General features: G+C 62.2%; 54 protein-coding genes, 4 tRNA genes and 1 rRNA gene (1 of these 59 cut by a window edge). 55 read left to right on the top strand and 4 right to left on the bottom strand.

Going from position 1 to position 46,457, the window contains the following annotated elements:
• Window positions 1-115: 115 nt before the first annotated feature.
• From rrf to bfr, 51 genes are all read left to right on the top strand, one after another.
• Window positions 116-231, top strand: a 5S ribosomal RNA gene (gene rrf, locus H165_RS0112030).
• Window positions 232-406: 175 nt separating this feature from the next.
• Window positions 407-1,366 (top strand): bifunctional biotin--[acetyl-CoA-carboxylase] ligase/biotin operon repressor BirA, encoded by a 960-nt coding sequence (gene birA / locus H165_RS0112025; protein WP_017939184.1) that lies wholly within the window; start codon window positions 407-409, stop codon window positions 1,364-1,366.
• On the top strand, window positions 1,356-2,105 hold the full coding sequence (locus tag H165_RS0112020; RefSeq protein WP_017939183.1) for a pantothenate kinase: 750 nt from the start codon (window positions 1,356-1,358) through the stop codon (window positions 2,103-2,105). The genes birA and H165_RS0112020 overlap by 11 nt, the downstream gene beginning before the upstream one ends.
• A 12-nt stretch (window positions 2,106-2,117) precedes the next feature.
• Window positions 2,118-2,807: an SPOR domain-containing protein gene (locus tag H165_RS0112015; protein ID WP_017939182.1), complete on the top strand. Its 690-nt coding sequence runs from the start codon at window positions 2,118-2,120 to the stop codon at window positions 2,805-2,807.
• Between the two features lie 144 nt (window positions 2,808-2,951).
• Window positions 2,952-3,036, top strand: a tRNA-Tyr gene (locus H165_RS0112010).
• A 24-nt stretch (window positions 3,037-3,060) separates the two neighbouring features.
• A tRNA-Gly gene (locus tag H165_RS0112005) sits at window positions 3,061-3,134 on the top strand.
• A 26-nt stretch (window positions 3,135-3,160) separates the two neighbouring features.
• Window positions 3,161-3,236, top strand: a tRNA-Thr gene (locus H165_RS0112000).
• An 85-nt stretch (window positions 3,237-3,321) separates the two neighbouring features.
• Window positions 3,322-4,515, top strand: coding sequence for an elongation factor Tu (gene tuf, locus H165_RS0111995; RefSeq protein ID WP_017939181.1), 1,194 nt, complete (start codon window positions 3,322-3,324; stop codon window positions 4,513-4,515).
• 53 nt (window positions 4,516-4,568) lie between these two features.
• Window positions 4,569-4,644, top strand: a tRNA-Trp gene (locus H165_RS0111990).
• Between the two features lie 44 nt (window positions 4,645-4,688).
• Window positions 4,689-5,057 carry a preprotein translocase subunit SecE gene (secE, locus tag H165_RS0111985; protein ID WP_017939180.1) on the top strand — a complete coding sequence of 123 codons (369 nt, stop codon included), beginning with the start codon at window positions 4,689-4,691 and terminating at the stop codon, window positions 5,055-5,057.
• 9 nt (window positions 5,058-5,066) lie between these two features.
• A complete protein-coding gene (nusG, locus tag H165_RS0111980) occupies window positions 5,067-5,600 on the top strand; it encodes a transcription termination/antitermination protein NusG (protein WP_026146582.1) in 534 nt (177 codons plus the stop codon).
• 119 nt (window positions 5,601-5,719) lie between these two features.
• Complete coding sequence (rplK, locus tag H165_RS0111975; protein ID WP_017939178.1) at window positions 5,720-6,151, top strand: 50S ribosomal protein L11; 432 nt, start codon at window positions 5,720-5,722, stop codon at window positions 6,149-6,151.
• Between the two features lies 1 nt (window position 6,152).
• Window positions 6,153-6,848 (top strand): 50S ribosomal protein L1, encoded by a 696-nt coding sequence (gene rplA, locus H165_RS0111970; protein WP_017939177.1) that lies wholly within the window; start codon window positions 6,153-6,155, stop codon window positions 6,846-6,848.
• A gap of 208 nt (window positions 6,849-7,056) precedes the next feature.
• Window positions 7,057-7,557, top strand: coding sequence for a 50S ribosomal protein L10 (rplJ, locus tag H165_RS0111965; RefSeq protein ID WP_017939176.1), 501 nt, complete (start codon window positions 7,057-7,059; stop codon window positions 7,555-7,557).
• A 79-nt stretch (window positions 7,558-7,636) separates the two neighbouring features.
• Window positions 7,637-8,008, top strand: coding sequence for a 50S ribosomal protein L7/L12 (gene rplL, locus H165_RS0111960; RefSeq protein ID WP_017939175.1), 372 nt, complete (start codon window positions 7,637-7,639; stop codon window positions 8,006-8,008).
• Window positions 8,009-8,228: 220 nt separating this feature from the next.
• Window positions 8,229-12,302: a DNA-directed RNA polymerase subunit beta gene (gene rpoB, locus H165_RS0111955; protein WP_026146581.1), complete on the top strand. Its 4,074-nt coding sequence runs from the start codon at window positions 8,229-8,231 to the stop codon at window positions 12,300-12,302.
• A 60-nt stretch (window positions 12,303-12,362) separates the two neighbouring features.
• Entirely contained in the window at window positions 12,363-16,556 is a 4,194-nt protein-coding gene (rpoC, locus tag H165_RS0111950; RefSeq protein ID WP_017939173.1) for a DNA-directed RNA polymerase subunit beta', read from the top strand.
• Between the two features lie 157 nt (window positions 16,557-16,713).
• Window positions 16,714-17,085, top strand: a complete 372-nt coding sequence (gene rpsL, locus H165_RS0111945; protein WP_017939172.1) for a 30S ribosomal protein S12 — start codon at window positions 16,714-16,716, stop codon at window positions 17,083-17,085.
• A 96-nt stretch (window positions 17,086-17,181) separates the two neighbouring features.
• Entirely contained in the window at window positions 17,182-17,652 is a 471-nt protein-coding gene (rpsG, locus tag H165_RS0111940) for a 30S ribosomal protein S7 (protein ID WP_017939171.1), read from the top strand.
• Between the two features lie 30 nt (window positions 17,653-17,682).
• Window positions 17,683-19,785: an elongation factor G gene (gene fusA, locus H165_RS0111935; RefSeq protein WP_017939170.1), complete on the top strand. Its 2,103-nt coding sequence runs from the start codon at window positions 17,683-17,685 to the stop codon at window positions 19,783-19,785.
• 30 nt (window positions 19,786-19,815) lie between these two features.
• Window positions 19,816-20,973, top strand: coding sequence for an elongation factor Tu (gene tuf, locus H165_RS0111930; protein WP_017939169.1), 1,158 nt, complete (start codon window positions 19,816-19,818; stop codon window positions 20,971-20,973).
• 158 nt (window positions 20,974-21,131) lie between these two features.
• Window positions 21,132-21,443, top strand: coding sequence for a 30S ribosomal protein S10 (gene rpsJ / locus H165_RS0111925; protein ID WP_003103876.1), 312 nt, complete (start codon window positions 21,132-21,134; stop codon window positions 21,441-21,443).
• Window positions 21,444-21,524: 81 nt separating this feature from the next.
• Window positions 21,525-22,160 carry a 50S ribosomal protein L3 gene (rplC, locus tag H165_RS0111920; protein ID WP_026146580.1) on the top strand — a complete coding sequence of 212 codons (636 nt, stop codon included), beginning with the start codon at window positions 21,525-21,527 and terminating at the stop codon, window positions 22,158-22,160.
• Window positions 22,161-22,172: 12 nt separating this feature from the next.
• The gene (gene rplD, locus H165_RS0111915; RefSeq protein ID WP_017939167.1) at window positions 22,173-22,775 is read left to right on the top strand and encodes a 50S ribosomal protein L4; all 603 of its coding nucleotides are present in this window, start codon (window positions 22,173-22,175) and stop codon (window positions 22,773-22,775) included.
• Window positions 22,772-23,071: a 50S ribosomal protein L23 gene (gene rplW, locus H165_RS0111910; RefSeq protein ID WP_017939166.1), complete on the top strand. Its 300-nt coding sequence runs from the start codon at window positions 22,772-22,774 to the stop codon at window positions 23,069-23,071. The genes rplD and rplW overlap by 4 nt, the downstream gene beginning before the upstream one ends.
• A gap of 14 nt (window positions 23,072-23,085) precedes the next feature.
• Window positions 23,086-23,907: a 50S ribosomal protein L2 gene (rplB, locus tag H165_RS0111905; protein WP_017939165.1), complete on the top strand. Its 822-nt coding sequence runs from the start codon at window positions 23,086-23,088 to the stop codon at window positions 23,905-23,907.
• A gap of 16 nt (window positions 23,908-23,923) precedes the next feature.
• On the top strand, window positions 23,924-24,199 hold the full coding sequence (gene rpsS / locus H165_RS0111900) for a 30S ribosomal protein S19 (RefSeq protein WP_017939164.1): 276 nt from the start codon (window positions 23,924-23,926) through the stop codon (window positions 24,197-24,199).
• 13 nt (window positions 24,200-24,212) lie between these two features.
• Window positions 24,213-24,545 (top strand): 50S ribosomal protein L22, encoded by a 333-nt coding sequence (rplV, locus tag H165_RS0111895; RefSeq protein ID WP_017939163.1) that lies wholly within the window; start codon window positions 24,213-24,215, stop codon window positions 24,543-24,545.
• 13 nt (window positions 24,546-24,558) lie between these two features.
• Window positions 24,559-25,245: a 30S ribosomal protein S3 gene (rpsC, locus tag H165_RS0111890; protein WP_017939162.1), complete on the top strand. Its 687-nt coding sequence runs from the start codon at window positions 24,559-24,561 to the stop codon at window positions 25,243-25,245.
• 14 nt (window positions 25,246-25,259) lie between these two features.
• Complete coding sequence (rplP, locus tag H165_RS0111885) at window positions 25,260-25,673, top strand: 50S ribosomal protein L16 (RefSeq protein ID WP_017939161.1); 414 nt, start codon at window positions 25,260-25,262, stop codon at window positions 25,671-25,673.
• Complete coding sequence (gene rpmC, locus H165_RS0111880; protein WP_017939160.1) at window positions 25,673-25,864, top strand: 50S ribosomal protein L29; 192 nt, start codon at window positions 25,673-25,675, stop codon at window positions 25,862-25,864. Before rplP ends, rpmC begins: the two co-directional genes overlap by 1 nt.
• A gap of 2 nt (window positions 25,865-25,866) precedes the next feature.
• Window positions 25,867-26,133 carry a 30S ribosomal protein S17 gene (gene rpsQ, locus H165_RS0111875; protein WP_017939159.1) on the top strand — a complete coding sequence of 89 codons (267 nt, stop codon included), beginning with the start codon at window positions 25,867-25,869 and terminating at the stop codon, window positions 26,131-26,133.
• Window positions 26,134-26,156: 23 nt separating this feature from the next.
• Window positions 26,157-26,525, top strand: a complete 369-nt coding sequence (gene rplN, locus H165_RS0111870; protein ID WP_017939158.1) for a 50S ribosomal protein L14 — start codon at window positions 26,157-26,159, stop codon at window positions 26,523-26,525.
• An 11-nt stretch (window positions 26,526-26,536) separates the two neighbouring features.
• The gene (rplX, locus tag H165_RS0111865; RefSeq protein ID WP_017939157.1) at window positions 26,537-26,851 is read left to right on the top strand and encodes a 50S ribosomal protein L24; all 315 of its coding nucleotides are present in this window, start codon (window positions 26,537-26,539) and stop codon (window positions 26,849-26,851) included.
• 18 nt (window positions 26,852-26,869) lie between these two features.
• The gene (gene rplE, locus H165_RS0111860; protein ID WP_017939156.1) at window positions 26,870-27,409 is read left to right on the top strand and encodes a 50S ribosomal protein L5; all 540 of its coding nucleotides are present in this window, start codon (window positions 26,870-26,872) and stop codon (window positions 27,407-27,409) included.
• Between the two features lie 12 nt (window positions 27,410-27,421).
• The gene (gene rpsN, locus H165_RS0111855) at window positions 27,422-27,727 is read left to right on the top strand and encodes a 30S ribosomal protein S14 (protein ID WP_017939155.1); all 306 of its coding nucleotides are present in this window, start codon (window positions 27,422-27,424) and stop codon (window positions 27,725-27,727) included.
• Window positions 27,728-27,924: 197 nt separating this feature from the next.
• Entirely contained in the window at window positions 27,925-28,317 is a 393-nt protein-coding gene (rpsH, locus tag H165_RS0111850) for a 30S ribosomal protein S8 (protein WP_017939154.1), read from the top strand.
• 12 nt (window positions 28,318-28,329) lie between these two features.
• Complete coding sequence (gene rplF / locus H165_RS0111845; protein WP_017939153.1) at window positions 28,330-28,863, top strand: 50S ribosomal protein L6; 534 nt, start codon at window positions 28,330-28,332, stop codon at window positions 28,861-28,863.
• A gap of 10 nt (window positions 28,864-28,873) precedes the next feature.
• Complete coding sequence (gene rplR / locus H165_RS0111840) at window positions 28,874-29,224, top strand: 50S ribosomal protein L18 (protein ID WP_017939152.1); 351 nt, start codon at window positions 28,874-28,876, stop codon at window positions 29,222-29,224.
• A gap of 3 nt (window positions 29,225-29,227) precedes the next feature.
• Window positions 29,228-29,728: a 30S ribosomal protein S5 gene (gene rpsE, locus H165_RS0111835; RefSeq protein WP_017939151.1), complete on the top strand. Its 501-nt coding sequence runs from the start codon at window positions 29,228-29,230 to the stop codon at window positions 29,726-29,728.
• Window positions 29,729-29,730: 2 nt separating this feature from the next.
• Window positions 29,731-29,910: a 50S ribosomal protein L30 gene (rpmD, locus tag H165_RS0111830; protein ID WP_017939150.1), complete on the top strand. Its 180-nt coding sequence runs from the start codon at window positions 29,731-29,733 to the stop codon at window positions 29,908-29,910.
• Between the two features lie 3 nt (window positions 29,911-29,913).
• On the top strand, window positions 29,914-30,348 hold the full coding sequence (gene rplO / locus H165_RS0111825; protein WP_017939149.1) for a 50S ribosomal protein L15: 435 nt from the start codon (window positions 29,914-29,916) through the stop codon (window positions 30,346-30,348).
• Window positions 30,349-31,677: a preprotein translocase subunit SecY gene (secY, locus tag H165_RS0111820; RefSeq protein WP_017939148.1), complete on the top strand. Its 1,329-nt coding sequence runs from the start codon at window positions 30,349-30,351 to the stop codon at window positions 31,675-31,677. It begins immediately after the preceding gene.
• A gap of 31 nt (window positions 31,678-31,708) precedes the next feature.
• Window positions 31,709-31,825, top strand: a complete 117-nt coding sequence (gene rpmJ / locus H165_RS19190) for a 50S ribosomal protein L36 (protein WP_002555468.1) — start codon at window positions 31,709-31,711, stop codon at window positions 31,823-31,825.
• 131 nt (window positions 31,826-31,956) lie between these two features.
• Complete coding sequence (gene rpsM, locus H165_RS0111815) at window positions 31,957-32,313, top strand: 30S ribosomal protein S13 (RefSeq protein ID WP_017939147.1); 357 nt, start codon at window positions 31,957-31,959, stop codon at window positions 32,311-32,313.
• A gap of 30 nt (window positions 32,314-32,343) precedes the next feature.
• The gene (gene rpsK / locus H165_RS0111810; RefSeq protein ID WP_017939146.1) at window positions 32,344-32,733 is read left to right on the top strand and encodes a 30S ribosomal protein S11; all 390 of its coding nucleotides are present in this window, start codon (window positions 32,344-32,346) and stop codon (window positions 32,731-32,733) included.
• Between the two features lie 16 nt (window positions 32,734-32,749).
• Complete coding sequence (rpsD, locus tag H165_RS0111805; protein WP_017939145.1) at window positions 32,750-33,370, top strand: 30S ribosomal protein S4; 621 nt, start codon at window positions 32,750-32,752, stop codon at window positions 33,368-33,370.
• Between the two features lie 22 nt (window positions 33,371-33,392).
• Complete coding sequence (locus H165_RS0111800; protein WP_017939144.1) at window positions 33,393-34,394, top strand: DNA-directed RNA polymerase subunit alpha; 1,002 nt, start codon at window positions 33,393-33,395, stop codon at window positions 34,392-34,394.
• A gap of 43 nt (window positions 34,395-34,437) precedes the next feature.
• Window positions 34,438-34,827 carry a 50S ribosomal protein L17 gene (rplQ, locus tag H165_RS0111795; protein WP_017939143.1) on the top strand — a complete coding sequence of 130 codons (390 nt, stop codon included), beginning with the start codon at window positions 34,438-34,440 and terminating at the stop codon, window positions 34,825-34,827.
• Window positions 34,828-35,111: 284 nt separating this feature from the next.
• Entirely contained in the window at window positions 35,112-37,256 is a 2,145-nt protein-coding gene (katG, locus tag H165_RS0111790; RefSeq protein WP_017939142.1) for a catalase/peroxidase HPI, read from the top strand.
• Window positions 37,257-37,410: 154 nt separating this feature from the next.
• Complete coding sequence (gene bfr / locus H165_RS0111785) at window positions 37,411-37,875, top strand: bacterioferritin (RefSeq protein ID WP_017939141.1); 465 nt, start codon at window positions 37,411-37,413, stop codon at window positions 37,873-37,875.
• A gap of 75 nt (window positions 37,876-37,950) precedes the next feature.
• Here the strand turns inward: bfr and uvrA are convergent, their stop codons facing one another.
• The gene (gene uvrA / locus H165_RS0111780) at window positions 37,951-40,785 is read right to left on the bottom strand and encodes an excinuclease ABC subunit UvrA (protein WP_017939140.1); all 2,835 of its coding nucleotides are present in this window, start codon (window positions 40,783-40,785) and stop codon (window positions 37,951-37,953) included.
• Window positions 40,786-40,921: 136 nt separating this feature from the next.
• Between uvrA and H165_RS0111775 the strand changes: the two genes are divergently transcribed.
• From H165_RS0111775 to H165_RS0111760, 4 genes are all read left to right on the top strand, one after another.
• Window positions 40,922-42,307: an MFS transporter gene (locus H165_RS0111775; protein ID WP_017939139.1), complete on the top strand. Its 1,386-nt coding sequence runs from the start codon at window positions 40,922-40,924 to the stop codon at window positions 42,305-42,307.
• Window positions 42,308-42,324: 17 nt separating this feature from the next.
• Window positions 42,325-42,807: a single-stranded DNA-binding protein gene (locus H165_RS0111770; RefSeq protein ID WP_017939138.1), complete on the top strand. Its 483-nt coding sequence runs from the start codon at window positions 42,325-42,327 to the stop codon at window positions 42,805-42,807.
• Window positions 42,808-43,067: 260 nt separating this feature from the next.
• Window positions 43,068-43,952, top strand: coding sequence for a sugar nucleotide-binding protein (locus H165_RS0111765; RefSeq protein ID WP_026146578.1), 885 nt, complete (start codon window positions 43,068-43,070; stop codon window positions 43,950-43,952).
• Window positions 43,953-43,985: 33 nt separating this feature from the next.
• Complete coding sequence (locus H165_RS0111760) at window positions 43,986-44,918, top strand: NAD-dependent epimerase/dehydratase family protein (protein WP_036987142.1); 933 nt, start codon at window positions 43,986-43,988, stop codon at window positions 44,916-44,918.
• A gap of 116 nt (window positions 44,919-45,034) precedes the next feature.
• On the opposite strand, the gene H165_RS0111755 is transcribed toward H165_RS0111760, so the two are convergent.
• The 3 genes from H165_RS0111755 to H165_RS0111745 all read right to left on the bottom strand — a co-directional run.
• Entirely contained in the window at window positions 45,035-45,730 is a 696-nt protein-coding gene (locus tag H165_RS0111755; RefSeq protein WP_017939135.1) for an OmpW/AlkL family protein, read from the bottom strand.
• Between the two features lie 130 nt (window positions 45,731-45,860).
• Window positions 45,861-46,376, bottom strand: a complete 516-nt coding sequence (locus H165_RS0111750) for a DUF3299 domain-containing protein (protein WP_017939134.1) — start codon at window positions 46,374-46,376, stop codon at window positions 45,861-45,863.
• Between the two features lie 8 nt (window positions 46,377-46,384).
• Window positions 46,385-46,457, bottom strand: partial view of an ABC transporter permease gene (locus tag H165_RS0111745; protein ID WP_017939133.1) — the 3' portion only. 1,193 nt of this gene lie beyond the right edge of the window; 73 of the gene's 1,266 nt are visible here — the last part of the coding sequence; its start codon lies beyond the right edge, outside the window; the stop codon is at window positions 46,385-46,387.

The raw sequence follows: 46,457 nt of genomic DNA, 5'->3' as shown, positions 1-46,457 counted from the left end.
CCGGATGGGTGATGGTGAAGTCGATGTGAACCGAAAGTTCGAGCGAACTCGTAAAGCCATCTGTCACTGACCCGATTCGAGGTGGCGTGCAGCGCACGATGCCTCAACCGAATTGCTTGACGACCATAGAGCGTTGGAACCACCTGATCCCATCCCGAACTCAGAAGTGAAACGACGCATCGCCGATGGTAGTGTGGGGCCTCCCCATGTGAGAGTAGGTCATCGTCAAGCGCCTATACCGAACCCCCGACCTGGTCTCAGGCCGGGGGTTCTTCTTTGCGCGACGGAAATCGGCCCAGGGAGCTGGGCGATGGCTGGCCGCGAAGTCGTGGTGACTGGTCGCGAATTTCTAGGCAAGCCGAGGCGCCGCCGATATGATGCGTGCCTTGCTGGAGGTGCGGTCGGTATGTTGGCTCTTTTGAAGCTGTTGCAGGATGGTCAGTTCCATTCCGGGACCGAGTTGGGTGAGGCCCTGGGCATTAGCCGCAGCGCCGTCTGGAAGCGCTTGCAGATGCTTGAGGAGGACCTGGCGTTGTCCGTGCACAAGGTGCGCGGTCGCGGCTACCGACTGGCCAGTCCGATTTCCCTGCTAGAGGTCGAGCGTCTGAGGTCGGCCTGCAAAGAGCTGGGTTGGGAGATTTGCTGCTTCGCGCGGATCGACTCCACCAATGCCGAGGCGATGCGGCGTATCTCCAGTGACTCGTTGCCTTGCTTGGTCCTGGCCGACGAGCAGTCTGCCGGACGCGGGCGCCGTGGCCGCAGTTGGGTCAGTCCGTTCGCCGAAAACCTTTACTGCAGTCTGGCGCTGCGTCTGGATGGCGGTGCCCGGCAATTGGAGGGGTTGAGCCTGGTGGTGGGATTGGCCGTCCTGCAGGCTCTGCGAGATGTTGGAGTGGCCGGGGCCGGCCTCAAATGGCCGAACGATGTGTTGGTGGGGGGGCGGAAGATCGCCGGCATCCTGCTGGAGATTTCCGGCGATCCGGCCGACGTCTGTCATGTGGTGATCGGGATCGGCATCAATGCCAATATGCTGACTTCCGAACAGAAGATCGGTCAGCCGTGGACTTCGGTCCGCCTGGAGTCCGGCGAGCTGTGCGACCGCACAGTATTGACCTTATGCCTGATCCGGCGCCTGCACGAATATCTCGGGACCCATAGCATGCAGGGATTCGCTGCGCACAGGGAGGAATGGGAGGCCAACCACCTGTGGCAGAACGAGCGGGTCGTCCTGACCTTCGGGGCGCAACAGGTGGAGGGGATTGTCCTGGGAGTTGATCATCAAGGGGGCTTGCGCTTGCAGACAGGTGCTGGTGAGCAGTGCTACAGCGGTGGCGAGCTCAGTTTGAGGCTGAGCAATGATTCTTGAGCTCGATTGTGGTAACAGCTTCATCAAGTGGCGAGTCCTGACCGCCGAGCAGGGCACGGTTCTCTCTGCAGGCGTGGTGGATTCGGCGGAGCAGTTGCTGGCCGTCCTGGGTGGCATTCCGTCGCTAGCTCTGCGCCATTCGCGCATGGTGAGCGTACGCAGTGACGAGGAGGCTTCCCATCTGGTGGCGTTGATCGCCGAGCGCTACGGGGTGGATACCGCCTGTGCCATGCCTGCGCCGAGCCTGGGAGGGGTGCGCAACGGTTATGCGGACTACCAGCTGCTCGGCCTCGATCGTTGGCTGGCCCTGGTGGGAGCCTATCAGCAGGCCCGGGGTGCCTGTCTGGTTCTCGATCTGGGCACGGCGGTGACCTCGGACTTCGTGGCCGCCGACGGTCAGCATCTGGGTGGCTTCATCTGCCCCGGCATGCCGCTGATGCGCCATCAGCTGCGAACCCATACCCGGAGGATTCGTTACGACGATGCGGCGGCTGAAGAGGCGCTGCATTCCCTGGAGCCTGGGTGTTCGACCGTGGAGGCGGTGGAGCGAGGCTGCACCCTGATGCTGCGCGGTTTCGTGCACACCCAGTTGGACATGGCGCAACAGTACTGGGGTAAGGATTTCCAAGTATACCTGACCGGCGGGGATGCTTCCCTGGTAGAGGAGATGCTGCCGGATGCGCGGGTGGTGCCGGATCTGATCTTTGTCGGCCTGGCAATCGCCTGCCCCCTGCGTTGAGGTTCTGTCGTCATGCGTTGGTTGTTTCTGCTGCTTCTGGTCTTGAATCTCTTTTATTACGTCTGGCATCAGCAGCAGACTCCGTTGCGCGCCAAGGAAGTGCCTCCGATGCTGCTGTATCAGGGGGCGAAGGAGGATATTCGCCTGCTGAGCGAGAGCGACAAGCTTCCTGCGCGGCGCCTGACGCAAGCTCCGGCGGAGCGCGCGCCCAATATCGAGCCGGAGGCTTGCCTGTTCCTCGGAGGGTTCGAGGAGGAGGCAACGGGCAAGGCAGTGGAACAGCGCCTGCTGAGTCTGGATGTGCATTCCGAGTTGCGGGCGATCGATGCCCCGGCAAGTGTCGACTACTGGGTGTACCTGGCGCCACTGGCATCCCGTGAGGCTTCCATTCGCCAGCTCAAGGAGCTGCAGGCGCGGCACATCGACAGCTACATCATTACCCAGGGGGATCTGGTCAACGGTATCTCGCTGGGGATCTTCCCGCGCAGCGAATCGGCCGAGGCCGTCATGCAACGTCTGATGGATGCGGGCTACGAGCCGCTGATGCGCGAACTGCCGCGCGCGCACCGTAGTTACTGGGTTCGCGTGGCCCCCGGCAGTCGGCGTTTGGTAGATGACGAAATGCTGCGAAAGCTGGCCGTGGACTTCTCCGGTTTGCACCATCAAATAATGCCGTGCGAAAGCGTTGCAAGCGCCCGATAGTTTGCATAGAATGGCGCCCGCTTCACGAGGGTGGCTCTTCTAGGGTGCTCCGCGAAGAAACTGTCAGCGTTGGTAACCTCAAGATTTAATTGAGAAAATGCTTGACAGAAGGGTGAGCGGCGATGAAAATGCCGGCTCCCGATTGGAGGGGTTCCCGAGTGGCCAAAGGGATCAGACTGTAAATCTGACGTCTACGACTTCGAAGGTTCGAATCCTTCCCCCTCCACCAGATTTAGCGTGAGCTGCAGGCTCCGCGGGTATAGTTCAGTGGTAGAACCTCAGCCTTCCAAGCTGATGATGCGGGTTCGATTCCCGCTACCCGCTCCAGGTTTGCTGTTTATGCGAAGTGTTAGGCTCATGTAGCTCAGCTGGTAGAGCACACCCTTGGTAAGGGTGAGGTCAGCGGTTCAAATCCGCTCATGAGCTCCAATCTCAAAGGCAGATATGAAAGTATCTGCCTTTGTTTTAATGGTGACTTTTACTCGAACCAATAGTGTGAGGGGAGACGGTCCAGATGGCTAAGGAAAAGTTTGAACGTACAAAACCGCACGTCAACGTCGGCACCATCGGTCACGTTGACCACGGTAAAACCACTCTGACCGCTGCCATTGCGACTGTCTGCGCTCAGACCTGGGGTGGCGAAGCCAAGGGTTACGACCAGATCGACAACGCTCCGGAAGAAAAAGCCCGCGGTATCACCATCAATACCTCGCACGTCGAGTACGACTCGCCGAGCCGCCACTACGCGCACGTCGACTGCCCTGGTCACGCTGACTATGTGAAGAACATGATCACCGGTGCTGCGCAGATGGACGGCGCCATCCTGGTTTGCTCGGCTGCCGACGGCCCCATGCCGCAGACCCGCGAGCACATCCTGCTGTCCCGTCAGGTAGGCGTTCCCTACATCGTCGTGTTCCTGAACAAGGCCGACATGGTTGACGACGCCGAGCTGCTGGAGCTGGTCGAGATGGAAGTTCGCGATCTGCTGTCCACCTACGACTTCCCGGGCGACGACACCCCGATCATCGTGGGTTCCGCACTGATGGCCCTGAATGGTCAGGACGACAACGGCCTGGGCGTCAGCGCCGTGAAGAAGCTGGTGGAAACCCTGGACAGCTACATCCCGGAACCGGTGCGTGCCATCGACCAGCCGTTCCTGATGCCGATCGAGGACGTGTTCTCGATCTCCGGTCGCGGTACCGTGGTGACCGGTCGTGTCGAGCGTGGCGTGATCAAGGTTGGCGAAGAGATCGAAATCGTTGGTCTGCGTCCGACTGCCAAGACCACCTGCACTGGCGTGGAAATGTTCCGCAAGCTGCTCGATGAAGGTCGTGCTGGCGAGAACATCGGCGCCCTGCTGCGCGGCACCAAGCGTGACGAAGTGGAGCGCGGTCAGGTTCTGGCCAAGCCGGGCACCATCAAGCCGCACACCAAGTTCGAGTGCGAAGTGTACGTGCTGAGCAAGGAAGAAGGTGGTCGTCATACCCCGTTCTTCAAAGGCTACCGTCCGCAGTTCTACTTCCGTACCACCGACGTGACCGGCAACTGCGAACTGCCGGAAGGCGTGGAAATGGTGATGCCGGGTGACAACATCAAGATGACCGTCACCCTGATCGCTCCGATCGCCATGGAAGAAGGTCTGCGCTTCGCGATCCGCGAAGGCGGTCGTACCGTCGGTGCCGGCGTCGTCTCCAAGATCGTCGAGTAATCGGTTGATCTTCCGCTCTCAGGCCGGCATAATGGCCGGCCTGATTTTGATACAGGTCAGTAGCTCAATTGGCAGAGCGACGGTCTCCAAAACCGTAGGTTGGGGGTTCGATTCCCTCCTGACCTGCCAACTTCCTCCCTCCGGGTTGGCTGTCTTTCACAGGATCCTCGTAAATGAATGCTAAGGCTGAGGCCAAAGATTCACGCCTCGATCTGCTGAAGTGGCTGGTTGTCGCCGCTCTGGTGGCCGTCGGTGTGGTTGGTAATCAGTACTTCTCCAGCGAGCCGATTCTGTACAGGGTTCTCGCGCTGGTGGTTCTTGCTGGCATCGCCGGCTTCGTGGCTCTGCGGACTGCCAAGGGTCAGCAGTTCTTCGCGCTGCTGAAAGAAGCTCGCATTGAGATTCGCAAGGTGGTCTGGCCGACTCGCCAGGAGACTACTCAGACGACCCTGATCGTCGTAGCGGTGGTGCTCGTGATGGCGCTGCTGCTGTGGGGGCTGGACTCCCTGTTGGGTTGGCTCGTTTCTTTGATTGTTGGTTAAGGGTGTCCCGTGGCTAAGCGTTGGTACGTCGTGCATGCTTACTCGGGTTACGAGAAGCATGTCATGCGTTCGTTGATCGAGCGCGTGAAGCTGGCCGGTATGGAAGACCTGTTCGGCGAGATTCTGGTGCCCACCGAGGAAGTGGTGGAAATGCGCAATGGCCAGAAGCGCAAGAGCGAGCGCAAGTTCTTCCCCGGCTATGTGCTGGTTCAAATGGAGATGAACGAGGCTACTTGGCACCTGATCAAGGACACTCCGCGTGTCATGGGCTTCATCGGCGGTACCGCCGACAAGCCGGCGCCGATTACCGAGAAGGAAGCCGAGGCCATCCTACGTCGCGTCGCCGACAGTGGCGACAAGCCGAAGCCGAAGACTCTCTTCGAGCCCGGTGAGGTGGTGCGGGTAATCGATGGTCCGTTCGCCGATTTCAATGGTGTAGTTGAAGAGGTCAACTACGAGAAAAGCCGAATTCAGGTTGCTGTTACCATTTTCGGTCGTTCTACCCCGGTCGAGCTGGAATTCAGCCAGGTCGAGAAGGTGTAGGCGGGAAAACTTGTCCCGCACCCCGCAGTCGCTGACTGCGGGGTTTTGTCGTCACTGGGGCAAATGGTTGTTTAATCAGGGGAGCCGCAAGGCGTTATCACCCTCAATTGGAGTAGCTCATGGCTAAGAAAATCCAGGCTTATATCAAGCTGCAAGTGAAGGCCGGTCAGGCCAACCCGTCGCCGCCCGTTGGCCCGGCTCTGGGTCAGCACGGCGTGAATATCATGGAGTTCTGCAAGGCGTTCAACGCTAAGACCCAGGGCCTTGAGCCGGGGCTGCCGACTCCGGTGATCATCACCGTCTACAGCGACCGTAGCTTCACCTTTGAAACCAAGAGCACCCCCGCTTCGGTTCTGCTGAAGAAGGCTGCCGGCATTCAGAGCGGCTCCAGCCGCCCGAACACTCAGAAAGTGGGCACCGTGACCCGTGCTCAGCTGGAAGAGATCGCCAAGGCCAAGCAAGCCGACCTGACCGCTGCCGACCTGGATGCCGCCGTGCGCACCATCGCTGGTGCCGCGCGCAGCATGGGCCTGAACGTGGAGGGTGTATAAGATGGCCAAGTTGACCAAGCGCCAGAAGGCCATCGCGGCCAAAGTCGAAGCCGGTAAGGCCTATTCCATCGAGGAAGCCGCCAAGCTGCTGACCGAGCTGTCCACTGTCAAGTTCACCGAGTCCTTCGATGTCGCCGTGAACCTGGGCGTCGATCCGCGTAAATCCGATCAGGTCGTGCGCAGCGCCACCGTGCTGCCCCACGGCACTGGCAAGACCGTGCGCGTCGCCGTGTTTACCCAGGGCCCGGCCGCCGAAGCTGCCCTGGCTGCCGGTGCCGACCGCGTCGGTATGGACGACCTGGCTGCCGAGATGAAGAGCGGCGAGCTGAACTACGACGTGGTCATCGCTTCTCCGGACGCGATGCGTGTCGTCGGTCAGCTGGGTCAGGTGCTGGGCCCCCGCGGCCTGATGCCGAACCCGAAAGTCGGTACCGTGACTCCCGACGTGGCCAGCGCCGTGAAGAACGCCAAGGCCGGTCAGATCCGCTACCGTACCGACAAGAACGGTATCATCCATGCTTCCGTCGGCAAGGTCGGCTTCGACGCCGTCAAGCTGAAGGAGAACGTGGAGGCGCTGCTGGCCGACCTGAAGCGTCTGAAGCCGGCTTCGTCCAAGGGTGTGTACGTGAAGCGCGTGACCCTGAGCACCACCATGGGCCCGGGTCTGCTGATCGACCAGGCCTCGCTCGAGGCGTGATGATGACGGCTGGCGGAAGCGCTTCCGCCAGCCAACGAGATTGGGGTCCCTGCCTGGCGGGGGCTGTCCAAGACCGTAGGTGGCGCAAGCCTTAAACCCGGGATAGGTCCCGGAGCCTACGCAGATGGTGCTCCCGATTCTACCGAATCAGACACCAAAGCCCGTCCGGCTCCGGCTGGACGAAACGGTAACATCCAGGAGTAAACCCGTGGCAATTAAACTCGAAGACAAGAAGGCCATCGTCGCTGAAGTCAACGAGGCTGCCAAAGCTGGTCTGTCCGCCGTCGTGGCCGATGCCCGTGGCGTGACTGTCAGCGCTATGACCGGACTCCGTAAAGAGGCCCGCGAAGCCGGCGTGTACGTGAAAGTCGTGCGTAACACCCTGCTCAAGCGCGCCGTTGAAGGCACTCAGTTCGAAGTGCTCAGCGACGTGTTCAAAGGCCCGACCCTGATTGCCTTCTCCAACGAGCATCCGGGCGCTGCCGCCCGCATCTTCAAGGAGTTCGCCAAGGGTCAGGACAAGTTCGAGATCAAGGCGGCCGCGTACGAGGGTCAGTTCCTCGCAGCCAACCAGATCGACGTTCTGGCTTCCCTGCCGACCTACGACGAAGCCATTGCTCAGCTGATGAGCGTCATCCAGGGCGCTACCAGCAAGCTGGCTCGTACTCTGGCGGCGATTCGCGATCAGAAAGAAGCTGCTGCTGCCTAAGGCTGCATAAGCACTTTCGAACTCACATGTTTAATTTGATGGCTGCCTAAGCCGTCACCCCAATACAGGAATTAGAGTCATGGCTCTGACCAACGAAGACATCATCAACGCCGTATCCGAAATGACCGTCATGCAGGTCGTCGAACTGATCAAGGCGATGGAAGAGAAGTTCGGTGTTACCGCTGCTGCCGCCGTTGCTGCCGCTCCGGCTGCCGGCGCTGCCGCTGCTGCTGAAGAGCAGACCGAGTTCACCATCGTCCTGGCCGACGCCGGCGACAAGAAAGTGAACGTCATCAAGGTGGTGCGCGAGCTGACCGGCCTGGGCCTGAAAGAAGCCAAGGCTGTGGTCGACGGCGCCCCGGGCGTGGTCAAGGAAGGCGCTTCGAAAGAAGAAGCCGAAGCAGCCAAGAAGGCTCTGGAAGAAGCTGGCGCCAAAGTCGAGCTCAAGTAAGCGACGACCTTGCGTCTACGGCCCGAGCGTTAAGCAGAAGGCTGGCGGCTGGTGGCTCTTGCCACCGGCCTTTTTCCGTTATGGGCGGTTTGTCGAAAGGCCTTCCGCCCGTGACCGGAACCCCGCCATGAGGCGGCGCAAACCCTGGGGTTTGCACGATTTTCTGGCCGTTCCCGCCGGGTGCGGCCAAACAAGCAGGTGACCAAGCTGGGGAACGCTGATGGCTTACTCATACACTGAGAAAAAACGTATCCGCAAGGACTTTAGCAAGTTGCCGGACGTGATGGATGTGCCTTACCTCCTGGCCATCCAGCTGGATTCGTACCGCGAATTCCTGCAGCAAGGGGTGAGCAAAGAACAGCTCCGCGACGTTGGCCTGCATGCGGCCTTCAAGTCCGTTTTCCCGATCATCAGTTACTCCGGCAACGCGGCCCTCGAATACGTCGGCTATCGCCTGGGTGAACCGGCGTTCGACGTCAAGGAGTGCGTGCTGCGTGGCGTGACCTACGCCGTGCCGCTGCGCGTGAAGGTACGCCTGATCATCTTCGACAAGGAGTCGTCGAACAAGGCGATCAAGGACATCAAGGAACAGGAAGTCTACATGGGGGAAATCCCCCTGATGACCGAGAACGGTACCTTCATCATCAACGGTACCGAGCGCGTCATCGTTTCCCAGCTGCACCGTTCCCCGGGCGTGTTCTTCGACCACGACCGAGGCAAGACCCACAGCTCCGGCAAGCTGCTGTACTCCGCTCGCATCATCCCCTACCGCGGTTCCTGGCTGGACTTCGAGTTCGACCCGAAGGATGCGGTGTTCGTGCGTATCGACCGTCGCCGCAAGCTGCCGGCCACCGTCCTGCTGCGCGCGCTGGGCTACAGCACCGAGGAAATCCTCGACATCTTTTACGACACCAACGTGTTCCACGTGAAGGAAAACGGCCTGCGCCTGGAACTGGTGCCGCAGCGCCTGCGTGGTGAAGTGGCCGCCTTCGACATCAAGGATGCCAGCGGCAAGGTCATCGTCGAGCAGGGCCGTCGTATCACCGCCCGCCACATCAACCAGCTGGACAAGGCCGGTATCAAGGAGCTGGAGGTCCCGATCGACTACGTGATCGGTCGTACCACCGCCAAGGCCATCGTGCACCCGTCCACTGGCGAAATCCTCGTCGACTGCAACACCGAGCTGACCGCCGAGCTGCTGGCGAAGATCGCCAAGGCCAACGTGGTGCGCATCGAGACCCTGTACACCAACGACATCGACTGCGGTCCGTTCATCTCCGACACCCTGAAGATCGACTCCACCACCAACCAGCTGGATGCCCTGGTGGAGATCTATCGCATGATGCGTCCCGGTGAGCCGCCGACCAAGGATGCCGCCGAGACCCTGTTCAACAACCTGTTCTTCAGCGCCGAGCGTTACGACCTGTCCGCGGTCGGCCGCATGAAGTTCAACCGCCGCATCGGTCGCACCGAGATCGAAGGCCCGGGTGTGCTCAGCAAGGAAGACATCGTCGACGTGCTGAAGACCCTGGTCGACATCCGTAACGGCAAGGGCATCGTCGACGACATCGACCACCTGGGCAACCGTCGCGTGCGCTGCGTGGGCGAGATGGCCGAGAACCAGTTCCGCGTTGGCCTGGTGCGCGTCGAGCGTGCGGTCAAGGAACGCCTGTCCATGGCGGAAAGCGAAGGCCTGATGCCGCAGGACCTGATCAACGCCAAGCCGGTGGCGGCGGCGGTCAAGGAGTTCTTCGGTTCCAGCCAGCTCTCGCAGTTCATGGACCAGAACAACCCGCTGTCCGAGATCACCCACAAGCGCCGCGTCTCCGCGCTCGGCCCAGGCGGTCTGACCCGCGAACGTGCCGGTTTCGAGGTGCGTGACGTGCACCCGACCCACTACGGCCGCGTGTGCCCGATCGAGACCCCGGAAGGTCCGAACATCGGTCTGATCAACTCCCTGGCCACCTACGCCCGCACCAATAAGTACGGCTTCCTGGAAAGCCCGTATCGAGTGGTCAAGGACGGCAAGGTGACCGACGAGATCGTCTTCCTCTCGGCCATCGAAGAGGCCGACCACGTGATCGCCCAGGCGTCCGCGACCCTGGACGAGGAAGGCCGTCTGGTGGACGAGCTGGTGGCCGTGCGTCACCTCAACGAGTTCACTGTGAAGGCGCCGGAAGACGTCACCCTGATGGACGTCTCGCCCAAGCAGGTGGTCTCCGTCGCCGCCTCGCTGATTCCGTTCCTCGAGCACGACGACGCCAACCGTGCGCTCATGGGATCGAACATGCAGCGTCAGGCCGTGCCGACTCTGCGCTCCGACAAGCCGCTGGTGGGTACCGGCATGGAGCGCAACGTCGCTCGTGACTCCGGCGTCTGTGTGGTAGCCCGTCGTGGCGGGGTGATCGACTCGGTCGACGCCAGCCGCATCGTGGTTCGCGTACAGGACGACGAGGTGGAGACCGGCGAAGCAGGTGTGGACATCTACAACCTGACCAAATACACCCGCTCCAACCAGAACACCTGCATCAACCAGCGTCCGCTGGTGAAGAAGGGTGACGTGGTGGCCCGCGGTGACATCCTTGCCGACGGCCCGTCCACCGACATGGGCGAGCTGGCCCTGGGGCAGAACATGCGCGTCGCGTTCATGCCCTGGAACGGCTTCAACTTCGAGGACTCCATCTGCCTGTCCGAGCGTGTGGTGCAGGAAGACCGCTTCACCACCATCCACATCCAGGAACTGACCTGTGTGGCCCGCGACACCAAGCTCGGCCCGGAGGAAATCACCTCGGACATCCCGAACGTCGGTGAGGCCGCGCTGAACAAGCTGGACGAAGCCGGTATCGTCTACGTCGGTGCCGAGGTCGGCCCAGGCGACATCCTGGTCGGCAAGGTCACCCCGAAGGGCGAGACCCAGCTGACTCCGGAAGAGAAGCTGCTGCGCGCGATCTTCGGCGAGAAGGCCTCCGACGTGAAGGACACCTCCCTGCGCGTGCCGACCGGCACCAAGGGCACCGTGATCGATGTCCAGGTGTTCACCCGTGACGGCGTGGAGCGCGACAGCCGCGCCCTGGCCATCGAGAAACAGCAGCTGGACCAGATCCGCAAGGACCTGAACGAGGAGTTCCGCATCGTCGAAGGCGCCACCTTCGAGCGTCTGCGTTCGGCCCTGGTGGGCGCCACCGCTGAAGGCGGCGCCGGCCTGAAGAAGGGCACAGTGATCACCGACGAGATTCTCGACGGTCTGGAGCGCAGCCAGTGGTTCAAGCTGCGCATGGCCGACGACGCGTTGAACGAGCAGCTGGAGAAGGCCCAGGCCTACCTCTCCGACCGCCGTCAGCTGCTCGACGAGAAGTTCGAGGACAAGAAGCGCAAGCTGCAGCAGGGCGATGATCTGGCGCCGGGCGTGCTGAAGATCGTCAAGGTCTACCTGGCCATCAAGCGCCGCATCCAGCCGGGCGACAAGATGGCTGGCCGCCACGGTAACAAGGGTGTGGTCTCGGTGATCATGCCGGTGGAAGACATGCCCTACGACGAGCATGGCGTGCCGGTGGACATCGTCCTCAACCCGCTGGGCGTGCCGTCGCGCATGAACGTCGGGCAGATCCTCGAGACCCACCTGGGCCTGGCGGCCAAGGGGCTGGGCGACAAGATCAACCGCATGCTCGAAGAGCAGCGCAAGGTCGCCGAGCTGCGCCAGTTCCTCAACCAGATCTACAACGAGATCGGCGGTCGCAAGGAAAACCTCGACGAGCTCTCGGACGACGAAATCGTCGCCCTGGCCAACAACCTGAAGGGCGGCGTTCCCATGGCCACCCCGGTGTTCGATGGTGCCAAGGAGCACGAGATCAAGGCCATGCTGCGTCTGGCGGACCTTCCGGAAAGCGGTCAGATGCGTCTGTACGACGGCCGCACCGGCAATCCGTTCGAGCGTCCGACCACCGTCGGCTACATGTACATGCTGAAGCTGAACCACCTGGTCGACGACAAGATGCACGCGCGTTCCACCGGCTCCTACAGCCTGGTCACCCAGCAGCCGCTGGGCGGTAAGGCGCAATTCGGTGGCCAGCGTTTCGGGGAGATGGAAGTCTGGGCGCTGGAAGCCTACGGTGCCGCCTACACCCTGCAGGAAATGCTGACCGTGAAGTCGGACGACGTGAACGGTCGTACCAAGATGTACAAGAACATCGTGGATGGCGATCACCGCATGGAGCCGGGCATGCCCGAGTCCTTCAACGTGCTGATCAAAGAGATCCGTTCGCTCGGCATCGACATCGATCTGGAAACCGAATAACACGTGATGCGTATCGGGAGCGGGGCAGTCCTCGCTCCCGCTCCGTCAGGAGGAAAGGCCTTGAAAGACCTACTGAATCTGCTGAAAAACCAGGGTCAAATCGAAGAGTTCGACGCCATCCGTATCGGCCTGGCCTCGCCCGAAATGATCCGCTCGTGGTCGTTCGGTGAAGTGAAGAAGCCGGAGACCATCAACTACCGCACCTTCAAGCCGGAGCGCGATGGTCTGTTCTGCGCCAAGATCTTCGGTCCGGTGAAGGACTACGAGTGCCTGTGCGGCAAGTACAAGCGCCTCAAGCACCGCGGCGTGATCTGCGAGAAGTGCGGCGTGGAAGTGGCCCTGGCCAAGGTGCGTCGCGAGCGCATGGCGCACATCGAGCTGGCCTCCCCGGTGGCCCACATCTGGTTCCTCAAGTCGCTGCCGTCGCGCATCGGCCTGCTGCTGGACATGACCCTGCGCGACATCGAACGCGTGCTCTACTTCGAGAGCTACGTGGTGATCGACCCGGGCATGACCACCCTGGAGAAGGGCCAACTCCTCAACGACGAACAGTACTTCGAGGCCATCGAGGAGTTCGGTGACGACTTCGACGCCCGCATGGGCGCCGAGGCGGTGCGCGAGCTGCTCGCCGCCATCGACCTGGACCACGAGATCGCCCGCCTGCGCGAGGAGATCCCGCAGACCAACTCCGAAACCAAGATCAAGAAGCTCTCCAAGCGCCTGAAGCTGATGGAGGCCTTCAAGGACTCCGGCAACCGTCCCGAGTGGATGGTGCTGACCGTCCTGCCGGTGCTGCCGCCGGATCTGCGTCCCCTGGTCCCGCTGGACGGTGGCCGCTTTGCGACCTCCGACCTGAACGATCTGTATCGTCGCGTCATCAACCGCAACAACCGTCTGAAGCGCCTGCTCGACCTGGCTGCGCCGGACATCATCGTGCGCAACGAGAAGCGCATGCTGCAGGAAGCGGTCGACGCGCTGCTCGACAACGGCCGTCGCGGCCGCGCCATCACCGGCTCCAACAAGCGCCCGCTGAAGTCCCTGGCCGACATGATCAAGGGCAAGCAGGGTCGCTTCCGTCAGAACCTGCTGGGTAAGCGCGTCGACTACTCCGGCCGTTCCGTGATCACCGTGGGCCCGACCCTGCGCCTGCACCAGTGCGGTCTGCCCAAGAAGATGGCCCTGGAGCTGTTCAAGCCGTTCATCTTCGGCAAGCTGGAAGCCCGTGGTCTGGCCACCACCATCAAGGCCGCGAAGAAGATGGTGGAGCGCGAGCTGCCCGAGGTCTGGGACGTGCTCGCCGAGGTGATCCGCGAACATCCGGTACTGCTCAACCGTGCGCCGACCCTGCACCGTCTGGGTATCCAGGCCTTCGAGCCGGTGCTCATCGAAGGTAAGGCCATCCAACTGCACCCGCTGGTCTGTGCCGCGTACAACGCTGACTTCGACGGTGACCAGATGGCTGTGCACGTGCCGCTGACCCTCGAGGCTCAGCTGGAAGCCCGCGCCCTGATGATGTCCACCAACAACGTGCTGTCCCCGGCCAACGGCGACCCGATCATCGTGCCGTCCCAGGACGTGGTGCTGGGTCTCTACTACATGACCCGCGAAGCGGTGAACGCTAAGGGCGAAGGCCGTGTGTTCGCCGACCTGCAGGAAGTCGACCGGGTGTTCCGCGCCGGCGAGGCCTCCCTGCACGCCAAGGTCAAGGTGCGCATCAACGAAACCATCAAGCACAAGGACGGCAGTCTGGAAAACCGCACCCGCATCGTCGATACCACCGTCGGTCGCGCGCTGCTGTTCCAGATCGTTCCGGCAGGTCTGCCCTTCGATGTGGTCAACCAGCCCATGAAGAAGAAGGCGATCTCCAAGCTGATCAACCAGGCCTACCGCACCGTCGGCCTGAAGGAGACCGTCATCTTCGCCGACCAGCTGATGTACACCGGTTTCGCCTTCTCCACCCTGTCCGGCGTATCCATCGGTGTCAACGACTTCGTCATCCCGGAAGAGAAGGCGCGCATCATCGAGGCCGCCACCGCCGAGGTGAAGGAGATCGAGTCCCAGTACGCCTCCGGTCTGGTAACCCAGGGCGAGAAGTACAACAAGGTGATCGACCTCTGGTCCAAGGCCAACGACGAGGTGTCCAAGGCGATGATGGCCAATCTCTCCAAGGAGAAGGTCATCGACCGCGAGGGCAAGGAAGTCGAGCAGGAGTCCTTCAACTCCATGTACATGATGGCCGACTCCGGTGCCCGTGGTTCGGCCGCGCAGATCCGCCAGCTGGCCGGCATGCGTGGCCTGATGGCCAAGCCGGACGGCTCGATCATCGAGACCCCGATTACCGCGAACTTCCGCGAAGGCCTGTCGGTTCTGCAGTACTTCATCTCCACCCACGGTGCCCGTAAGGGTTTGGCGGATACCGCACTGAAGACCGCGAACTCCGGTTACCTGACCCGTCGTCTGGTCGACGTGGCCCAGGACCTGGTGGTGACCGAGCACGACTGCGGCACCGAGCAGGGCCTGGTGATGACTCCGCACATCGAAGGCGGCGACGTGGTCGAACCGCTCGGCGAGCGCGTGCTGGGCCGGGTGATCGCCAAGGATGTGTTCAAGCCGGGTAGCGACGAGGTGCTGGTTCCGGCCGGCACCCTGATCGACGAGAAATGGGTCGAGTTCATCGAGCTGAACAGCATCGACGAAGTGGTGGTACGCTCGCCGATCACCTGCGAAACCCGTTACGGCATCTGCTCCAAGTGCTACGGCCGCGACCTGGCGCGTGGTCACCTGGTCAACATTGGTGAAGCGGTCGGCGTCATCGCCGCCCAGTCGATCGGCGAGCCGGGTACCCAGCTGACCATGCGTACCTTCCACATCGGTGGTGCGGCAAGCCGGACCTCCGCGGTGGACAGCGTGCAGACCAAGAACGGTGGCATCGTCCGCCTGCACAACCTGAAGTACGTCGAGCGTGCCGACGGCGCGTTGATCGCCGTGTCCCGCTCCGGCGAGCTGGCCATCGCCGATGACTTCGGTCGCGAGCGCGAACGCTACAAGCTGCCCTATGGTGCGGTGATCTCCGTCAAGGAAGGCGACAAGGTCGATCCGGGCGCCATCGTCGCCAAGTGGGACCCGCACACCCACCCGATCGTCACCGAGATGGCCGGTACTGTGACCTTCGTGGGCATGGAGGAGGGCATCACCATCAAGCGCCAGACCGACGAACTGACTGGTCTGACCAACATCGAGGTGATGGACCCGAAAGACCGTCCGGCCGCCGGCAAGGACATCCGTCCGGCCGTCAAGCTGGTCGACGCTAACGGCAAGGACCTGCTGCTGCCGGGTACCGACGTACCGGCTCAGTACTTCCTGCCGGCCAACGCCCTGGTCAACCTGACCGACGGTGCCAAGGTGGGCGTGGGTGACGTGATCGCCCGTATTCCGCAGGAAACCTCGAAGACTCGCGACATTACCGGTGGTCTGCCGCGCGTTGCCGATCTGTTCGAGGCCCGCCGTCCGAAGGAGCCGGCGATCCTCGCGGAAATCAGTGGCACCATCAGCTTCGGCAAGGAGACCAAGGGCAAGCGTCGTCTGGTCATCACCCCGAACGATGGCAGCGAGCCGTACGAGGAGCTGATTCCGAAGTGGCGCCATCTGAACGTCTTCGAGGGCGAGCAGGTGAACCGCGGCGAGGTGATCTCCGACGGTCCGAGCAACCCGCACGACATCCTGCGCCTGCTGGGTGTCAGCGCGCTGGCCAAGTACATCGTCAACGAAATCCAGGACGTGTACCGTCTGCAGGGCGTGAAAATCAACGACAAGCACATCGAGACCATCCTGCGTCAGATGCTGCGGAAGGTGGAAATCACCGAAGCCGGCGACTCCAGCTTCATCAAGGGCGATCAGGTCGAGCTGACTCAGGTGTTGGAGGAGAACGAGAAGCTGGCTGCGGAAGACCGCTTCCTCGCCAAGTACGAGCGCATCCTGCTGGGTATCACCAAAGCCTCGCTGTCCACCGAGTCGTTCATCTCCGCGGCGTCCTTCCAGGAGACCACTCGCGTCCTCACCGAGGCGGCGGTTACCGGCAAGCGCGACTTCCTGCGCGGCCTGAAGGAGAACGTGGTGGTCGGTCGTCTGATTCCGGCTGGTACCGGTCTGGCCTACCACAGCGAGCGCAAGCGCAAGCGGGATGCTGGCAAACCGGTGCAGGTGAGTGCCAGCGAGGCGGAAGCCCAGCTGTCCGAAGCGCTGAACAACCTGTAAGGGACGTCAGGAAAGTGTCGGGTCCCGCGGCCATGAGCGCTGCGGGACCTGCCTTGACGGGGTGTTGCAAGCTCTTTAGACTCTTGTACCCCTAAATTTGGCAGGGCGTCTTGCTCTGCCATTTTGTTTATGTCGAAAGACAACAGTGGAGCTATAGATGGCAACTATCAACCAGCTGGTACGCAAGCCGCGCAAGCGTCTCGTCGACAAGAGCGACGTGCCTGCGCTGCAGAACTGCCCCCAGCGTCGTGGCGTATGCACCCGCGTGTATACCACCACGCCGAAGAAACCGAACTCCGCACTGCGTAAGGTGTGCCGTGTTCGTCTGACCAACGGCTACGAAGTCACCTCCTACATTGGCGGTGAAGGCCACAACCTGCAGGAGCACAGCGTGGTGCTGATCCGTGGCGGTCGTGTGAAGGACCTCCCCGGTGTGCGTTATCACACCGTGCGCGGCTCGCTGGACACCACCGGCGTCAAGGACCGCAAGCAGGGCCGTTCCAAGTACGGCGCCAAGCGTCCGAAGTAATCCTTTTCATTTGTTCGAGTCGATAAGAGTAAGGTCGGGCGTGGCCGTTCAGGGCCCAGTCCCGAGCTAACCTGAAGACCGTTAGAGGGCTTATCAATGCCAAGACGTCGTGTAGCAGCCAAGCGTGAGATCCTGGCTGATCCGAAATACGGAAGCCAGATCCTCGCCAAATTCATGAACCACGTGATGGAAAGCGGCAAGAAGGCCGTTGCCGAGCGTATCGTCTACGGTGCGCTGGAAACCGTCAAAAGCCGCAAGAACGGCGATCCCCTGGAGATCTTCGAAAAAGCTCTCGATGCCATCGCTCCGCTGGTCGAAGTCAAGTCCCGCCGTGTAGGCGGTGCTACCTACCAGGTTCCGGTCGAGGTTCGTCCGTCCCGTCGCAACGCCCTGGCCATGCGCTGGCTGGTGGAAAGTGCGCGCAAGCGTGGTGAGAAGTCCATGGCTCTGCGCCTGGCTGGCGAGCTGCTGGATGCCTACGAAGGTAAAGGTGCTGCGGTGAAGAAGCGCGAAGACGTGCACCGTATGGCCGAAGCCAACAAGGCGTTCTCGCACTACCGCTTCTAATTTCAGCGCCAATCTATTTGCGAGGGCTTTATGGCTCGTACTACCCCGATCAACCTTTACCGCAACATCGGTATTTGTGCGCACGTCGATGCGGGCAAGACCACTACGACCGAGCGCGTGCTGTTCTACACCGGTGTTAACCACAAGCTCGGTGAGGTTCACGACGGCGCGGCTACCACCGACTGGATGGTGCAGGAGCAGGAGCGTGGTATCACCATTACCTCCGCTGCTGTGACCGCCTTCTGGGCTGGTTCCCGTAAGCAGTACAAGAACCACCGCATCAACGTTATCGACACCCCCGGTCACGTGGACTTCACCATTGAGGTGGAGCGCTCCCTGCGCGTGCTGGACGGTGCCGTGGTGGTGTTCTGTGGTACTTCCGGCGTTGAGCCGCAGTCCGAGACCGTCTGGCGTCAGGCCAACAAGTACGGCGTACCGCGTATCGTGTACGTCAACAAGATGGACCGCCAGGGTGCCAACTTCCTGCGCGTGATCGAGCAGATCAAGAAGCGTCTGGGTCACACCCCGGTTCCGCTGCAGCTGCCGATCGGTGCCGAGGACAACTTCCAGGGCCAGATCGACCTGATCAAGATGAAGGCGATCTACTGGAACGACGCCGACAAGGGCATGACCTTCCGCGAGGAGGAGATCCCCTCCGAGCTGCGTGACCTGGCCGAGGAATATCGCTCCAACCTGGTCGAGGCTGCCGCCGAAGCCAACGAAGAGCTGATGAACAAGTACCTGGAAGAAGGCGAGCTGTCCGACGAGGAGATCAAGGCTGGTCTGCGTCAGCGTACCCTGGCCTGCGAGATCGTTCCGGCGGTCTGCGGTTCCTCCTTCAAGAACAAGGGCGTTCCCCTGGTTCTCGACGCAGTCATCGACTACCTGCCGTCGCCGACCGACATTCCCGCCATCAAGGGCACCAGCCCGGACGACGAGACTGTCGTGGACGAGCGCCGCGCCAGCGACGACGAGCCGTTCTCCGCTCTGGCCTTCAAGATCGCTACCGACCCCTTCGTCGGTACCCTGACCTTCGTGCGCGTCTACTCGGGCTTCCTGAGCTCCGGTGACTCCGTGCTCAACTCGGTCAAGGGCAAGAAGGAGCGCATCGGCCGTATGGTGCAGATGCACGCCAACCAGCGTGACGAGATCAAGGAAGTGCGTGCTGGCGACATCGCCGCGCTGATCGGCATGAAGGACGTCGCCACCGGTGACACTCTGTGCGATCCGGATAACCCGATCGTCCTCGAGCGCATGGACTTCCCGGAGCCGGTGATCCACGTCGCCGTGGAGCCGAAAACCAAGGCCGACCAGGAAAAAATGGGTATCGCGCTGGGCAAACTGGCTCAGGAAGACCCGTCCTTCCGCGTCAAGACCGATGAAGAATCCGGCCAGACCATCATCGGTGGTATGGGTGAGCTGCACCTGGATATCATCGTTGACCGTCTGAAGCGCGAATTCGGCGTCGAAGCCAACATCGGTAAGCCTCAGGTGGCCTACCGCGAAGCCATCCGCAACAAGTGCGAGATCGAAGGCAAGTTCGTTCGCCAGTCCGGTGGCCGCGGTCAGTTCGGTCACTGCTGGATCCGCTTCGAACCGGCCGAGGAAGGCGTCGAAGGTCTGGAGTTCCACAACGAGGTCGTGGGTGGTGTGGTTCCGAAGGAATACATCCCGGCGATCCAGAAGGGTATCGAAGAGCAGATGAAGAACGGCGTGCTCGCCGGCTATCCGCTCCTCGGCCTGAAGGCGACCGTGTTCGACGGTTCCTACCACGATGTAGACTCGAACGAAATGGCGTTCAAGATCGCGGCGTCCATGGCGACCAAGCAGCTGTCCCAGAAGGGTGGCGCCGTACTGCTTGAGCCGATCATGAAGGTCGAAGTCGTGACTCCTGAAGAGTACATGGGTGACGTGATGGGCGACCTGAACCGTCGTCGTGGCCTGATCCAGGGTATGGAAGACAGCGTCTCCGGCAAGATCATCCGCGCCGAAGTGCCGCTGGGTGAGATGTTCGGCTACGCTACCGACGTTCGTTCCATGTCTCAGGGTCGCGCGAGCTACTCCATGGAATTCTCGAAGTACGCGGAAGCTCCGGCTAACATCGCCGAAGCTATCATCAAAAAACAAGGTTGATTCAGCCCTTTAAGTAAGAGGTTTACTGTCGTGGCTAAGGAAAAATTTGAACGTACAAAACCGCACGTCAACGTCGGCACCATCGGTCACGTTGACCACGGTAAAACCACTCTGACCGCTGCCATTGCGACTGTCTGCGCTCAGACCTGGGGTGGCGAAGCCAAGGGTTACGACCAGATCGACAACGCTCCGGAAGAAAAAGCCCGCGGTATCACCATCAATACCTCGCACGTCGAGTACGACTCGCCGAACCGCCACTACGCGCACGTCGACTGCCCCGGCCACGCTGACTATGTGAAGAACATGATCACCGGTGCTGCGCAGATGGACGGCGCCATCCTGGTTTGCTCGGCTGCCGACGGCCCCATGCCGCAGACCCGCGAGCACATCCTGCTGTCCCGTCAGGTAGGCGTTCCCTACATCGTCGTGTTCCTGAACAAGGCCGACATGGTTGATGATGCCGAGCTGCTGGAACTGGTCGAGATGGAAGTTCGCGACCTGCTGTCCACCTACGACTTCCCGGGCGACGACACCCCGATCATCGTGGGTTCCGCACTGATGGCCCTGAATGGCCAGGACGACAACGGCCTGGGCGTCAGCGCCGTGAAGAAGCTGGTGGAAACCCTGGACAGCTACATTCCGGAACCGGTGCGTGCCATCGACCAGCCGTTCCTTATGCCGATCGAGGACGTGTTCTCGATCTCCGGTCGCGGTACCGTGGTGACCGGTCGTGTCGAGCGTGGCGTGTCTGTTTTCGCCAAGACCACCTGCACTGGCGTGGAAATGTTCCGCAAGCTGCTCGATGAAGGTCGTGCCGGCGAGAACATCGGCGCCCTGCTGCGCGGCACCAAGCGTGACGAAGTGGAGCGCGGTCAGGTTCTGGCCAAGCCGGGCACCATCAAGCCGCACACCAAGTTCGAGTGCGAAGTGTACGTGCTGAGCAAGGAAGAAGGTGGTCGTCATACCCCGTTCTTCAAAGGCTACCGTCCGCAGTTCTACTTCCGTACCACCGACGTGACCGGCAACTGCGAACTGCCGGAAGGCGTGGAAATGGTGATGCCGGGTGACAACATCAAGATGACCGTCACCCTGATCGCTCCGATCGCCATGGAAGAAGGTCTGCGCTTCGCTATCCGCGAAGGCGGTCGTACCGTCGGCGCCGGCGTCGTCTCCAAGATCGTCGAGTAATCGAGATCGCGGTAAGTGAAAAGGAAAAGGCCCCGGTCGGGGCCTTTTCTGTTTGCTGGTCATTCATTGACACCCTTGGGGCGCATCCGTACAATTGCGCCTCCCTTTATCGGGCGTAGTCCGTCCGGGGGAAAGGCAACTTCGAGTCTGAGGTCAAAATGCAAAACCAACAAATCCGTATTCGGTTGAAGGCTTTTGACCATCGCCTGATCGATCAATCCACCCAGGAAATCGTGGAAACCGCGAAACGTACTGGTGCTCAGGTGCGTGGTCCGATTCCTCTGCCGACTCGCAAGGAGCGTTTCACCGTTCTGATTTCTCCGCACGTCAACAAGGACGCGCGAGATCAGTACGAGATTCGCACTCACAAGCGCGTGCTGGACATCGTTCAGCCGACCGACAAGACCGTCGATGCGCTCATGAAGCTGGACCTTGCAGCTGGCGTGGAAGTACAGATCAGCCTCGGCTAAAACCCTTGGTTTTGGTCGTGTAACGCTCTGAAATGGGCGGCCATAGCGGGTGAAAGCCCCGTACACTCATGAGGTTACAACATGACTATTGGTGTAGTCGGTCGTAAGTGCGGCATGACCCGCATTTTCACCGAGGAAGGTGTCTCCATTCCGGTTACGGTCATCGAGGTCGAGCCGAATCGCGTCACCCAATTCAAAACTGAAGAAAGCGACGGTTACCGTGCCGTGCAGGTTACCGTGGGCGAGCGTCGTGCTTCCCGCGTTAGCAAGCCCCAGGCCGGTCACTTCGCCAAGGCGAACGTCGCTGCCGGTCGCACCGTCCTTGAGTTCCGCCTTGAGGAAGGCGAATACAAGGTCGGCGATCAGATCGATGTCAGTATCTTCCAGGCGGGCCAGCTGGTCGACGTGACCGGTCAGTCCAAGGGTAAAGGTTACGCCGGTACCATCAAGCGCTGGAACTTCCGTGGTCAGGACAACACCCACGGTAACTCCGTTTCCCACCGCGTTCCGGGCTCCATCGGCCAGTGCCAGACTCCTGGTCGTGTGTTCAAGGGTAAGAAAATGTCCGGTCACCTGGGTGCTGAGCGCGTGACCGTGCAGTCCCTGGAAGTGGTTCGCGTTGATGCTGAACGCAATCTGCTGCTGGTCAAGGGGGCCATTCCTGGCGCTCCGGGCGGCGACGTGATCGTGCGTCCCGCTGTTAAGGCTCGCGGTTAAGGGGATACTGACATGCAACTGAATGTTAATGGCGCACAGGCGATCGAAGTTTCCGAGCGCACCTTCGGTGGTGAGTTCAACGAGACCCTGGTACACCAGGCTGTCGTAGCCTACCTGGCCGGTGCCCGTCAGGGCAGCAAGAAGCAGAAGACCCGTTCCGAAGTGGCTGGTGGCGGCAAGAAGCCGTGGCGTCAGAAGGGTACTGGTCGTGCCCGTGCCGGCTCCGCTACTGGTCCGCTGTGGCGTGGTGGCGGCGTGACCTTCGCTGCTCGTCCGCAGGATCACTCCCAGAAGCTCAACAAGAAGATGTACCGCGCTGCTCTGCGCTCCATCCTCTCCGAGCTGGTTCGTCAGGATCGTCTGGTGGTGGTGGAAGACTTCTCTGTCGAAGCTCCGAAAACCAAGGCGTTGCTGAGCAAGCTCAATGGCCTGGGGCTGAACGACGTGCTGATCGTTTCCGACTCGGTCGACGAGAATCTGTACCTGGCCGCGCGTAACCTGCCCCATGTCGACGTGCGTGACGTGCAGGGTTCCGATCCTGTCAGTCTGATCGCCTTCGACAAGGTTCTGGTGACCGTGCCTGCCGTGAAGAAATTCGAGGAGCTGCTGGGATGAACCAGGAACGCGTATTCAAAGTGCTGCTTGGCCCGCACATCTCCGAGAAGGCCACGGTTCTGGCCGAGAAGAAAGGCCAGTTCGTTTTCAAGGTTGCCACTGATGCAACCAAGCTGGAAATCAAGAAGGCCGTCGAAAGCCTGTTCAACGTGAAGGTCGACAGCGTCACTACCCTGAATGTCCAGGGCAAGACCAAGCGCACCGTTCGCGGTCTGGGCAAGCGCAACGACTGGAAGAAGGCGATCATCGCCCTTCAGCCCGGCCAAGATCTCGATTTCACCAGCAGTGCTGAGTAAGGAAGGGGTGCATCATGGCAATCGTTAAATGCAAGCCGACTTCCGCTGGCCGCCGTTTCGTGGTCAAGGTCGTCAGCCCGGAGCTGCATAAGGGCGCTCCCTATGCTCCGCTGCTGGAGAAGAAGTCGAAGACCGGCGGTCGTAACAACAACGGTCGTATCACCACCCGTCACATCGGTGGTGGTCACAAGCAGCACTATCGTCTGATCGATTTCCGTCGCAACAAGGATGGCATTCCGGCCATCGTCGAGCGCATCGAATACGATCCGAACCGTACTGCGCACATCGCCCTGCTGAAATACGCCGATGGCGAGCGTCGTTACATCATCGCCCCGAAAGGCGTGAGTGCTGGTGACCAGCTGATCTCCGGCGCCATGGCGCCGATCAAGGTTGGCAACACCCTGCCGCTGCGCAACATCCCGGTCGGCTCCACCGTCCACGGCGTTGAGCTGAAGCCGGGCAAAGGCGCGCAAATCGCCCGTTCCGCCGGCGCTTCGGTGCAGGTGGTGGCTCGTGAAGGCGCCTACGTGACCGTGCGTCTGCGCTCCGGCGAAATGCGCAAGGTGCTGGCCGAGTGCCGTGCCACCCTGGGCGAAGTGTCCAACCCCGAGCACAGCCTGCGCTCGCTGGGCAAGGCCGGTGCCAAGCGCTGGCGCGGTGTTCGTCCGACCGTGCGTGGTGTGGCCATGAACCCGGTCGACCACCCGCATGGTGGTGGTGAGGGTCGTACCTCCGGTGGTCGTCATCCGGTGTCGCCGTGGGGCTTCCCGACCAAGGGTGCGAAGACTCGTGCCAACAAGCGCACCGACAACATGATCGTCCGTCGTCGCAAGTAATTAGAGGGATAGGACAGTGCCACGTTCTCTGAAAAAAGGTCCTTTCATCGATCTTCACCTGCTGAAGAAGGTCGAGGCGGCGGTGGAAAAGAACGATCGCAAGCCGGTGAAAACCTGGTCGCGCCGTTCGATGATCCTGCCGCAGATGGTCGGTCTGACCATCGCTGTGCATAACGGTCGTCAGCATGTCCCGGTCCTGGTGAGCGAAGACATGGTCGGCCACAAACTCGGCGAGTTCGCTGCTACCCGCACCTATCGCGGTCACGCTGCGGACAAGAAAGCCAAGCGCTAAGGGGTAAGGAAAGATGGAAGTAGCCGCTAAGCTGTCGGGCGCTCGAATCTCCGCCCAGAAAGCCCGCTTGGTTGCCGACCAGATCCGCGGGAAGAAGGTGGGCGATGCGCTCAACCTCCTGGCTTTCAGCAACAAGAAAGCCGCCGAGATCATCAAGAAGGTGCTGGAGTCGGCTGTGGCCAACGCCGAGCACAACGAGGGCGCCGATGTGGACGACCTGAAGGTCTCCACCATCTTCGTCAACGAAGGGCGTTCGCTGAAGCGCATCATGCCGCGGGCCAAGGGCCGCGCTGATCGCATCGTCAAGCGGTCTTGCCATATCACTGTCAAGGTTGCGGACAAGTAACGGAGTCGATCAGATGGGTCAGAAAGTACATCCCGTTGGCATCCGCCTGGGAATCGTCAAGGATCATACTTCCGTCTGGTATGCAGACGGTCGGACTTACGCGGACTACCTGTTCGCGGATCTGAAAGTCCGTGAGTATCTCCAAGACAAACTAAAAAGCGCGTCCGTAAGCCGCATCGATATCCACCGCCCGGCCCAGACCGCGCGGGTTACCATCCACACTGCTCGTCCCGGCATCGTGATCGGCAAGAAGGGTGAGGATGTCGAGAAGCTGCGTCAGGACCTGACCAAGCAACTGGGTGTGCCGGTGCACATCAACATCGAGGAAATCCGCAAGCCGGAACTCGATGCCATGCTGGTTGCGCAGAGCGTGGCCCAGCAGCTTGAGCGTCGCGTGATGTTCCGTCGCGCCATGAAGCGCGCCGTGCAGAACGCCATGCGTATCGGTGCCAAGGGCATCAAGATCCAGGTGAGTGGTCGTCTCGGCGGTGCGGAAATCGCCCGTACCGAGTGGTATCGCGAAGGGCGTGTGCCGCTGCACACCCTGCGCGCCGACATCGACTATGCCACCTACGAAGCGCACACCACCTACGGTGTGATCGGTGTGAAGGTTTGGATCTTCAAGGGTGAGGTCATTGGTGGCCGCCAGGAAGAGCTGAAGCCTGTCGCTCCGGCGCCTCGCAAGAAAGCTGCTAAATAAGGGGAGTACGCAAAATGCTGCAACCTAAGCGTACAAAATTCCGCAAGCAGATGACCGGCCACAACCGTGGTCTGGCTCATCGCGGTAGCAAGGTCAGCTTCGGCGAATTTGCGCTGAAGTCTGTTTCCCGCGGTCGTCTCACCGCTCGCCAAATCGAGTCCGCCCGTCGCGCCCTGACCCGTCACGTCAAGCGTGGCGGCAAGATCTGGATCCGCGTCTTCCCGGACAAGCCGGTTACCAAGAAGCCCCTGGAAGTGCGTATGGGTAAAGGTAAGGGTAGCGTCGAGTACTGGGTAGCCCAGATCCAGCCGGGCAAGGTGCTCTACGAGATCGAAGGTGTTTCCGAAGAGCTGGCGCGCGAGGCCTTTGCGCTGGCCGCTGCCAAGCTGCCCCTCGCCACCACCTTTGTTAAGCGGACGGTGATGTGATGAAAGCGAATGAACTTCGTGGTAAATCCGCGCAGGAGCTGAACGAGCAGCTGCTCGCTCTGCTGCGCGACCAGTTCAATCTGCGCATGCAGAAGGCGACTGGCCAGTTGGGGCAGACTCACCTGCTCTCGCAAGTTAAGCGTGACATCGCTCGCGTGAAAACTGTGCTCACTCAGCAGGCAGGTAAGTAATCATGGCTGAAGCTCAGAAAACCGTCCGCACGCTGACCGGCCGTGTTGTCAGCGACAAAATGGACAAGACCATCACCGTGCTGATCGAGCGTCGCGTGAAGCACCCGATCTACGGTAAGTACGTCAAGCGTTCGACCAAACTGCACGCCCATGACGAAAACAACCAGTGCCGCGTAGGCGATACCGTCTCCATCCGCGAGACTCGCCCGCTGGCCAAGACCAAGTCTTGGACCCTGGTTGAGATCGTCGAACGCGCAGTCGAAGTCTAAGAGCTTAGGGTCGGAGAAATTTTATGATTCAGACTCAATCCATGCTCGATGTGGCTGATAACAGTGGCGCGCGTCGTGTTATGTGCATCAAGGTGCTCGGCGGTTCCCACCGCCGGTACGCTGGTATCGGCGACATCATCAAGGTGACCGTGAAGGAAGCCATTCCGCGCGGTAAGGTGAAGAAAGGCCAGGTGATGAACGCTGTCGTGGTTCGCACCCGTCACGGCGTGCGTCGTCCCGACGGTTCCATCATCCGCTTCGACGGCAACGCTGCTGTTCTGCTGAACAACAAGCAGGAGCCGATCGGCACCCGTATCTTCGGGCCCGTGACCCGTGAGCTTCGTTCCGAGAAGTTCATGAAGATCGTCTCGCTCGCCCCTGAAGTGCTGTAAGGAGATCCGAAATGCAAAAGATTCGTCGCGACGACGAGATCATCGTGATCGCCGGCAAGGACAAGGGCAAGCGTGGCAAGGTGCTGAAGGTGCTCGCCGACAACCGCGTGGTTGTCGGTGGCGTCAACCTGGTCAAGCGCCACACCAAGCCGAATCCGATGTCGGGCGTTCAGGGCGGTATCGTCGAGAAAGAAGCACCCCTGCACGTTTCCAACGTTGCCATCTTCAATCCGGAAACCAACAAGGCTGACCGCGTTGGCTTCAAGGTCGAAGACGGCAAGAAGATTCGTGTCTTCAAGTCCACCCAGAAGCCGGTTGGCGCTTGAGAACGAAGGTAGAACACCATGGCACGACTGAAAGAGCTGTACCGGAAGGAAATCGCGCCCAAGCTGAAGGAAGAACTGAAGCTGGCCAACGTGATGGAAGTTCCGCGCATCACCAAGATCACCCTGAACATGGGGCTTGGCGAAGCTATCGGTGACAAGAAGGTCATCGAAAGCGCCGTCGCCGATCTGGAAAAGATCACTGGCCAGAAGCCGGTTGTGACTTACGCCCGTAAGTCCATCGCCGGTTTCAAGGTTCGTGAAGGCTGGCCGATCGGCGTCAAGGTCACCCTGCGTCGCGAGCGCATGTACGAATTCCTGGACCGCCTGCTGACTATCTCCCTGCCGCGCGTGCGTGACTTCCGCGGTCTGAATGCCAAGTCCTTCGATGGTCGTGGTAACTACAGCATGGGCGTGAAAGAGCAGATCATCTTCCCGGAAATCGACTACGACAAGATCGATGCGCTCCGCGGTCTGGACATCACCCTGACCACCACCGCCCGTACGGACGACGAAGGTCGCGCGCTGCTGCGTGCCTTCAACTTCCCGTTCCGCAACTGATTGGAGTAGGACATGGCCAAGAAGAGCATGAAGAACCGCGAGCTGAAGCGTCAGCGCACGGTTGCCAAGTTCGCCAAGAAGCGTGCTGAGCTGAAGGCGATCATCGCCAACCCGAACTCCACTCCGGAAGCTCGTTGGGAAGCCCAGATCGCCCTGCAGAAGCAGCCCCGTGACGCCAGCGCCAGCCGTCTCCGCAACCGCTGCCGCCTGACCGGTCGTCCGCACGGCGTGTACCGTAAGTTCGGTCTCGGCCGTAACAAGCTGCGCGAAGCCGCCATGCGTGGCGACGTGCCGGGTCTGGTCAAGGCCAGCTGGTAATGATCGTGCAGGGAGCCTTTCGCAAGACAGGCTCCCTTTGCGTGAGAATGAATCAGGCCCCCTATGGGGCTTGATTCATTTTTGATCGGTCACTAGAATGACCGGCTCGCCAGAGCCAGGCCTAAGCCTGTCCTGCGTTTCCTGGCGATTCAAGTGGCCGTAAGGCCATTCCTTTCTGTTTTAGGAGCATCAAGCCCATGAGTATGCAGGACCCGTTAGCGGACATGCTAACTCGTATCCGTAATGCCCAGATGGCTGAAAAGTCTGTCGTAAGCATGCCGTCCTCCAAGCTGAAGGTGGCGGTTGCCGACGTTCTCAAGAACGAAGGTTATATTTCCGGATACCAGGTCAGCAGCGATGCCAAGCCGCTGCTGTCCATCGAACTGAAGTACTTCGAAGGCCGTCCGGTCATCGAGGAGCTGAAGCGTGTGAGCCGTCCCGGCCTGCGCCAGTACAAATCCGTCGATCAGCTGCCGAAAGTACGTGGCGGCCTGGGCGTGTCGATCGTTTCCACCAACAAGGGTGTGATGACCGATCGTGCTGCTCGCGCTGCTGGCGTGGGCGGCGAAGTGCTCTGCACTGTGTTCTAAGGGGGGATAAGCATGTCTCGCGTTGCTAAGAACCCCGTCAAGCTGCCCGCTGGCGTCGAAGTCAAGCTGGCCGGTCAGCAGCTGTCGGTGAAGGGCGCCAAGGGTACCCTCGAGCTGAACATCCACCCCTCCGTGGAAGTCATTCAGGAAGGCGGCGAGCTGCGTTTCGCGGCCCGCAATGGCGATCAGCAGAACAAGGCCATGGCCGGTACCACCCGCGCGCTGGTCAACAACATGGTGATCGGCGTCAGTCAGGGCTTCGAGCGCAAGCTGCAGCTGGTTGGTGTGGGCTACAAGGCTCAGGCCAAGGGCAATGTGCTGAACCTGTCCCTGGGCTTCTCCCACCCGATCGACTACGAGCTGCCGAAGGGCATCACCGCCGAAACCCCCAGCCAGACCGACATCCTGATCAAGGGTATCGACAAGCAGCTGGTTGGCCAGGTGGCGGCCGAGATCCGCGACTTCCGTCGTCCCGAGCCTTACAAAGGCAAGGGTGTGCGCTACGCCGATGAAGTCGTCCTTCGTAAAGAAGCTAAGAAGAAGTAGGGCATAGCAAATGAGCGTAAAGAAAGAAACTCGTCTGCGTCGCGCTCGCAAGGCACGCCTGAAAATGCGCGAGCTGGAAACCGTACGCCTTTGCGTGTACCGCTCTTCCCAGCACATCTACGCCCAGGTCATTTCGGCCGACGGCGCCCAGGTCCTGGCCAGCGCCTCGACTCTGGACAAATCCCTGCGCGACGGTGCTACCAGCAACGTCGAAGCGGCCAAGAAAGTGGGTCAGCTGGTAGCCGAGCGTGCGAAAGCCGCTGGCATCACCAAGGTGGCTTTCGATCGTTCTGGCTTCAAGTATCACGGTCGCGTCAAGGCGCTGGCCGATGCTGCTCGTGAAGGCGGACTGGAGTTCTAAGTTATGGCAAATAACGACCAAAAGCGCGACGAAGGCTACATCGAGAAGCTGGTCCAGGTTAACCGCGTTGCCAAGACCGTGAAAGGCGGTCGCATCTTCACCTTCACCGCGCTGACCGTGGTGGGTGACGGCAAGGGCCGCGTTGGCTTCGGCCGTGGCAAGTCCCGTGAAGTGCCCGCTGCCATCCAGAAGGCGATGGAAGCTGCTCGCCGCAACATGATTCAGGTGGACCTCAACGGCACCACCCTGCAGTACGCCATGAAATCCGCTCACGGCGCTTCCAAGGTGTACATGCAGCCCGCTTCCGAGGGTACCGGTATCATCGCCGGCGGCGCCATGCGTGCCGTGCTGGAAGTGGCTGGTGTGCAGAACGTGCTCGCCAAGTGCTACGGCTCCACCAACCCGGTCAACGTGGTTCACGCCACCTTCAAGGCTCTGAAGGGCATGCAGTCCCCGGATTCCGTGGCTGCCAAGCGTGGCAAGAGTGTCGAGGAGATCCTCTAACCATGGCTAAAACAGTCAAAGTCACGCTGGTGAAGAGCGTGCACGGCCGTCTGGCCAACCACAAGGCTTGCGTCAAGGGTCTCGGCCTGCGTCGCATCGGTCACACCGTCGAGGTTCTGGATACTCCGGAAAACCGCGGGATGATCAACAAGGCCAACTACCTTCTGCGTGTGGAGGGCTAAGACATGCAACTGAACGATCTGCGTTCCGCGCCGGGTGCCCGTCGCGAGAAGCATCGTCTGGGTCGCGGTATCGGTAGCGGCCTGGGCAAGACCGGTGGCCGTGGTCACAAAGGTCAGACTTCCCGTTCCGGCGGCAGCATCGCTCCGGGCTTCGAGGGTGGTCAGCAGCCCCTGCACCGTCGTCTGCCGAAGTTCGGCTTCGTCTCCCTGAAGGCCTTGGATCGCGCGGAAATCCGTACCTCCGAGCTGGCCAAGGTGGAAGGTGACGTGGTCACGCTGCAGGCGCTGAAGGATGCCAACCTGATCAATCGCAACGTGCAGCGCGTGAAAGTCGTGCTGTCCGGTGAAGTTGCTCGTGCGGTAACCCTGAAAGGCATCGCTGCCACCAAAGGTGCGCGCGCGGCCATCGAAGCAGCTGGCGGCAAAATCGAGGACTAAATGGCTAAGCAAGGTGCTCTCTCAGCGCTCAGCAATGGTGGGTTGGCCGAGCTCTGGGCTCGGCTGCGTTTCCTGTTCCTGGCGATCATCGTCTATCGAATAGGGGCGCACATTCCGGTTCCCGGAATCAACCCAGACCGGCTCGCTGACCTGTTCCGGCAGAATGAGGGGACTATTCTTAGCCTGTTCAACATGTTCTCCGGCGGCGCGCTGGAGCGGATGAGCATCTTCGCGCTGGGGATCATGCCGTACATTTCGGCATCGATCATCATGCAGCTGATGACCGCCGTCAGTCCGCAGCTGGAGCAGTTGAAGAAGGAAGGTGAGGCTGGTCGGCGCAAGATCAGCCAATACACTCGCTACGGCACGCTGGTGCTCGCCCTGATCCAGGCTACGGGTATGTCCATTGGTCTGGCGGGGCAGGGCGTGGTGTTCTCTGCAGGTTTCGGTTTCCACTTCGTGGCGGTCACTACCTTCGTGGCAGGGGCTATGTTCATGATGTGGCTCGGTGAGCAGATCACCGAGCGGGGTGTCGGCAACGGCATCTCGATGCTGATCTTCGCGGGCATAGTCGCAGGACTGCCGGCGGCAATCGGGCAGTCCTTCGAGTCTGCTCGTCAGGGCGACATCAATATCTTCGCCCTGATCGCCATCGGCCTGCTCGCGGTGGCGATCATCGGTTTCGTGGTGTTCATCGAGCGTGGCCAGCGGCGCATCGCCGTGCACTACGCCAAGCGTCAGCAGGGCCGCAAGGTCTTCGCTGCGCAGACCAGCCACCTGCCGTTGAAAGTGAACATGGCCGGCGTTATTCCGGCCATTTTCGCCAGCAGCCTGCTGCTGTTCCCGGCATCCCTGGGGTCTTGGTTCGGTCAGACCGAGGGGCTGGGCTGGCTGCAGGACATCGCTCAGGCCATCGCTCCCGGCCAGCCGTTGAACATTCTGCTGTTTAGTGCAGGGATCATTTTCTTCTGCTTCTTCTATACGGCGCTGATGTTCAATCCGAAGGACGTAGCGGAGAACCTGAAAAAGTCCGGCGCCTTTATCCCGGGTATCCGTCCTGGCGAGCAATCGGCCCGCTACATTGATGGCGTGCTGACCCGCTTGACCCTGTTCGGTGCTCTGTACATGACGGCTGTCTGCCTGCTGCCGCAGTTCCTGGTGGTGGCGGCTAACGTGCCGTTCTATCTCGGCGGGACCTCGTTGCTGATCGTGGTCGTGGTTGTGATGGACTTTATGTCGCAAGTACAATCGCACCTCGTTTCGCACCAGTACGAATCCCTGATGAAGAAAGCCAACCTGAAGGGCTATGGCAGCGGCATGCTCCGCTGATCATGGTGCCGTAAGGTTCTAGGAGTTGGTGATGAAAGTTCGTGCATCGGTGAAGAAGCTGTGCCGTAACTGCAAAATCATTCGTCGCGAAGGTGTCGTGCGGGTGATCTGCAGCGCAGAGCCGCGTCACAAGCAGCGCCAAGGCTGATTGTGAGTAAACGCCAGAAACCCGACAGCTAGTGCGCTGTCGGGTTGATTATTCGTTTCTACAGCGCTAATATCTCGCGCCCTTTTCTTGGCTTCCGGGGCGTGGGTAGCTGTCAATTGGAGTTCCACTGAATGGCCCGTATTGCAGGCGTTAACATTCCGGATAACAAGCACACTGTTATCTCGCTGACCTATATCTACGGTATCGGTCGCACTACTGCGCAGAACATCTGTGCAGCTACCGGTGTCAATCCGGCAGCGAAAATCAAAGATCTCAGCGACGAGCAGATCGAACTGTTGCGTGGCGAAGTCGCCAAGCTCACCACCGAGGGTGACCTGCGCCGCGAAGTCAACATGAAGATCAAGCGTCTGATGGACCTGGGTTGCTACCGTGGCCTGCGCCACCGTCGCGGCCTCCCGGTTCGCGGTCAGCGCACCAAGACCAACGCCCGTACCCGCAAGGGTCCGCGCAAGCCGATCCGCAAGTAATCGCATTCGCGTATCGTCAGGAATCTAGTCATGGCAAAACCTGCTGCTCGTCCTCGTAAGAAAGTCAAAAAGACAGTGGTTGATGGCATCGCCCATATCCACGCGTCCTTCAACAACACCATCGTGACCATCACCGACCGTCAGGGTAACGCCCTGGCTTGGGCTACCTCCGGTGGCTCCGGTTTCCGTGGTTCCCGCAAGAGCACCCCGTTCGCTGCCCAGGTGGCTGCTGAGCGTGCTGGTCAGGCCGCTCTGGAATACGGTCTGAAGAATCTGGACGTGAACGTCAAGGGCCCTGGTCCTGGCCGCGAATCCGCCGTCCGCGCTCTGAACGCCTGCGGTTACAAGATTTCCAGCATCACCGACGTGACGCCGATCCCGCACAACGGTTGCCGTCCGCCGAAGAAACGTCGCGTGTAATAGGAGACAGTGAATAATGGCTCGTTACATTGGTCCTAAGTGCAAACTGTCTCGCCGTGAAGGCACCGATCTCTTCCTGAAGAGTGGTGTGCGCGCGCTCGAATCCAAGTGCAACGTCGAGTCGGCCCCCGGCCAGCACGGCGCTCGCCGCGGTCGTCAGTCCGACTACGGCACCCAGCTGCGTGAGAAGCAGAAAGTCCGCCGCATCTACGGCGTGCTGGAGCGTCAGTTCAGCAGCTACTACAAGGAAGCTGCCCGTCGCAAGGGCGCTACCGGCGAAAACCTGCTGCAACTGCTGGAATGCCGTCTGGACAACGTGGTGTACCGCATGGGCTTTGGTTCCACCCGTGCCGAATCCCGCCAGTTGGTCTCCCACAAGGCCATCAGCGTCAACGGCAAGACCGTGAACGTTCCGTCCTACCAGGTCAAGCCCGGTGACGTGGTTGCTGTTCGCGAGAAGGCCAAGAACCAGCTGCGCATTGCCCAGGCTCTGGATCTGGCTGCCCAGCGCGGCCGCGTCGAGTGGGTAGAAGTCGATGCCGACAAGAAATCCGGCGTGTTCAAGAGCGTTCCGGTTCGCAGCGACCTGTCCGCCGACATCAACGAAAGCCTGATTGTCGAGCTCTACTCCAAGTAAGGGCTAGAAAATAGGTGCATCCATGCAGATTTCGGTAAATGAGTTCCTGACCCCCCGCCACATTGATGTGCAGGAGGTCAGTCCGACCCGCGCCAAGATCACGCTCGAGCCTCTCGAGCGTGGCTTTGGCCACACCCTGGGCAACGCGCTGCGTCGCATCCTGTTGTCCTCCATGCCCGGCTGTGCAGTAGTCGAGGCCGAAATTGACGGTGTGCTCCACGAGTACAGCGCCATCGAAGGCGTGCAGGAAGATGTCATCGAAATCCTGCTCAACCTGAAAGGCCTGGCGATCAAGCTGCATGGCCGTGACGAGGTGACCCTGTCCCTGTCCAAGAAGGGCCCGGGCGTCGTGACCGCAGCGGACATCCAGCTGGACCATGACGTGGAGATCGTCAACGGCGATCACGTCATTGCCAACCTGGCCGACAACGGTTCGCTGAACATGAAGCTGACCGTACGCCGTGGTCGTGGTTACGAGCCGGCCGACGCCCGTCAGACCGACGAGGAAGAAAGCCGCAGCATTGGCCGTCTGCAACTGGATGCGTCCTTCAGCCCGGTACGTCGAGTGGCGTACGTGGTAGAGAACGCCCGTGTCGAGCAGCGCACCAACCTGGACAAGCTGGTCATCGACCTGGAAACCAACGGTACCCTGGATCCCGAAGAGGCCATCCGCCGTGCCGCGACCATCCTGCAGCAGCAGCTGGCCGCCTTCGTGGATCTCAAGAGCGACAGCGAACCGGTGGTGGTTCAGCAGGAGGACGAAATCGATCCGATCCTGCTGCGTCCGGTAGACGATCTGGAGCTGACCGTGCGCTCGGCCAACTGCCTGAAGGCGGAGAACATCTACTACATCGGTGATCTGATCCAGCGCACCGAAGTGGAGTTGTTGAAGACTCCGAACCTCGGCAAGAAGTCCCTGACCGAGATCAAGGACGTTCTGGCCTCCCGTGGTCTGTCCCTCGGCATGCGCCTCGACAACTGGCCGCCGGCAAGTCTTAAGAAAGACGATAAGGCAACTGCCTGATCGTCGTTATCACCGAACGTGAGTTTGGTAAGGAATTTGAACCATGCGTCATCGTAAAAGTGGTCGTCATCTGAACCGCACCAGCGCGCACCGCAAGGCCATGTTCCAGAACATGGCGGTTTCCCTGTTCGAGCACGAGCTGATCAAGACCACTCTGCCGAAAGCCAAGGAACTGCGTCGCGTCGCCGAGCCGCTGATCACCCTGGCCAAGGAAGACAGCGTTGCCAACCGCCGTCTGGCTTTCGATCGTACCCGCTCGAAAGCCGCCGTCGGCAAACTGTTCAACGAACTGGGCAAGCGCTATGCCAACCGTCAGGGCGGCTACCTGCGCATCCTGAAGTGCGGCTACCGTGCGGGGGACAACGCCCCCATGGCCTACGTCGAGCTGGTCGACCGTCCGGTCGGCGGTTCGGTAGAAGCTGCCGCCGAGTAAGGACCATTGTCCTCACGGAAAACCGGGCCCGGTGCCCGGTTTTTTATTGCCCGCGATTATCCCTCGTCCCTTTGCGCTGAATCGCAGCTCCCGTCGTGCCCCCTCGTCTTCATCCGGACTCCGGGGCCCCTCCGCACGGCCTCGCCCAGGGCGCGGCTCATTAATCAATAGCTATTGGATTCTTGCGTTTTATAAATTGGTTGCCCTCTAAGGGGCGGTCTAGTCTTGACTCATCCGGGCCGCGAGCCACGAGTGACCCGATACTGAGGAGAGAGGAGACGACAATGTCCACAGAAGTGAAATGTCCGTATCACGTTGCCGGCGGTGGTACCACCATCCGGGACTGGTGGCCCGAGCAACTGCGCGTTGACCTGCTCAGCAAGCATTCCGAGAAGTCCAATCCCCTGGGCGAGAACTTCAACTATCGGGAAGAGTTTAAGAAGCTCGATTACTACGCTCTCAAGGCCGACCTCAAGAAACTGATGACCGAGTCGCAGGAGTGGTGGCCGGCCGACTGGGGGCACTATGGTGGCCTGATGATCCGCATGGCCTGGCATGCCGCCGGCACCTACCGCATCGTCGATGGGCGCGGCGGTGCCGGGCGCGGTCAGCAACGCTTCGCGCCGATCAACTCCTGGCCGGACAACGTCAGCTTGGACAAGGCGCGGCGCCTGCTCTGGCCGATCAAGCAGAAGTACGGGCAGAAGATCTCTTGGGCCGATCTGATCGTCCTGGCCGGTAACGTGGCTCTGGAAAGCATGGGTTTCCGTACCTTCGGCTTCGGGGCCGGGCGCGAGGACGTCTGGGAGCCGGACGAGGACGTCAACTGGGGGGACGAAAAGGCCTGGCTGACCCACCGCAGCCCTGAGGCTCTGGCCATGAACCCCCTGGCGGCCACCGAGATGGGCCTCATCTACGTCAACCCCGAAGGCCCCAACGCCTGTGGCGACCCGCTCGCCGCCGCTCCGGCGATCCGCGCCACCTTTGGCAATATGGCGATGAATGACGAGGAGATCGTCGCCCTGATCGCTGGCGGCCATACCCTCGGCAAGACCCATGGGGCGGGGCCGGCCACCCATGTCGGGCCCGCCCCGGAAGGCGCGCCCATGGAAGAACAGGGGCTCGGCTGGCGCAGTAGCTACCGCAGTGGCAAGGGCCCGGACGCCATCACCTCCGGCCTTGAGGTGGTGTGGACTCAGACCCCGACCCAGTGGAGCAACTACTTCTTCGAGAACCTGTTCAAGTATGAATGGGTACAGACCCGCTCGCCGGCCGGGGCCATCCAGTGGGAGGCCAAGGATGCGCCGGAGATCATCCCGGACCCCTTCGACCCGAACAAGAAACGCAAGCCGACCATGCTCACCACTGACCTGACGCTGCGTTTCGATCCGGAGTTCGAGAAGATCTCCCGGCGCTTCCTCAACGACCCGCAGGCTTTCGCGGAGGCCTTCGCCCGCGCCTGGTTCAAGCTGACCCACCGCGACATGGGCCCTAAAGCCCGTTACCTGGGCCCGGAAGTGCCCAAGGAGGACCTGATCTGGCAGGATCCGCTGCCGGCGCCGGTGCACAACCCGAGCGCGGCGGACATCGCCGATCTCAAGGCGGCGATCGCCGCATCTGACCTGTCGGTCAGCGACCTGGTGCTCACCGCCTGGGCCTCGGCCTCCACCTTCCGTGGCGGTGACAAGCGCGGCGGGGCCAACGGTGCGCGCATCCGTCTGGAGCCGCAGCGCAACTGGGAGGTCAACAACCCGGCGCAGTTGGCCAGGGTGCTCGGCAAGCTGGAGGAGATTCAGCGCAACTCCGGCAAGGCCTCCCTGGCTGACGTCATCGTCCTGGCCGGGAACGTGGGCATCGAGCAGGCCGCGCGGGCAGCCGGCGTCCACATCGAGGTGCCCTTCACCCCGGGCCGGGTGGATGCCCTGCAGGAGCAGACCGACGTCGAATCCTTCGCCTTCCTCGAGCCGCGCGCGGACGGCTTCCGCAACTACCGCAAGGCCGGTGTGGCGGCCAGTACCGAGGCGCTGCTGATTGACAAGGCCCAACTGCTGACCCTGACCGCGCCGGAGATGACCGTGCTGGTGGGTGGCATGCGGGTTCTGGGCGCCAACTACGACGGCAGCCGGCACGGCGTTTTCACCGACCGGGTCGGCGTACTCAGTACCGATTTCTTCGTCAACCTGCTGGACATGGGGACCGAGTGGAAGCCGGTGGATGACAAGGCCGAGCTGTTCGAGGGCCGAGATCGCAAGAGCGGCGAACTGAAGTGGACCGGCACCCGCAACGATCTGGTGTTCGGCTCCAACTCGGTGTTGCGTGCCCTGGCCGAGGTCTACGCCTGCGAGGATGCCAAGGAGAAGTTCGTCAAGGACTTCGTGGCCGCCTGGGTCAAGGTGATGAACCTCGACCGCTTTGACCTAGAAGCCTGAGTGCCGGGCGGACGTGGGCGGCTCGCCCGTGCCCGCCAGCGCGCCGTCTGACCACGACGCCTTCCTCCGGGAAGGCGTCGTGCTTCGCGCTTGACCGGAACGGGTTGCGGGCGGAGCATTTGTTCATTTCGAGGCTGCAGCAAGGATTCCTGGCATGAAGGGCCATACCGAAGTCATCAACTACCTGAAGATCCTGCTCAAGGGCGAGCTGGCCGCTCGCGACCAGTACTTCGTCCACTCGCGACTGTACGAGGACTGGGGCCTGAGCAAGCTCTACGAGCGGATCAACCACGAGATGGAGGAGGAGACCCAGCACGCCGACGCGCTGCTGCGCCGGATCATTTTCCTCGAGGGCATCCCGGACATGGTGCCCAAGCCCTTCACCTTCGGGCAGACCGTGCCCGAAGCGCTGAAACTGGACCTGGCTGTGGAGTACGAGGTGCGCGAGGCGCTGCGCAAGGGCATCGAGCTGTGCGAGCGGCACCAGGACTACCAGTCCCGCGACATCCTGCTGGCACAGTTGAAGGACACCGAGGAGGATCATGCCTACTGGCTGGAAACCCAGCTGCGGCTGATCGACAAGCTCGGCCTGGAGAATTACCTGCAAAGTCAGATGTAGGCAGCGTTTGCTGCTCCTGCAAGCCAAAAAGCCAGGGCGGATTCGCTCTGGCTTTTTTGGTGGCCGACGGCCGGCTTAGGCGCGGTCGCGCTCCAGCAGCGGCCTGAGGAAGCGTCCGGTGTGGGAGGCGGGGTTCTCCGCTACCTCTTCCGGGGTGCCGGTGGCGATGATCCGCCCGCCCTTGGAGCCGCCCTCGGGGCCGAGGTCGACGATCCAGTCGGCGGTCTTGATTACGTCCAGGTTGTGCTCGATGACCACCACCGTGTTGCCGTGGTCGCGCAGGCGGTGCAGTACGTCGAGGAGCTGCTGGATGTCGGCGAAGTGCAGGCCGGTGGTGGGTTCGTCGAGGATGTACAGGGTCTTGCCGGTGTCGCGCTTGGACAGCTCGCGGGACAGCTTGACGCGCTGCGCCTCGCCGCCGGACAGGGTGGTGGCGCTCTGCCCCAGCTTGATGTAGGACAGGCCCACGTCGATCAGGGTCTGCAGCTTGCGGGCGATGGCCGGCACCGCGTCGAAGAACGCCCGGGCATCCTCGATGGTCATCTCCAGCACCTCGTGGATGGTCTTGCCCTTGTAGCGGATCTCCAGGGTCTCGCGGTTGTAGCGCTTGCCTTTGCAAACGTCGCAGGGCACGTAGATGTCCGGCAGGAAGTGCATCTCCACCTTGATCACTCCGTCGCCCTGGCAGGCCTCGCAGCGCCCGCCCTTGACGTTGAAGGAGAAGCGCCCCGGGCCGTAGCCGCGGGAACGGGCCTCCGGTACCCCGGCGAACAGCTCGCGGATCGGGGTGAACAGCCCGGTGTAGGTTGCCGGGTTGGAGCGGGGGGTGCGGCCGATGGGGCTCTGGTCGATGTCCACCACCTTGTCCAGGTGCTCCAGGCCCTCGAAGCTCTCGTAGGGCGCCACTTCCAGGCTGCTGGCGCCGTTCAGGGCGGTGGCGGTGATCGGAAACAGGGTGTTGTTGATCAGCGTCGACTTGCCGGAGCCGGACACCCCGGTGACGCAGGTGAACAGGCCGACCGGGATCTCCAGGGTGACGTTCTGCAGGTTGTTGCCGCGGGCGCCCTTGAGGTGCAGCAGCTTTTTCTTGTCCCGCGGGGTGCGCTTGGCCGGCACCTCGATCTTTTTGCGTCCGGACAGGTACTGGCCGGTCAGCGACTCTGGGTGGGCCATGATCTCGCTCGGGGTGCCCTGGGCGACGATCCGTCCGCCGTGCACGCCGGCGCCGGGGCCGATGTCCACCACGTAGTCGGCGAGGCGGATGGCGTCCTCGTCGTGCTCCACCACGATTACCGTGTTGCCCAGGTCGCGCAGGTGGGTGAGGGTGGCCAGCAGGCGCTCGTTGTCCCGCTGGTGCAGGCCGATGGACGGCTCGTCGAGGATGTACATGACCCCCACCAGGCCAGCGCCGATCTGGCTGGCCAGGCGGATGCGCTGGGCTTCGCCGCCGGACAGGGTCTCGGCACTGCGGTCCAGGGTCAGATAGTCGAGGCCGACGTTGACCAGGAACTGCAGGCGCTCGCAGATCTCCTTGAGGATCTTCGCAGCGATCTCGCCGCGCCGCCCGGTCAGCTCCAGGTGCGCGAAGTATTCGCTGGCCGCGCCAATGGGCATGGCGGTGACTGCCGGCAGGGTCCGGTCGCCGACCCACACGTGGCGCGCCTCGCGGCGCAGACGGGTGCCGTGGCAGTCCGGGCAGGGCTGGGTGCTGAGGAACTTGGCCAGCTCCTCTCGGACCACCTGGGATTCGGTCTCCCGGTAGCGGCGTTCCAGGTTGGGGATGATCCCCTCGAAGGGGTGGGCGCGGCGGACGATGTCGCCGCGGTCGTTGAGATAGCGGAACTCGACGTTCTCCCGGCCCGAGCCGTAGAGGATGACTTTCTGGTGCTCGGCAGCCAGCTCGTCGAAGGGCACCTCGAGGCTGAAGCCATAGTGGTCGGCCAGCGAGCCGAGCATCTGGAAGTAGTAGACGTTGCGCCGGTCCCAGCCGCGGATCGCTCCCTCGGCCAGGGTCAGCTCGCCGTTGACCAGGCGCTTGGCGTCGAAGAACTGCTTGACGCCCAGGCCGTCGCAGGTCGGGCAGGCACCGGCCGGGTTGTTGAAGGAGAACAGCTTGGGCTCTAGCTCGCTGATCGAGTGGCCGCATAGCGGGCAGGCGAAGCGCGCGGAGAAGATCAGTTCCTCGCCTTCCTCGCCCTCCATGGGCGCCACCAGAGCGATGCCATCGGCCAGCGCCAGGGCAGTCTCGAAGGACTCGGCGAGGCGCTGCTGGAGGTCGGGACGCACCTTGAAGCGGTCGATCACCACATCGATGCTGTGCTTCTTCTGCTTGTCCAGCTTGGGCAACTCGTCCAGCTCGTAGAGCTTGCCGTCGACACGCGCACGCACGAAGCCCTGGGCACGCAGCTCGTCGAACACTGCCAGGTGCTCGCCCTTGCGCTCGCGGATCACCGGGGCGAGCAGCATCAGCCGACGGCCTTCCGGCAGGGCCAGCACCTGGTCGACCATCTGGCTCACGGTCTGCGCCTCCAGGGGCACGTCGTGCTCCGGGCAGCGCGGGGTACCGACCCGGGCGTAGAGCAGGCGCAGGTAGTCGTAGATCTCGGTGATGGTGCCCACGGTGGAGCGTGGGTTGTGGCTGGTCGACTTCTGCTCGATGGAGATCGCCGGGGACAGCCCTTCGATGGTGTCCACGTCGGGCTTCTCCATCATCGACAGGAACTGTCGGGCATAGGCCGAAAGGGATTCCACGTAGCGGCGCTGCCCCTCGGCGTACAAGGTGTCGAAGGCCAGCGACGACTTGCCGGAGCCGGACAGGCCGGTGATCACGATCAACTGGTCGCGCGGCAGGGTCAGGTCGATGTTCTTCAGATTGTGGGTACGTGCACCACGGATGAGGATCTTGTCCACGGAGGCCTCGCAGCTGGCGGGCGGAAAACCACGAAGTATAAGGTTGCCCGGCAGGCAGCGGCAAAGTGGGAAGACCGTGCCGGCGCGGGGGCGGGCTGCTAGAATCGCCGGCTGTTTTCGAAGGGGCGTTATTTCCATGCACGATCCGCACAACGAGCGCATGAGCGGCCGCGAGACTCGGGCCGCCGGAGGCCTGGCGCTGGTGTTCGCCTTCCGCATGCTCGGCATGTTCATGGTGCTGCCGGTACTGGCTACCTACGGAATGGACCTGGCCGGCGCCACGCCGGCGCTGATTGGCCTGGCCATCGGTGCCTATGGGTTGACCCAGGCGGTGCTACAGATCCCCTTCGGCATGCTCTCCGACCGCATCGGCCGGCGTCCGGTGATCTATGCCGGCCTGCTGGTGTTCGCTGCCGGCGCGGCGCTGGCGGCCCAGGCCGACTCCATCTGGGGAGTGATCGCCGGGCGCATCCTGCAGGGCGCGGGGGCGATCTCCGCGGCGGTAATGGCGCTGCTGTCCGACCTGACCCGCGAGCAGCACCGCACCAAGGCGATGGCGATGATCGGCATGAGCATCGGCCTGTCGTTCGCCGTGGCCATGGTCGCCGGTCCGCTGTTGACCCGTGCCTTCGGTCTGCCCGGGCTGTTCTGGGTCACCGCCGGCATGGCGCTGTTGGGCATCGCCGTGGTTGCCCTGGTGGTGCCGCGCGCCGCCGGCCCGTTGCAGCACCGCGAGTCCGGAGTGGCTGGCGCGGTGCTCTGGCCGACTCTGCGCCATCCGGAGCTGCTGCGCCTGGACGCTGGCATCTTCGTTCTCCACGCGGTGCTGATGGCCAGCTTCGTGGCCCTGCCGCTGAGCCTGGTGGAGAACGCCGGGCTGCCCAGGGAGCAGCACTGGTGGGTGTACCTGACCGCGCTGCTGATCGGCTTCTTCGGCATGGTGCCGTTCATCATCTATGGCGAGAAGAAGCGCCGCATGAAGCAGGTGTTGGGCGGCGCCGTGGCGATGTTGCTGCTCTGCGAGCTGTTCTTCTGGGCCTTCGGCGGCAGCCTGGGCACCCTGCTGCCGGCCACCGTGCTGTTCTTTACCGTGTTCAACCTGCTCGAGGCCTCGCTGCCCTCGCTGGTCAGCAAGGTAGCGCCGGCCGGCGGTAAGGGCACGGCCATGGGCGTATACGCCACCAGCCAGTTCCTGGGCGCGGCCCTGGGTGGGATTCTCGGCGGCTGGCTGCTCCAGCAGGGCGGTCTGTCGGCGGTATTCCTGGGATGTGCGGTGCTCTGTGCACTGTGGCTGGGATTTGCTGTTACCATGCGAGAACCGCCGTATGTGACCAGTCTGCGTTTCCCCCTGCCGCCCTCCGCGCTGCGGGATGCCGGGCTGGCCGAGCGCCTGCTGAAACTGCCCGGCGTGGCGGATGCCATGGTGGTGGCCGAGGAAGCCGCGCTGTACATCAAAGTGGATTCTGAACAATTGGACCGCACGTCCATCGAGTGCGCGATCAATGCCGCGCCGGCGTGCTGAAGCCTAGGAGAACGTTTATGGCCCGAGGGGTTAACAAAGTCATTTTGCTCGGCAACGTCGGTGGCGACCCGGAAACCCGCTACCTGCCCAACGGCAATGCGGTGACCAACATCACCCTGGCCACCAGCGACAGCTGGACCGACAAGCAGACCGGGCAGAAGCAGGAGCGCACCGAGTGGCATCGCGTGGTGTTCTTCGGCAAGCTCGCGGAGATCGCCGGCGAATACCTGCGCAAGGGGTCTCAGGTCTACGTCGAGGGTCGCCTGCAGACCCGCAAGTGGACCGGTCAGGACGGCCAGGACCGCTACACCACCGAGATCGTGGTGGACATGAACGGCCAGATGCAGCTGCTCGGCAGCCGCAACTCCGGCGACGATGCCGCGCCGCGTCAGCCGCGCCCGGCTCCGCAGCAGTCCGCCCCGCGCCCGGCCCCGCAGGCTCAGCCGGCGCCGCAACCAGCGGCCGACTACGACAGCTTCGACGACGACATTCCGTTCTAATCGCAGCGCCATCGTCGCCGGCGCAGGCTAAGCAACGGCCAGCTCATGCTGGCCGTTGTCGTTTCGGACTAGGCCCTTTCCGCCTGCACCGCGCTCGGTGACCACCGAGCCGGCCTGACCGTCAACCCACTGCGTGACTTCGGCGCCGAGGCGAAGTGCCGCACGCTATAGTGACGTACGGGGCCGAAAAGCCGCAGAATGTCGCTTCTGCTCCGTTCGGAGCCAACTCTCGTGCTTATCGGTGGGTTTCCAGACCAATCATGCGAATGCGGTTGTTACTACTGGGGGGCGGCAACGCCTTGGGGCAGGCCCTGCTGCATCAGGGGGCAGAGGAGGACATCGGCTTCCTCGCGCCTCGCCCGCCGGACGGCGGCTGGGATGCGGCGAGCCTGACCCGGCTGCTCGACGATACCCGGCCGGATGCGCTGATCAACCTGGCCTACTACTTCGACTGGTTCCAGGCCGAGGCGGTGAGCGAGGAACGCCTGGCTACCCAGGAACGCGCCGTGGAACGTCTGGCCGAACTCTGCCAGCATCACGGCATCATCCTCCTGCAACCCTCCAGCTATCGCGTGTTCGACGGCGCGCGCGCCACCGCCTACAGCGAGAAGGACGAGCAGATCCCTCTCGGCCTGCGTGGCCAGGCGCTCTGGCGAGTCGAGCAGAGCGTCCGCGCGGCCTGTCCGCGGCATGTGCTGGTGCGTTTCGGCTGGCTGCTCGATGAAAGCCCCGGCGGGTTGATCGACCGCTTCCTCAAGCGTGCCGAGCGCCACGCGGAGCTGCGCCTCGCCGACGACCGGCGCGGCAATCCGACCCCGGTGGACGACGCCGCACGGGTGCTGATCGCCGTGCTCAAGCAGCTGGACTGCGAGGCTCCTCTGTGGGGCACCTATCATTACGGCGGCCACGAGGCGACCACCGCGCTGGCGCTCGGCCAGGCGATCATTGAAGCGGCCCGTACCTACCGCCCAGCGCTGGTCGACGAGGTGCTCCCACAGCCTCACGCCGCTCGTCCGGATGCCGCCGAGGAACCGCAGCACGCGGTGCTCGCTTGCAGGAAAATACTCAACACCTTCGGCATCAAGCCCCGAGCCTGGCGCGCCGGCCTGCCGGCCGTGCTGGAGCGCTACTACCGCCATGCCTGAGCGGCATTCGGCGGTCATTCCTGGAGAAACGTGATGGAACACTCAAGCCCTGTCTTGGTTACCGGCGGCGCTGGCTTCATTGGTTCGCATCTGGTCGATGCCCTTCTTGCGAGGGGATATGCGGTACGGGTACTGGACAACCTGTCTACCGGCAAGCGGGCCAATCTGCCCCTGGACAACCCGCGCCTGGAGCTGATCGAGGGAGACGTTGCCGACGCCGCACTGGTGCGTCGCGCGGTGGCTGGCTGCCGGGCGGTGGCGCACTTGGCGGCGGTGGCCTCGGTGCAGGCCTCGGTGGACGACCCGGTGGCCACCCACCAGAGCAATTTCATCGGCACCCTCAACGTCTGCGAGGCGATGCGCGAGGCGGGCGTGCGCCGTGTGCTGTTCGCCTCCAGCGCCGCGGTCTACGGCAACAACGGCGAAGGCCAGGCGATCGACGAGGATACCCCCAAGGCACCGCTGACTCCCTACGCTGCGGACAAGCTGGCCAGCGAGCACTATCTGGACTTCTACCGTCGCCAGCATGGGCTGGAGCCGGCGGTGTTCCGCTTCTTCAACATCTTCGGCCCGCGCCAGGATCCGTCCTCGCCCTATTCGGGGGTGATCAGCATCTTCACCGAACGGGCCCTGGCCGGCACGCCGATCACGGTGTTCGGCGACGGCGAGCAGACCCGCGACTTCGTGTATGTCGGCGATCTGGTCAAGGTGCTGGTGCAGGCCGTGGAGCTGCCGCAGGTAGCGGCGGGGGCGGTGAACGTCGGTCTGAACCGCGCCACCAGCCTCAACCAACTGCTGGGAGCGATCCGCGAGGTGCTCGGCGGCCTGCCCGAGGTGCGCCATGCCGAGGCGCGGCCGGGCGACATCCGGCACTCGCGGGCCGACAATCGCCGTCTGCTGGAGCGCTTCGCGTTCGCCGAACCGACCTCGATCCGTGACGGCCTGGCCCGTCTGCTCGGCCGTTGAGCCTGAGTGGCCGGGGCGGTCCCGGCCACTATCCCTTCCGCAGTTTTCCCGGCCCTCAAAACAAGACACCCCGAACCTGTCGGGGTGTCTTGTCGTGTTTGGGCGCCGTGCGGGGCTTAGAACTTGTAGCCCAGGCCGACCATGTAGACCCAGGGCTTGACGTCCACGTCCACCTTGGCGCGTACGCCGAGGTCGACGTTGTCGACGTAGGCCTGGGTGTCGATGTCGATGTAGCGGATCTGGCCGTTGATCATGATGTTGTCGGTGAGCATGTAGTCGGCACCGATCTGTGCGGCCCAGCCCCAGCTGTTGGTGGCCTGCAGGTTGCGGAAACCGTTGGCTTCGGCAGCGCTGCTGGTGTCGCCGTCCATGAACCAGGTGTAGTTGATGCCGGCACCGACATAGGGCTGGAAGGCCGACTTGGAGTCCAGGGGGTAGTAGACCAGGCTCAGGGTCGGCGGCAGGTGCTCCAGGGTACCCAGCTTGCCGTTGGCCGTGCCCAGGCTTGCGCCCTTGACATGCACGTCATGCTTGAAGGGAGTGGCGGCCAGCAGCTCGACGCCCAGGTTGTCGGTGAGCATGTAGGCGAAGTTCAGGCCCAGCTGGGTGTCGTTGCTGACGGTGGCCTTGCCGCCCAGGTCGGTGCCGGCCAGGCTGCCACGATCGACCTTCACGCCGGAAGTGTTTTCATCGGTCTGCACGGTCACGGCACCGGCGCGGACGATGATGTCGCCGGCCTGGTGGGCCTGAACCAGCGGGCTGGCGGCCAGGGCCAGGGCAGTCAGAGACACGGCTGCGAGAGACTTGTACATGTAATGCTCCTCAGCATTGATACGGTTGGCTGGGGGCACTATGTGGCAAGCGGGGCGGGCAAGTATTGATCCAGCTCAATAGCTAGCTAATAAGAAGGGGCCTTCTTAAGCCTGTCGGCCCCGCGGAGCCTCATTCGACGTATTGGTAGGGGGAGATCCTGTCCGCCGCCATCTGGTAGCCGGCCTCCGCCAGCTCGCTACTGCTCGGCTCGACCCGCAGCTGCCCCTCCACCCAGAACGGCTGGTACAGGGCATCCAACGGCACGCCCTGCGTGCTGCTGACGTGCACGATCTGGTTCGACGGCGGGGGCGGCACGTGGATGCAGGCGCCGTAGTAGGGGACCAGCAGGAAGTCGGTCACCCGGCCCGCCTCGCTGACCTCCAGCGGCACTATGTAGCCGGGCAGCCTGACCTGCTGGCCATGCAGCGCCCTGACCACCGGCGCGGCCGGCGCCTGCTGGCGGGCCGGCGGGCCCGATTCGGCGGCCAGGGCGTCGGCCAGCTGCGAGAGGTCATGCAGGGGCGCCTGGGAATACGCCACCGGCGGGGCATCCGGCGGAATCAACTCGGACCAGCTCAACTCGCGCGGCTCCGCCCGGACGGTACCGGCCAGCAGTAGGGCGGCGAACAGCAGATGGCGGAACATCGGCCTCCTCACAGGCGAATAGTCAAGCCGTCGGCCAGGGACTGCCGATAGGCGCGCCAGGCCGGCAGCGCACTCAGAAGC

The organism is Pseudomonas thermotolerans DSM 14292, from assembly GCF_000364625.1.
GTDB classification, from domain to species: domain Bacteria; phylum Pseudomonadota; class Gammaproteobacteria; order Pseudomonadales; family Pseudomonadaceae; genus Aquipseudomonas; species Aquipseudomonas thermotolerans.
The sequence above is the reverse complement of the archived record's forward strand: the minus strand, read 5'-3'. Positions and strand labels throughout refer to the sequence as shown.

What these genes read in the sequence shown, in the direction of transcription:
- birA (WP_017939184.1), top strand. Translation starts at nt 407, where the DNA reads ATGTTGGCTCTTTTGAAGCTGTTGCAGGATGGTCAGTTCCATTCCGGG.
- H165_RS0112020 (WP_017939183.1), top strand. Translation starts at nt 1,356, where the DNA reads ATGATTCTTGAGCTCGATTGTGGTAACAGCTTCATCAAGTGGCGAGTC.
- H165_RS0112015 (WP_017939182.1), top strand. Translation starts at nt 2,118, where the DNA reads ATGCGTTGGTTGTTTCTGCTGCTTCTGGTCTTGAATCTCTTTTATTAC.
- tuf (WP_017939181.1), top strand. Translation starts at nt 3,322, where the DNA reads ATGGCTAAGGAAAAGTTTGAACGTACAAAACCGCACGTCAACGTCGGC.
- secE (WP_017939180.1), top strand. Translation starts at nt 4,689, where the DNA reads ATGAATGCTAAGGCTGAGGCCAAAGATTCACGCCTCGATCTGCTGAAG.
- rplK (WP_017939178.1), top strand. Translation starts at nt 5,720, where the DNA reads ATGGCTAAGAAAATCCAGGCTTATATCAAGCTGCAAGTGAAGGCCGGT.
- rplA (WP_017939177.1), top strand. Translation starts at nt 6,153, where the DNA reads ATGGCCAAGTTGACCAAGCGCCAGAAGGCCATCGCGGCCAAAGTCGAA.
- rplL (WP_017939175.1), top strand. Translation starts at nt 7,637, where the DNA reads ATGGCTCTGACCAACGAAGACATCATCAACGCCGTATCCGAAATGACC.
- rpoB (WP_026146581.1), top strand. Translation starts at nt 8,229, where the DNA reads ATGGCTTACTCATACACTGAGAAAAAACGTATCCGCAAGGACTTTAGC.
- rpsL (WP_017939172.1), top strand. Translation starts at nt 16,714, where the DNA reads ATGGCAACTATCAACCAGCTGGTACGCAAGCCGCGCAAGCGTCTCGTC.
- rpsG (WP_017939171.1), top strand. Translation starts at nt 17,182, where the DNA reads ATGCCAAGACGTCGTGTAGCAGCCAAGCGTGAGATCCTGGCTGATCCG.
- fusA (WP_017939170.1), top strand. Translation starts at nt 17,683, where the DNA reads ATGGCTCGTACTACCCCGATCAACCTTTACCGCAACATCGGTATTTGT.
- rpsJ (WP_003103876.1), top strand. Translation starts at nt 21,132, where the DNA reads ATGCAAAACCAACAAATCCGTATTCGGTTGAAGGCTTTTGACCATCGC.
- rplC (WP_026146580.1), top strand. Translation starts at nt 21,525, where the DNA reads ATGACTATTGGTGTAGTCGGTCGTAAGTGCGGCATGACCCGCATTTTC.
- rplD (WP_017939167.1), top strand. Translation starts at nt 22,173, where the DNA reads ATGCAACTGAATGTTAATGGCGCACAGGCGATCGAAGTTTCCGAGCGC.
- rplW (WP_017939166.1), top strand. Translation starts at nt 22,772, where the DNA reads ATGAACCAGGAACGCGTATTCAAAGTGCTGCTTGGCCCGCACATCTCC.
- rplB (WP_017939165.1), top strand. Translation starts at nt 23,086, where the DNA reads ATGGCAATCGTTAAATGCAAGCCGACTTCCGCTGGCCGCCGTTTCGTG.
- rplV (WP_017939163.1), top strand. Translation starts at nt 24,213, where the DNA reads ATGGAAGTAGCCGCTAAGCTGTCGGGCGCTCGAATCTCCGCCCAGAAA.
- rpsC (WP_017939162.1), top strand. Translation starts at nt 24,559, where the DNA reads ATGGGTCAGAAAGTACATCCCGTTGGCATCCGCCTGGGAATCGTCAAG.
- rplP (WP_017939161.1), top strand. Translation starts at nt 25,260, where the DNA reads ATGCTGCAACCTAAGCGTACAAAATTCCGCAAGCAGATGACCGGCCAC.
- rpmC (WP_017939160.1), top strand. Translation starts at nt 25,673, where the DNA reads ATGAAAGCGAATGAACTTCGTGGTAAATCCGCGCAGGAGCTGAACGAG.
- rpsQ (WP_017939159.1), top strand. Translation starts at nt 25,867, where the DNA reads ATGGCTGAAGCTCAGAAAACCGTCCGCACGCTGACCGGCCGTGTTGTC.
- rplN (WP_017939158.1), top strand. Translation starts at nt 26,157, where the DNA reads ATGATTCAGACTCAATCCATGCTCGATGTGGCTGATAACAGTGGCGCG.
- rplX (WP_017939157.1), top strand. Translation starts at nt 26,537, where the DNA reads ATGCAAAAGATTCGTCGCGACGACGAGATCATCGTGATCGCCGGCAAG.
- rplE (WP_017939156.1), top strand. Translation starts at nt 26,870, where the DNA reads ATGGCACGACTGAAAGAGCTGTACCGGAAGGAAATCGCGCCCAAGCTG.
- rpsN (WP_017939155.1), top strand. Translation starts at nt 27,422, where the DNA reads ATGGCCAAGAAGAGCATGAAGAACCGCGAGCTGAAGCGTCAGCGCACG.
- rpsH (WP_017939154.1), top strand. Translation starts at nt 27,925, where the DNA reads ATGAGTATGCAGGACCCGTTAGCGGACATGCTAACTCGTATCCGTAAT.
- rplF (WP_017939153.1), top strand. Translation starts at nt 28,330, where the DNA reads ATGTCTCGCGTTGCTAAGAACCCCGTCAAGCTGCCCGCTGGCGTCGAA.
- rplR (WP_017939152.1), top strand. Translation starts at nt 28,874, where the DNA reads ATGAGCGTAAAGAAAGAAACTCGTCTGCGTCGCGCTCGCAAGGCACGC.
- rpsE (WP_017939151.1), top strand. Translation starts at nt 29,228, where the DNA reads ATGGCAAATAACGACCAAAAGCGCGACGAAGGCTACATCGAGAAGCTG.
- rpmD (WP_017939150.1), top strand. Translation starts at nt 29,731, where the DNA reads ATGGCTAAAACAGTCAAAGTCACGCTGGTGAAGAGCGTGCACGGCCGT.
- rplO (WP_017939149.1), top strand. Translation starts at nt 29,914, where the DNA reads ATGCAACTGAACGATCTGCGTTCCGCGCCGGGTGCCCGTCGCGAGAAG.
- secY (WP_017939148.1), top strand. Translation starts at nt 30,349, where the DNA reads ATGGCTAAGCAAGGTGCTCTCTCAGCGCTCAGCAATGGTGGGTTGGCC.
- rpmJ (WP_002555468.1), top strand. Translation starts at nt 31,709, where the DNA reads ATGAAAGTTCGTGCATCGGTGAAGAAGCTGTGCCGTAACTGCAAAATC.
- rpsM (WP_017939147.1), top strand. Translation starts at nt 31,957, where the DNA reads ATGGCCCGTATTGCAGGCGTTAACATTCCGGATAACAAGCACACTGTT.
- rpsK (WP_017939146.1), top strand. Translation starts at nt 32,344, where the DNA reads ATGGCAAAACCTGCTGCTCGTCCTCGTAAGAAAGTCAAAAAGACAGTG.
- rpsD (WP_017939145.1), top strand. Translation starts at nt 32,750, where the DNA reads ATGGCTCGTTACATTGGTCCTAAGTGCAAACTGTCTCGCCGTGAAGGC.
- H165_RS0111800 (WP_017939144.1), top strand. Translation starts at nt 33,393, where the DNA reads ATGCAGATTTCGGTAAATGAGTTCCTGACCCCCCGCCACATTGATGTG.
- rplQ (WP_017939143.1), top strand. Translation starts at nt 34,438, where the DNA reads ATGCGTCATCGTAAAAGTGGTCGTCATCTGAACCGCACCAGCGCGCAC.
- katG (WP_017939142.1), top strand. Translation starts at nt 35,112, where the DNA reads ATGTCCACAGAAGTGAAATGTCCGTATCACGTTGCCGGCGGTGGTACC.
- bfr (WP_017939141.1), top strand. Translation starts at nt 37,411, where the DNA reads ATGAAGGGCCATACCGAAGTCATCAACTACCTGAAGATCCTGCTCAAG.
- H165_RS0111775 (WP_017939139.1), top strand. Translation starts at nt 40,922, where the DNA reads ATGCACGATCCGCACAACGAGCGCATGAGCGGCCGCGAGACTCGGGCC.
- H165_RS0111770 (WP_017939138.1), top strand. Translation starts at nt 42,325, where the DNA reads ATGGCCCGAGGGGTTAACAAAGTCATTTTGCTCGGCAACGTCGGTGGC.
- H165_RS0111765 (WP_026146578.1), top strand. Translation starts at nt 43,068, where the DNA reads ATGCGAATGCGGTTGTTACTACTGGGGGGCGGCAACGCCTTGGGGCAG.
- H165_RS0111760 (WP_036987142.1), top strand. Translation starts at nt 43,986, where the DNA reads ATGGAACACTCAAGCCCTGTCTTGGTTACCGGCGGCGCTGGCTTCATT.
- H165_RS0111755 (WP_017939135.1), bottom strand. Translation starts at nt 45,730, where the DNA reads ATGTACAAGTCTCTCGCAGCCGTGTCTCTGACTGCCCTGGCCCTGGCC.
- H165_RS0111750 (WP_017939134.1), bottom strand. Translation starts at nt 46,376, where the DNA reads ATGTTCCGCCATCTGCTGTTCGCCGCCCTACTGCTGGCCGGTACCGTC.